This is a genomic window from Bradyrhizobium ottawaense (assembly GCF_002278135.3).
Taxonomy (GTDB): Bacteria; Pseudomonadota; Alphaproteobacteria; order Rhizobiales; family Xanthobacteraceae; genus Bradyrhizobium; species Bradyrhizobium ottawaense.
Map to the genome: position 1 here is coordinate 1136533 of NZ_CP029425.2, position 57671 is coordinate 1194203.

Genomic DNA, 57671 nt, shown 5'->3' on the forward strand with positions numbered 1-57671 from the left:
TCTACAGCAAGACCGCCGATCTGTTCGAGGAGGGCGCGCGTCTCGAAGACACGCTGCGCATCGGCGTTGCCCGCGGCGATTACCCCGAGGCCATCGGCCATGAGGACGAGTGGATCGCCGAGCGGCTGCAAAGGCTCTACCAGCCCGGCGCGCGCCACGAGCAGAAGCTGTCGGACGGCCGCGTCATCCTGATCGACGAGCGCCTGACCGACGATGGCGGCGTCGTCGGCCTGCGCGTCGACATCACCGAGCTGAAGCAGCGCGAGGCCTCGTTCCGCCTGCTGTTCGACGGCAATCCCGTGCCCATGATCGTCTGCGCGCTGGACGACGAGTGCATCCTCGGCGTCAACGACGCAGCGGTCGCGCATTACGGCTACAGCCGCGCCGAGTTCGAGCGACTGAAGATCCGCTCCCTGCAGGCCTTCGACAGCGAGCCGCCCTGGACCGCCGACCCGACCGGCGAGGAGCGGGCCGGCCGCACCTGGAAGCACGTCAAGGCCGACGGTGCGCTGATCGACCTTGCGATCTATTCCCGGGAATTGACCTATGCCGAGCGCCCGGCGGTGCTGCTCGCGCTGATGGACATCACCGAACGCAAGCGCGCCGAGGCGCGACTCGCCTTCATGGCCCAGCACGACGGGCTGACCGGCCTGCCCAACCGCAGCCTGTTGCGCCAGCAGGTCGACGAGATGCTGCTGCACACGCGGCGCAGCACCGACAAGGTCGCGCTGCTGATGCTGGGGCTCGACAGTTTCAAGTCGGTCAACGACACGCTCGGACATGCTGTCGGCGACAAGCTCCTGCGCGGCGTCGCCAAGCGGCTGCGCTCGACGCTGCGCGAGGAAGACGCGCTGGCGCGGCTCAATTCCGACGAGTTCGCGATCGTGCAGAGCGGCCTGGCGCGTCCCGAGGACGCGGTGATGCTGGCCAAACGTCTGCTTGCGGCGATCGCCGATCCCTATCTGCTCGACGGCCATTCCGTGGTGATCGGCGCCTCGATCGGCATCGCGATGGCGCCGGGCGACGGCGATGATTCCGAAAAGCTGCTCAAGAGCGCCGACATGGCGCTGTCGCGCGCCAAGCTGGACGCGCGCGGCACCTTCGCCTTCTTCGAGGCCGCGCTCGACGCGAAAGCGCAGAGCCGCCGCAAGATCGAGGTCGAGCTGCGCGACGCGATCCAGAACGACGTGCTGCGCCCCTATTACCAGCCGCTGATCGACCTGCAGAGCGGCCGCATCACCGGCTTCGAGGCGCTGGTGCGCTGGCCGCATGCCGAGCGCGGCATGATCTCGCCGGCGGAATTCATTCCGGTTGCCGAGGACACCGGCCTGATCAATCCGCTCGGCGGGCTGATGCTGCGCCGGGCGTGCCTGGACGCCGCGACCTGGCCGGACGACGTCCGTGTCGCGGTCAATCTGTCGCCGCTGCAGTTCCGCAGCGGCAATCTGCTTTCGATCGTGACGGACGCGCTGAAGCATTCCGGCCTGCCGCCGCGCCGACTCGAGCTCGAGATCACCGAGACGCTGCTGCTGGAGAAGAGCGCGCAGGTGCTGGCGACGCTGCATGCCTTGCGCGCGCTCGGGGTGCGCATCTCGATGGATGATTTCGGTACCGGCTATTCCAGCCTCAGCTATCTGCGCAGCTTTCCGTTCGACAAGATCAAGATCGACCAGTCCTTCGTGCGCGATTTAGGGGCCAACCGCGAGGCCCAGGCGATCATCCGCTCCATCGTCAGCCTCGGCAAGGGCCTCGGGGTCATCATCACGGCCGAGGGCGTCGAGACCGAAGCCGAGCTCAGCTGCCTGCGCACCGAGGGCTGCGACGAAGGCCAGGGTTTTTTGTTCAGCAAGGCCCGGCCCAACGCCGAGATCATCAGCCTGCTGGCCGCGCAACGCGGCATCGATGGCGAGGACGCCGCGCTGGTGGCGTGAACTTAACCTCTCCCCGCGAAGGGTGGGGCGAGGGAGCTCACCGTCGTTGCGATTGGCCTTCAACCTCCCGCCACGATCGCCTTTCCCACATCCTCGTAATGGCTATCCCGCGCCTGGATCTGCTGGGCGATGGCGTGCATGTCGCGAAACCGGCGCTCGAACGGGTTGCTGCGAAACACCGCGGTCGCGCCGGCCATGTGATAGGCGGTGTCGACCACCTTTGTTGATTGATGGATGGTCCAGGTCGCGGCGAGCCGCACCGCGCTGCGGTGTGTTGCGCCGAACTCGCCGGTCGCACAGAGGTCGCGCCACATCGCAGTCGCGGTCGCATAGAGATAGGCGCGCGCGGCGCGCAAATCGCCCTCGGTGCGGCCGATCAGGCCCTGCACCGCCCCGTTGTCGCGCATCGCGCCGGCCGTCAGCGAGGGGCGCTTTTCGCGCGCCAGTGCGATCGCTGCATCCAGCGTCGCGCGTGCCACGCCGAGCGATACCGCGGCAAAGCCGAGGCTGAAGGCAGCGCCGGTGCCGATCCTGTAGAGCGGCCCCGTCTCGCGCAAGCCTGACGGCACGTCGCGGAACGCCGTGAAGCGCTCGGGGACGAAGAGGTCGCTCACCTCGTAGGAATCGGTGCCGGTGCCGGCGAGCCCGATCGCCTGCCAGACGTCGTGCAACGTCGCGCTTGCGGCAGGAAACAGAATGGTCCGCACCTCCGGCGAGCCATCGGCATTTTTGCGCGACGCCCCGTCAGCGCTGAGGATGCGCACATGCGCCCCCAGCCAGCTCGCCTGCCGGGAGCCGGAGGCAAAATCCCACCGCGCCGTGACGCGGTAACCGCCCGCGACTGCACGCGCCTCGTGCGCGATCGCGCCCCACGCCAGGATTCCAGGCGCGGTGTTGAAGATCTCCTGCGCGGCATCGCGGTCGAGCGAGCCGCGATCATCGCGCAGACGCTGCACTGGCCGAGACACCATGCGGTGGAGGCATCGGCCTTGGCGATCTCCTCCAGCATCTGCATGAAGGCTTCGATGGAGACTTCCGCACCGCCCAGGCTCTGTGGCAGCAGGGCGCGATAGAATCCGTTCTCGATCAGCGCCGCGACCACGGAGGGCGTCAGCCGCCGTGTCCGCTCGATCTCGTCCGCTTCGCGCGCGATCAGCGGCGCGATGGCGCGGGCACGTTCGACGAGATCAGGTCCGGGAAGCTCCGACATTCGCGTTTCCTCGCCCCTTCTGTCGTGAGCGGTGAGGACGGGATGGTGGTCTATTTGACGGGGAGGATCAAGCTGCGGCCATCCCCGCGCGCCGCCGCAAGAAGGCCCGGCTGTGAACCTCAGCGGCGCGCCTCGCGACCAACAACCGCCATCGCCGCGAACGGCACCGCGTATCTTGCCGGATGAGGTTGCCCATGCCGATCGTCAGAATCCTCATCGTCCTGCTCGCGCTCGCTTCGCCGGCGTTGGCGCAGGATGGGGCCCGTGATGCCGCCGCCGCGGGCGAGGCCGCGCGGATGTTCCGGGTCTACGTCGAAGGCGTTGCGAAAAAAGGGGAGCGACCCGACCTGACCCGGCCGGAGACCACCGCGCTGCTCGGCCGCGTCTTCGATGTTGAGGCCCTGGGGGCGCTGCCGCCGGCGAAGGCGAGCGACATGAGCTGGCTGATGGACTGGATGGACGCCGCCAACGCGACCTACAAGCTGTTCGCGCTCTATGGCTCGAAGCCGGGGGCGCAGCCCGATCTTGCGACGCTTCAGCGCAACATGACCGACTATGGCGATCAGTACGCGGCGGCGATGAACTTCGTCATCCGCGGAATGGCGCGCGAGGCGGTTGCGGGCGAGCTGTTCATGGCGAGCCTTGCGCCGGGGCAGCGCACCCGCATCCGCCAGGAGGGATTTACGGGCTTCCGCCGGAGCGCCGCCGAATTCATCCTGGGCACCGTCTGCGCGGCGATCCAGGGCGCGGGCAAATCCGCCAACGCGCGTCTGGCCGCCGCCGCCATCCGCGACACGCGCGAGGTCTGGGCGAGCTTCCTGCTGCCGCAGGATCGGGCCCGCGTGATCGAGCAGCTTGCTGACCTTCCGAGATGGGCTCCGGACGAGACGGCACGAACCGATCTCGCCGCCTTCACGGCCGCGCTGCGAGCGGTGAATTGATCGGTGATCCCGGGCCCGCGGCGGCAGCGGTGCGGCCTCGTCCGCCGGCGGCGCTCCGAAAGCGATCCGGACCATAAAGTGTCGCCTGTGTTAGCTCTCTGGCGGCGGCTGGTGTCGCAGCCAGCCTGAGACCATTACACGCCGGCGCTAGACAGATTCACTTTGTCTTGTCGCCCATGTGATGCGGCGACGAGGTGTTCGGTCCGCCCGTGTAATGATGACCGCCCGAACTGGTCTTCGCCGAGGAGCCGCTTGTTGTCTTCTTGCCCATGTGATGCGGTACTTCGGTCTTGGGGCCACCGCTGTAGTGATGACCGTTCTTTTCCTTGTCGGTGCTATCGGCCATTGCCGGAACAGCCAGCAGGGAAACCACGCCGACGGCGGCGAGAAGCTTCTTGGTGATCATGGTCGTTCTCCCTGGTTGCGGAAGCCTCACGATAAGCTGCTGCGAAAAGTCCATCTTGAGAAATCGCAAATCGGAACCCTGGCGCGGCCAGGGCCGCCCCTCAGGACCGATGAGCCGTTGATCTGCGTCAACAATGACGGCAGCGGTGCTCCTATGCTGTATCGATCGCTGGAGCGTATCATGACCGTCCAAAACCATTTCGGCTATGGCGAACGCCCGCAGGAGGGCATGTCCACCAAAGCCAAGGCCGGGCTGGTCCTGGCGGGGTTCCTGGTCATCGGCGGCGCGCTCCTGTTCACCGAGCATCGGGCCCATGTGCTCGGGCTCCTGGTCTGGCTGCCGCTCCTCGCCTGTCCGTTGATGCATATCTTCATGCATGGCGGACACGGGCACCATCATGGCGGCCGGCCGAATGATCGAGGGAGCGCGTGATGCACGACACCGCGCCAGCTTACGGTCTCTGGAGCCTCGTCATCGTCAATTCGGCGGTGTTCATCCTGTTCGCCTACAGCTTCTTCAAGCCGCAGACGCCGCGCGACTGGCGCTCCTTCGGCGCGTTCAGCGCGTTTCTGGTGGCGCTGTTCGTCGAGATGTACGGTTTCCCGCTCACCATCTATTTCCTGTCGGGCTGGCTGCAGTCGCGCTACCCGAATGTCGACTGGTTCTCGCATGATGCCGGCCACCTCCTCGAGATGATGTTCGGCTGGAAGACCAATCCGCACGCGGGACCGTTCCACGTCCTGAGCTTCATCTTCATCGGTGCGGGGTTCATCCTGATCTCTGCCGCCTGGCGGGTGCTGTACGACGCGCAGCAGACCCGAAGACTCGCGACGTCCGGCCCCTACAGCTACGTGCGGCATCCGCAATATGTCGGCTTCGTGCTGGTGATGTTCGGCTTCCTGTTGCAGTGGCCGACCATCCTCACGCTGGCGATGTTTCCCGTCCTGACCGTCATGTACGTCAAGCTCGCGCGAGACGAGGAGCGGGACGCCCGGGCCGAATTCGGCGAGGCCTACGCGAAGTACGCTTCGGAAGTCCCGGCCTTCATACCCCATCCCCGTCGGCTGTTCGGCCGCGGCTCTTCCGGCGGCTATCGTCTCGGCTGACTTTGGGGAGGAAGATTCGGTCGGATGACGATGGAGGCTCGAAAGGACGTCGATGAGCGAGCCTGTCTTCACCGCGAAAGCCCTGACCAAGACCTACGTCTCCGGCGAGGTGATGGTTCACGCCCTCAACGATGTCGGCCTCGAAATCGCCGAGAGGGAAGTGGTCGTGCTGCTCGGCCCCTCCGGCAGCGGCAAGACCACGTTGCTCAACATCATGGGTGGTCTCGACCGCCCGACCAGCGGCAGGCTGTTCTTCCGCGACCTCGACCTGACGGATCTCGGAGATCGCGAACTGACCAGGTATCGCCGGGACCATATCGGCTTCGTCTTCCAGTTCTACAATCTGGTGCCGAGCCTTACGGCCTATGAAAACGTTGCGCTGGTGACCGAAGTCGCCCAGGACCCGATGCGGCCCGACGAGGCCCTCGCACTGGTTGGACTGGAAGAGCGGATGCATCACTTCCCCGCCCAGCTCTCCGGCGGCGAGCAGCAGCGCGTCGCAATTGCCCGCGCCATCGCGAAGCGACCGGCCGTGCTGCTGTGCGACGAGCCGACCGGGGCGCTGGACTCGAAGACCGGCATTCGGGTCATCGAAGCGCTGCTCGGGGTGAACAGGCAGCTCGGCACCACCACTATCATCATCACGCACAACGCCAGCATTCAGGAGGTTGCCGACCGGGTGCTGTTCTTCGCTGACGGCCGGATCTCCCGGATTCAGAACAACGAGAGACGGCGGCAAGCCGCCGAGCTCACCTGGTGACGGCCATGACGGTGCTCGATATCAAGCTGTTTCGCGACGTCAGAAGGCTCTGGGCGCAGGTGCTCGCCGTCGCGCTGGTCGTCGGCGGCGGCGTTGCGACGCTGGTGCTCGCGGTCGGCTCCCATCGCTCGCTCGAGGAAACCCGGATCGCATACTACGAACGTTACGGCTTCGCCGACGTGTTCGCTCAAGCGAAGCGCGCGCCCAAGGCGCTCACCGGTAGGATCGGCGAGATCCCCGGCGTCGCCGCCGTCGATGCTCGTATCGCTAATCCGGCGCTGCTGGACATTCCCGGCTTCTCGGAGCCGGCCAGCGCGCAGTTCGTCTCGCTGCCCGACAACGGCGAAGCGCATCTGAACCGGCTCTACATGCGGTCCGGACGGTTCCCGGAGTCGGGACGGACGGAGGAGGTGGTCGTCAACGAGCCGTTCGCCCGGGCTCACGGCTTCTCGGAAGGGGCGCGGTTCTCGGCCATCCTGAATGGCAAGAAGCGCGAACTCGTGATTGTCGGCACCGCGTTGTCACCCGAATTCGTCTACACCGTCGGCCCTGGCGATCTGATGCCGGACGATCGCCGCTACGCCATCGTCTGGATGTCGGAGAAGTCGCTCGCCAGTGTCTATGATCTCGATGGCGCATTCTCGGCGGTGTCAGTCAAGCTGCAGCCTGGGGCGTCGGAGCGCGACGTGATCGCGCGGGTCGACGCGTTGCTCGACCCGTATGGCGGGCAGGCGGCGCATGGCCGGAAGGACCAGACCTCGCACGCCTGGCTCGATCATGAACTCGACATGCTCAACAACATGAGCCGCACGTTGCCACCGATCTTTCTGCTGGTGGCCGCGTTCTTGGTCAACCTCACTTTGACCCGGCTGGTCGCGCTCGAGCGCGAACAGATCGGCCTCTTCAAGGCGCTCGGCTATTCGGACCGCAGCGTCGTGCTGCATTATCTGAAGTTCGTGGCATTGATCGTTGCGACCGGAATCCTCCTGGGCGGCGTCGCCGGCACCTGGCTCGGATTGCGCGTCACCGCCCTGTTCGGCGACTTCTTCCACTTTCCGTTCCTGGTATTCGCGAAGGCGCCGGATCTGTACGTCACCGCCGGCGCGCTCAGCGCGGCGGCCGCTGCCATCGGCGCGCTGCGGGCGCTGCGGGACGTGGTCAAGCTGCCGCCGGCCGTTGCAATGCAACCGCCCGCGCCGCCGGTCTATCGGCGGCTGTTGCCGGCAAGCATTCAGCTCGACCAGATCGTATCGCAGCCGACGCTCATGATGATACGTAACATCGCGCGGCATCCTGCGCGCGCCGTGTTCACGGCGCTTGGCATGGCGCTGGCCACGGCCATCCTGGTCGTCTCGTTGTTCACGCGCGACTCGATGGAGCACCTGATCGACGTAACCTACTTCCTCGCCGACCGGCAGGATGCGACCATCGGCTTTGCCGAGAAGCGCATCGCGAACGTGGTGGAGCAGGTGAGCCGACTGCCGGGCGTTCTCTCGGCCGAACCGTTCCGCGAGGTGCCCGTCCGGATTCGCCACGGCAACGTCGAACGCCGGATCATGATCAGCGGCCGGCCCGCCGATGCAGACTTGCGGCGTATCATCGGCGCCGACCTTCATCCGGTCGCGCTGCCAGAGACGGGCCTTGCGCTGTCCGGCATGCTAGCTCAGATCCTCGGCGTCCGCGCCGGTGACACCGTCGAACTCGATATGCTGGAGGGTACCCGTCGCACGGTCACGACGCCGGTCGTGGCGACGGTCGAGGATTATTTCGGCATCAGGGGGATGATGGAGATTGGGGCGCTCCGCAAGCTGATGCGTGAAGCGCCGGTCGTGAGCAGTGTGAACCTCAGCCTCGACGAGAGCCGGAGGGAGGATTTCTACGCGGCGGTGAAGTCCATGCCGACGGTTGGCGGCGTGGCGCTGCAGCGTCTCTCGCTCGCGAACTTCCGCAAGACGGTCGCACTGCTCGTCACCACAATGGCGAGCATCTACACCGGTCTCGCCGCCGTGATCGCGTTTGGCGTGGTCTACAACAACGCCCGAATCTCACTGTCCGAACGGGCGCGCGAGCTGGCGAGCCTGCGCGTGCTTGGCTTCACGCGCGGCGAGGTGCTGCGCATCCTCCTGCTCGAACTCGCCATCCTCACCCTGATAGCGCAGCCGCCGGGCTGGGTGATGGGCTATGGGCTTGCATGGGTGATGAAGTCCAATCTGGCCGGCGAGCTGATGCGTGTCCGCCTCGTCGTCGAGCATTCCACCTACGTCATCGCGACTTCCGTCGTGGTGCTGGCTGCCGTCGCCTCCGCCGCGGTCATCCGCGAACGCATCGACAAACTGGACCTCGTCGCGGTCCTCAAGACGCGAGACTAGCCATGTCGGCCAACTGGACCAAACGTTTCATCGGCGCTGCGCTTCTAGCCGCCATCGCGAGCGGGCTGGCCTGGTTTGCTTGGCCGCGCCCGGTTCTGGTCGATCTCGCAACCCTGGCCAAGGGGCCGATCGAAGTTACCGCGGACGATGACGGCAAGACGCATGTTCGCCACGTCTACACGGTCTCGGCGCCCATCGCTGGAAAGGTCCTCAGGATTTCGCATCCGCTCGGCGAGCAGGGACCTTCGCTTCACGTCGGCGACGAGGTGACCGCCAACCAGACCGTCGTCGCTCTCATGCAGCCGACGCTGCCGGGATTCATCGACGTGCGCTCGCGCGACCAGCTTCAGGCCGAGGTGCTGGCTGCCGATGCGGCCATTCAGCAGCAGGAGGCCGAAGTGAAGCGGATCGAGGCCGCGCTGGACTTCTCCCGGACCGAGTTCCAGCGGGCGCAGACGCTGCTGCGGACGCAGTCCACCTCGGCTCAGGCCTTCGACAAGGCGAAATTCGAGGTCGCCACCAACGAAGCCGCCCTGGCTAGTGCGAAGGCTCAGATCGAGATGCGTCGCGCAGTGCGCACCAGTCTTGCGGCGCGGCTGATGGACCCTGCCAATGCCGCGCCGTCAGCGGAGCCGATGTGCTGCGTCCGCGTGCTCGCGCCGGCGAGCGGACGGGTGCTGAAGATCATCCAGGACAGCGAGGCGACGGTTCTGCCGGGGACGTCGTTGATCGACATCGGCAACCCGCTCGATCTGGAGGTTGTGGCTGACCTGCTGTCGATCGATGCCGTGCAGATCAAGGTTGGCGCGCCCGTGCGGATCGACGGCTGGGGCGGGCAGCCGATCAGGGGCAAGGTGGTCCGTGTCGACCCCGCCGGCTTCCTGAAGGTTTCGGCGCTGGGTATCGAGGAGCAGCGGGTCCGGGTCACCATCGATTTCAGCGATCCGCCGGAGAATTGGGCCTCGCTCGGACACGACTATCGCGTCGTTGTGCATGTGACGACCTGGAGCGCCCAGGACGCCCTGTCCGTGCCGGTAAGCGCTTTGTTCCGGAGAGGCGATCAGTGGGCCGTTTTTGTCGACCAGAACGGCCGGGCCCGGACGACTCTCGTCCAGATCGGCCACCGCAACAACCGCCTCGCGGAGGTTCTCTCGGGTCTTGTTGCCGGAGACCGCGTCGTGCTGCATCCAAGTGACCGGATCGCCGATGAAACTAGGATCGCGCAAAGAGAGTAGAGGGCCCGCGCCGGCACGCTACCGAGCAGAGCGATATGCAGGTGTCAGGCCGCAGCGCGGCCCAGGTCGAGCGATGGCCTGCGTTTCGTCGGGAAGCTCAGTGCCACCGCGACGGCGGCGAGCCCGATCGCGAAGGAGCCGGCGTGCAGCCACGTGTAACGCTGGAAATTGTCGAACACGAGCCCGCCGGCCCAGGGTCCGAGCGCCATGCCGAGGCTGGCGAGGGCCGAGACTGCGCCGAACACCGTGCCCATGATGCGCGCGCCGAAGAATTCGCGGACCAGCACCGCATAGAGCGGCATCACCCCGCCATAGGCGAGGCCGAACACCACCGACAACGCGTAGAATTCGCCGAGCTGAGCCACCGCAAGATAGGTCGCGATGCAGATCGCCTGCACGAACAGGCCGCCGACCAGCACCGGCTTTGCACCGATGCGATCGGCCGCCGCGCCCAGCAGCAGGCGTCCGCCGAGGCCCGAGACGCCGGCGACGCTGTAGACCGTCACCGCCGTGAGCGGTGCGATGCCGCACACCATCGCATAGGACACCATGTGGAAGATCGGGCCGGAATGCGCGGCGCAGCAGGCGAAATGCGCCGCCGCGAGCGCGATGAATTGCGGCGTGCGCAGCGCCTGCGCCGCGGTCAGCTCGACCTCCGGTGTTGCGTCTGCCGTGGCGGCGCCCGCCGCCACCGGCGCCGGACGCACCAGGAAGCAGGCCGGGATCAGCAGCGCCCACGAAGCGATGCCGATCACCAGCATCGCGGTGCGCCAGTCATAGGCCGTGATCAGCCAGCTCGCAGTCGGCGCGATCGTCACCGGCGACACGCCCATGCCGGCGGAAACCAGCGCCACCGCAAGGCTGCGGTTTGTCTCGATCCACGCGCTCGCGAGCGCCATCATCGGTGCGTAGAAGCTGCCGGCGGCAATGCCGATCAGCACGCCGAAGCAAAGCTGGAATTGCCACAGGCTTGTCGCCTGGCTCGCCGTGACGAGACCGAGCCCCAGCAGAACGCTTCCCGCGAGAACCACGATGCGGGTACCGAACCGGTCCGACAGCGCGCCCCACAGGAACGCGGCAAATCCCATGAAGAGGAAATCCAGCGTCGCCGCCGCCGACACCCCGGCGCGCGACCAGCCCATCGCCTCCGAGATCGGCTGCAGAAACACCGCCAGGGACAGCATCGTGCCGAACCCGACGCAAGTCATCAGCGCACCCGCGGCGACAACGACCCAGCCATAGTCGAAGCGTGATGCCTTGCTCATGCGTTTCCTCAGCGCTGTTGGTTTTGTTGGTGAGGCGCGGGAGGGATGGTGGCCTATCAGACGGCGGAGGGCAAGGCTGGCGGCTGCGCGTTTTCGTAACCCGTCGTCATCCGGGGCGCGCCACTTGGCGCGAACCCGGAATCCATCTCTCCGTGTTGCCTGCTGTACGATGGATTCTCAGATGCGCAATTGCGCAATGCCATCGTGCCACTGTTTTGCCCGATGGGTCAAATTGATTTCTAAAAATCGAAAACTCCAATCCAGACAAGCCTTCGCCTAATGTGCATGGGGTTGTTTTCGATATTTTTGTTTCGCCGGGTCCCGGCCAAAACGCAAATGCCCGGGACGAGCCCGGGCATGACGGCGGCTGATGTGACTGTGAAAGCTTACCCCCGCCTCAGCTATCCACCTTCAGCGCGGCAATGAAGGCTTCCTGCGGGATGTCGACCTTGCCGAACTGCCGCATCTTCTTCTTGCCTTCCTTCTGCTTCTCCAGAAGTTTTCGTTTACGCGTGATGTCGCCGCCGTAGCATTTTGCAGTGACGTCCTTGCGCAGGGCGCGGACCGTCTCGCGGGCGATCACCTTGCCGCCGATCGCCGCCTGGATCGGGATCTGGAACATGTGCGGGGGGATCAGCTCCTTCATCTTCTCGACCATGGCGCGGCCGCGCCCCTCCGCGCGGGTGCGGTGGACCAGCATCGAGAGCGCGTCGACCGGCTCGTTGTTGACGAGGATCTGCATCTTGACGAGGTCGGCCGGCTTGTAGTCGGTGAGATGATAGTCGAACGAGGCGTAGCCCTTGGAGACCGACTTGAGGCGGTCGTAGAAGTCGAACACGACCTCGTTGAGCGGCAAATCGTATTTCACCATGGCGCGGGAGCCGACGTAAGTGAGCTCCTTCTGCGAGCCGCGGCGGTCCTGACACAGCTTCAGCACGCTGCCGAGATATTCGTCGGGTGTCATGATCGTGGCCTCGATCCAGGGCTCCTGGATCTCGGCGATCTTGACCACGTCGGGCATGTCGACGGGATTGTGGATCTCGATCTCTTGGCCGTCGGTGAGCTTCATCTTGTAGATGACGCTCGGCGCAGTGGCGATCAGATTGAGATCGAACTCGCGCGACAACCGCTCCTGAATGATCTCGAGATGCAGAAGTCCGAGGAAGCCGCAGCGGAAGCCGAAGCCGAGTGCGGCCGAGGTCTCCATCTCGAACGAGAAGCTGGCGTCGTTGAGGCGCAGCTTGCCCATGGCGCCGCGCAGCGTTTCGAAATCGTCGGCGTCGACCGGGAACAGGCCGCAGAACACCACGGGGATTGCCGGCTTGAAGCCCGGCAGCATTTCGGTGACAGGCTTCCTGTCGTCGGTGATGGTGTCGCCGACGCGGGTGTCGGCGACTTCCTTGATCGCGGCGGTGATGAAGCCGATCTCGCCGGGGCCGAGCTCGTCGACCTGCTGCATCTTCGGCGTGAAGAAGCCGACGCGCTCGACGTCATAGGCGGCGCCCGTGCCCATCATGCGCACGCGGCTACCCTTCTTCATGACGCCGTCGACGACACGGATGAGAACGACGACGCCGAGATAGACGTCGTACCAGCTGTCGACCAGCAGCGCCTTCAAGGTCGCACTCCGGTCGCCCTTCGGCGGCGGCAGGCGGGTGACGATGGCTTCCAGCACGTCGGGCACGCCGAGGCCGGTCTTGGCCGAGATCATCACCGCGTCGGAGGCGTCGATGCCGATGACGTCCTCGATCTGCTGCTTGATCTTCTCGGGCTCGGCCGCGGGCAGGTCGACCTTGTTCAGGACCGGGACGATCTCGTGATTGTTGTCGAGTGCCTGGTAGACGTTGGCGAGCGTCTGCGCCTCGACGCCCTGGCTGGCGTCGACCACCAGCAGGGAACCTTCGCAGGCCGCCAGCGACCGCGAGACTTCGTAGGCGAAGTCGACATGGCCGGGCGTGTCCATCAGGTTGAAGATGTAATCCTTGCCGTCCTTGGCGCGGTACGAAAGCCGCACCGTCTGCGCCTTGATGGTGATGCCGCGCTCGCGCTCGATGTCCATGGAATCGAGCACCTGCTCCTTGCCCGCCATTTCGCGGTCGGAGAGGCCGCCGGTCATCTGGATCAGACGGTCGGCCAGCGTCGATTTGCCATGGTCGATATGGGCGACGATGGAGAAATTGCGGATGTTGGAAATGGGGACGGTCGTCATGGGCGCGGGATACCACTCACATCCCCGTGCGGCAACCATATTGCTGTAATTTCAGGGCCTTTGTTCACGCCAAGCTGATTCCAAGATGGGCCAAAACGCGCTAGGCAAGCGCCCATGTCGACCACGTCTCTTCCCTCCCCTGAAGTGCGCACGAAGGCCCGCCTGAGCTTTGGCCGCTTCCGGGCCTGGCTGGTTGCCTGCGCGGTCCGCCCCGAGGCGAGATTGTGGCTGGTGATCCAGCTCGCCATCCTCCATGCGGTGCTCTGGACCTTCATCCTGATCAATCTGAAGGCCGCGCAGGACGTTCACATGGACGTCGCAGAGGCCTATGGCTGGGGCCAGAAATTCCTATGGGGCTATGGCAAGCATCCGCCGCTGTCGGGCTGGGTCGCCGGGCTCTGGTTCAAGATGTTCCCGGCGGCGGACTGGGCGACCTATGCGCTGGCGATGGCGACGGTCAGCGCCGGCATGGTGATCTGCTGGCTGGTTGCCTTGCGCGTGGTGGACGCGCGGCGCGCGTTCCTGGTCGTGGTGATGGTCGCGCTCTACCCGATCTTCAATTTCAAGGGGTTCAAGTACAACCCGGATCTGCTCCAGCTCGTCACCCTGCCGCTGCTGGTGCTCGCCTATCTCAACGCGTTCGAGAAGCGGAGCTGGCGGTCCGGAGTCCTGCTCGGCCTTGCCGGCGCGCTGGCGCTGATGACCAAATACTGGGTGCTGACCATGATCGGCGCCATCGGGCTCGCCGCGCTGATCCATCCGGAGCGGATGAGATTTTTGGTATCGCCGGCGCCGTGGGTCGCGATCGTGACGATGGTCGTGGCGATGATCCCGCACGTGGTCTGGCTGGCCGAGGCGCATTTCGTGCCGCTGACCTATGCCGGCGACACCTACAGCCTCGCGGACAGCGGCCAGGTGCATCAGCTCGTCACCGGCTACATGCTGCATAATCTCGGGCTGCTGGCATTGCCGGTGGCGCTGGCCGGGCTCGCGATGGCGCTGGTGCCGCCGTCGTTCACATTGCTGCTGCGCGCGCCCTTGCGCATCGTCACGCGCGCCTGGGCGCGCGGCGCCAATCCGGGCGTCAATGTCTCGCAGGCGCTGAACGTGTGGATGATCCAGATCATCGTCGCATTCGGCCCGCCGCTCGGCGCGCTGGTCTTCGGCGTCTACCTGAAGACCGATTGGGGCATCTCGCTGTTCTTCCTGGTGCCGCTCGCGCTGGTCGCGATTCCCACGCTGCGGGTGCAGGGCGCGAGCCTGTTCAACATCGCCGCGATCTGGCTCGTGCTCAGCGTTGCCACGCTCGCCGCCTCGCCCTGGATCGCCGCACGCGAGATGACGGCCAATGCCGGCAACACGGCGACCTATGGCGCGCGCTCCGAGCTCGCGCGCGAGCTGACCCAGGCCTGGCACGCGCGCTTCGCCTCGCGCTGGGCGGTCGTTGCGGGGACGATGGAGACGATCCAGCCGATGGTGTTCTACAGCCCCGATCACCCCAGCCCGTTCACGCCGAACGAGGCCTGGGCGTCCGGGCTGACCTCGCTCGACGACGTCAAGACATACGGCTTCATCGGCGTGTTCGATGCGACCGACGAACGCCTGCCCAAGTTCGAGAAGTGGATTTCGGAGGTCGCGCCGACCGCCGAGCGCGTGGTGATGACCACGCGCCGCTTCACCCACGGCAAGGCCGGCCCGGCGATGAGCTGGAACGTCTACATCGCGCCACCGGCGAAGTGATTGCGACGTTCTCGGTCTCGTAGGGTGGGCAAAGGCGCGAAGCGCCGTGCCCACCATCTCGCGCTAATCGCAGAAAAGTCGTGGGCACGCTTCGCTTTGCCCACCCTACGGCACTGAGCGTGTAGCGCGAGAGGGGCCTAAACCCCTTCCTCGTTGAACTTGCTTTCAACGAGCTCGGTGATCGCCGCGAGCGCAGCTTCGGCATCCGTGCCGGCGGCGGCGACGGTGATCGTCGTGCCCGGTCCGGCGGCAAGCATCATCAGGCCCATGATCGAGGTGCCGCCAACCGTCTCGCCACCGCGCGTCACCCAGACCTGCGCATCGAAGCGCTCGACAGCCTGGACGAATTTCGCGGAGGCGCGGGCATGCAGGCCGCGCTTGTTGATGATCAGGAGGTCCTTGGAGATCGCGCCCGCGGGCACGCCTGTCCCCGCTTGTGGCGCCTCGTCGCTCATTTGCCGGCGAGCACGCGACTGGCGATGGTGACGTATTTGCGTCCCGCTTCCTGGGCCATCGCGATCGCGTCGGGCAGCGGACGCTCCTCGCGCACCTTGGCGAGCTTGACCAGCATGGGCAGGTTGATGCCCGCGAGCACTTCGACCTTGGGCCGGCTCATGCAGGATATTGCAAGGTTCGACGGCGTGCCGCCGAACATGTCGGTGAGGATCGCAACGCCGTCGCCGGAATCGACGCGGTTAACCGCCTCGATGATGTCACTTCGGCAGAGATCGGAATCATCTTCGGCACCGATCGTGATCGCTTCGATTTGCTTTTGTGGGCCCATGACATGTTCAAGCGCTGCCTTGAATTCGTCGGCAAGGCGCCCGTGGGTCACAAGTACTAGACCAATCATCGGAAAACTCCTCGCGGGCGCTTTTGGTGCACCGCACGAACGCGCCACTTTGACCATCCAGAGCCCCTGCGCAAGAGGGGATGTTGCGTATCTCCCTGAATCTAGACGGATGGATGAGGGGAGCTGCGCCGGTCTATTCGGTCGCGATAGTGGGGTTCATATGGTTACCATTTCCCTTCAAACAATCGCCTGAAGGGTTAACGGAAGATGAACTCTTGGTAGTGGTCAAGGCCGCGACAACCAGTGGGAGGGGTGAATATCCGCGGCCAACAGGGATTCGCGGTATTTCGACACCGGAAATGATGGTTTTCAGCGAATCCGTCGCAGGCAGGCGCTCGGCGTCCGCGGCATCCAGATCGACCACGAGACCGACGGTCGCATGCTCCACGAAGTCGCAGTGGCGGATCCCGAGGCCCCGGATCTCGATCAGGCCAGCCAATACCGGCGCGGGGCGGACTTCAATTTCATCGCCGACTGTCGCCAGATGGACACGGTCATCCCCAACCAGAACGGCCCTTTCGACCACGCCCGAGCGTCCGGCCATGATCAAATCGAAGGCAAGGCGCGACTTGCCCGAGCCCGAGGGACCGCGGATCAGCACCGCCCGATGTCCGACCTTGACTGCGGAGGCGTGAACGCTGGGCCCGCCGTCGTTCATAGCGCCGGCAGCCTCACCACGAAGCGCGCGCCTGCGACCGTCGGCACGCCCTCCTCATCCGGCGGGCCTGCGCGGTTCTCGGCCCAGATGCGCCCGCCATGGGCGTCGATGATCTGCTTGGAGATCGACAGGCCGAGGCCGGAGTTCTGGCCAAAACCCTGATGCGGACGGTCGGTGTAGAAGCGCTCGAAGATGCGTTCCAGCGCGTCGTCGCGAATGCCGGGGCCGTCGTCGTCGACCACGATCTCGATCTCGGAGCGCGCGCGGCGGCAGGTGAGGCGCACCTTGCTGCCGGGTTCGGAGAACGACTGCGCGTTGGACAGCAGGTTGGAGACCACTTGTCCGAGCCGTGAATCGTGGCCGGACACGGCGAAGGTGTCGGTCGGGCTGCGGCCCTCGAAGCGCGTCTCGACCGCGACGTCGTGGCCGAGCTTGGTCTCGTTGGCGACGGACACCAGCGTCGTCAGCAGGCGGCGCAAATCGACCGGGATCGCGTCCTGGCGCTGCAATTCGGCATCGAGGCGGCTGGCGTCGGAGATGTCGGAGATCAGGCGGTCGAGCCGCTTGACGTCGTGCTCGATCACCTCGAGCAGGCGCGCACGGCTGTTCTCGTTGCGCGCCAGCGGCAGTGTCTCGACCGCCGAGCGCAGCGAGGTCAGCGGGTTCTTCAATTCGTGGGCGACGTCGGCGGCGAACATCTCGATCGCCTCGATGCGGCTGTAGAGCGCGCTCGTCATGTCGCGCAGGGCGCCGGAGAGATGACCGATCTCGTCGCGGCGGCGGGTGAAATCGGGGATCTCGATGCGGGCCTTGATGCGGCGGCGGACGCGCTCGGCGCTGTCGGCAAGCCGGCGCACGGGCCCGGCGATCGTGCTCGCAAGCAGCAGCGACAGCATGATCATGACGGCGGCCGCGACGCCGCCGACTTTCAGGATGGCGAGGCGTTCGGCAGTGACCATCTGGTCGATGTCGTCACCTTGCGTCGACAGCATCAGCGCGCCGTGGATCGCGCGCGAGCGCAGCACCGGGACCGCGACCGAGACGATCACCTCGCCGCGGGCATTGACCCGCACCATCGAGCGTTTCTGGCCCTGGAGCGCATCGCCCACCTCGGCATAGCCGTTGCCGTTCTCGGGGCCGAGCTCGCGATAGAGCGGCAGGTCGCCGCGGTTCAGCCAGGTGCGCACCGCGACCATGCCGCGCTCGACGAAGCCGGGCTTCTCCGCCGGCGGCGGCAGGTCGAGGCGCAGCACGTTTTCGAGGTTGCGGCTGTCGAGCAGCAGGCTGCCGTTCGGATCGTAGATGCGGGCGCGCGTCTTGGTCGGCGAGATCAGCGTGCGCAGCACCGGCGCCACGCGCTCCGGATTGATCGGGAAGTCCAGCGGCGAGTACTCGTCCGAGCCGCCATAGGTCTCGCCCGGCTTGAGGTCGAGCAGCCGGTCGGGATCGATGGTGATGGCGTTGGTCTGCACCGTGGCGGAGGCCGCGATCGCGCCGGCGATGATCTCGGCCTGCACCAGGAGGCTCTGCGCCCGCGCGTCGATCAGTCCGGCGCGGAATTGCGACAGATACAGGATGCTCGCCACCAGCGCGACGAGGCCGGCGAGATTGAGCGAGACGATGCGGCGGGTCAGGCTGGAGAAGGACAGCGCGAAGAAGAATTGCCCGGCGCGCTTGAGCCAGTTCAGCGGTCGGAAGCCCTGCGGCTTGTCTTCGGCAAATTGCTCCGGAACGCCGTCGGATGTGATCTCCCCGGCGCTCTGGTTCTCGTCAGGCTGCGTTCGGTCAAGCAATGCTTACGCCCGCGTTAGGACAGCTCGTGGCAATGGTCCCCGCATCCTAGAGCCATCCCGGTCCCGATGAAATCAGAACCGGCGATGCTCTCAGTCTTTCGTGAAGGCGCCTCTCGCGCCTCAGGCTTCCTTGAAGCGGTAGCCGACGCCGTACAGCGTCTCGATCATCTCGAACTCGTTGTCGACCACCTTGAACTTCTTGCGCAGCCGCTTGATGTGGCTGTCGATGGTGCGGTCGTCGACATAGACCTGGTCGTCATAGGCGGCGTCCATCAGCGCGTTGCGGCTCTTCACCACGCCGGGCCGGGTCGCGAGCGCCTGCAGGATCAGGAATTCCGTGACGGTCAGCGTCACCGGCTCGTTCTTCCAGGTGCAGGTATGCCGTTCCGGATCCATGCGCAACAGGCCGCGGTCGAGCGCCTTGGCGTCGTTCTCCTTCGGCGCGACGGTCGGGTCCTTCGGCGCCGAGCGGCGCAGCACCGCCTTGACGCGCTCGACCAGGAGGCGCTGCGAGAACGGTTTGCGGATGAAATCGTCGGCGCCCATCTTGAGGCCGAACAGCTCGTCGATCTCCTCGTCCTTGGAGGTCAGGAAGATCACCGGCAGGTCGGACTTCTGCCTGAGCCGGCGCAGCGTCTCCATGCCGTCCATGCGCGGCATCTTGATGTCGAGGATGGCGAGATCGGGCTGGGTGGTGCGGAAACCGTCAAGCGCGGAAGCGCCGTCGGTGTAGGTCATGATGCGGTAGCCTTCGGCTTCCAGCGCGATCGAGACGGATGTGAGAATGTTGCGGTCGTCGTCGACCAAAGCGATTGTGGGCATGAGCCTCTGCTTTCTGCTTTCCGTTTGGGTCGTGGCTTGAAACGGCGAGCAATCCACTGATGCGCCGCATACATGGGTGCCGATGTCGGCGTTCGAACCTTGTCACCGAGCAATGCAAGCTGGGCTGAAGTGTGACCAAGTTCCACGAAACGCGGCAGATTCGCCGCATGTCGACCCATAACCAGGCCCCCGTTTACCCGAAAAAAGGCCTCCCTTGCAACCACCTGAGCCGAGAAAGCCGATGCAACCGACCCCTGATTTCGACCCCGCAAAGCTCGCCAAATCCCTGCTGCGGCGATCGCGGCAGGGGGCGCTGGCAACTCTCATGGCCGGCAGCGGCGACCCCTATTGTTCCCTGGTCAATCTGGCCAGCCATCCCGACGGTTCCCCCATCCTGCTGATCTCGGGCCTCGCCGTGCATACAAGGAACCTTCTCGCCGACAGCAGGGTCTCCCTGATGCTGGACGAGCGGGCGGCGGGCGATCCGCTGGAAGGCGCCCGGATCATGCTGTCCGGCCGGGCGGAGCAGGCTGATGCCGCGAGGGATTTGCTCCAGCGACGTTATCTCAATGCGCATCCGTCGGCGGAAGGCTTTGTTTCCTTTAAGGATTTCTCTTTTTTCCGGATCCGCCCCACGGGAACTCATCTGGTCGCCGGCTTCGGCCGGATCGTCGATCTCAAGCCCGCCCAGTTCCTCACGGACCTCTCCGGCGCCGAAGATCTGCTGGCAGCGGAGGAGGGGGCGGTCACGCATATGAATGCCGATCATCGCGACGCCATGGGCCTCTATGCGACAAAGCTCCTTGGCGCTGCCGCGGGGGACTGGCGTTGCACCGGCTGCGATCCGGAAGGCCTCGATATGCAGGACGGCCAGACCGCGCTGCGGCTGGACTTCCCGGAGCGGGTGACGGACGGCACGTCGCTGCGCAAGATGCTGGTCCGCCTCGCTGGCGAAGCGCGCATGAAGATGGACTAGAACGCAACAATTTGAACGCCGCGACCCATCGCTGCGACCCAAGACGGTCAGGTCTTAAGGCTCGCAGCGAGAGGGTTCATGGCGCGTCGTCGTTTGGCATTGGCTGCGGGTCTGGCGCTCGCGATCACCACGTCGCTTGCCACGCCCGGCCTTGCCCAGAAGAGCGATCTGTCGGCGCAGAGCGGGCGCATCAATGCGCTCCGGAGCGCCGGCAAATATTCGGAGGCGCTGCCGCTGGCGCAGGCCATGGTGGCCTCGCTCGAGAAGACCAGCAACAACCGCGACCTCGCCGCGGCGCTCAACAATCTCGGGCAGATTTACGCCGACCAGGGCCACGACGATCAGGCCGAGCCGCTCTACAAACGCGCCATCGCGCTGATGGAGAAGGGGACCGGTCAGGGCAGCGTCGAGATTGCGCCGCTCCTGAACAATCTCGCCGCGCTCTATCAGCGGCAGAGCCGCTTCACCGAAGCCGAACCGCTGTTCAAGCGTGCGCTGGCCGTTCGTGAAAAGGCGCTGTCGCGCGAGCATCCCGATGTCGGCCAGGCCCTGAACAATCTCGCCACGCTCTACGTGAAGCAGGAGCATTTTGCCGACGCCGAGCCGCTGTTTCAGCGGGCCCTCGCGATCTATCAGAAGGCCGCCGGGCCCGAGCATCCCGCGGTTGCCACCGTCCTGAACAATCTCGGCCAGGTCGATCGCGACCTCAACCGCGATGCCGATGCCGAAGCGCCGATCAAGCGCTCGCTCGCGATCCGCGAAAAGGTGCTGGGCCCGGATCATCCCGACGTGGCGCGCTCGCTCAACAATCTCGCCGGGCTCTACGAGCACCAGCAGCGCTATGCCGAGGCCGAGCCGCTCTATCGCCGCGCGCTTGCCATCCGCGAGCGGGCGCTCGGGGTGGATCATCCCGATGTCGTGACTTCGACCAGCAATCTCGCTTATTTCCTTCAGGTGTCGGGCCGCAACGCCGAGGCCTTGCCGTTTGCGCAGAAGACGCTTGCCGCCAACCGCGCGCAGCTGCGCACCGTGCTGCCGGTTCTGTTCGCTGCGCGCCAGCAAACGCTCCTGGCGAGCGACAAGGCGCTCGATGACGCGCTCGGCGCGATCCAGCGCGGCACGCAATCTTCCGCCGCCTCTGCCGTGAACAAGCTCGCGGTGCGATTGGCCGCCGGCAGCGATCGGCTCGCCGAGCTGGTGCGTCGGGATCAGGATCTCGCGGCCGAGGCCGAGGCGCTCGACAAGGCGATCATCACCGCGGTGTCGAAGCAATCGGCGCAGCGGGACGTCACGGCCGAGCAGCGCAGCCGCGCGCGGATCGTTGCGATTGCAAGCGAACGCGCGGGGCTGCAAAAGTCGCTCACGCTCGAGTTTCCCGACTACGCCTCGCTCTCCAACCCGCTGCCGCTGGCGGTGAAGGACATCCAGCCGCTGCTGTCGGCCGATGAGGCGATGGTGATCTATTCCGTCGTCGACAAGCGGAGCTACGTCATCGCGATCACGCGCGATGGCGCCGACTGGAAGGAGATCTCGCTCGGCGCGGACGCAATGGCGCGGAAAGTCTCGGCCTTCCGCAGGGGGCTGGATGTCGGCAAGGCGCGCGATGCCTCCGGCAAATCGGGCCTGTTCGATCTCGCGCTCGCCAACGAGCTCTATGTCGCGCTGCTCGGCCCGGTCGAGGCGTTGACGAAGGACAAGCGCAATCTGCTGGTCGTGCCATCGGCGGCGCTGACCGCATTGCCGTTCCATCTGCTGGTCACCGAGAAGCCGCAGGCTGCGATTCCGGACAGGCTCGACGGCTATCGCGACGCCGCCTGGCTGCTCAGGCGTCAGGCCGTCTCGGTGCTGCCGTCGGTGATCAGCCTGAAATCGCTGCGTGCCTTCGCGCGCAGGGATCAGGGCGCAAAGCCGATGACCGGCTTCGGCGATCCCGTCTTCAATCCCGCAGCCGAAGGGCCCGCCGACCGTCGCGCCGCAGGCGGCAAGGTCGCGGCGCGCAGCATTGCGACGATTGCCTATACCGATTTCTGGCGCGGCGCCGGGGTCGATCGCGCGCGGCTGGCGCAGGCGTTGCCGCAACTGCCCGATACCGCCGACGAGCTGAACGCGGTGGCAAGGGACGTCGGCGCCAATGATGCCGACATCCATCTCGGACGCGATGCCAGTGAAACGACGCTGAAGCGTGCAGCGCTTGCCCAATACGGCATCATCTATTTTGCCACCCACGGCCTCGTTGCCGGCGACGTCAAGGGACTGGGCGAGCCCTCGCTTGCATTGTCCATTCCCGATCAGCCGTCTGAGCTCGACGACGGCCTTCTGACCGCGAGCGAAGTGGCCCAGCTCAAGCTCAACGCCGATTGGGTGGTTCTGTCCGCCTGCAACACCATCGCCGGCGACAAGCCCGGGGCCGAAGCGCTGTCGGGATTGGCGCGCTCTTTCTTCTATGCCGGTGCCCGTGCGCTTCTGGTCTCGCATTGGGCCGTGGATTCGGAAGCCGCCACCCGCCTCACCACATCGACGTTCGAGTTGCTGAAGAACGAACCGAAAATCGGTCGCGCCGAAGCCTTGCGCCGCGCGATGTTAACGTTTGTCGACGACACCTCGTCACCGCGCAACGCCTACCCGGCGATGTGGGGACCGTTCGCGCTCATTGGCGAAGGCGAGGTACGATAAGCCGGCAGCCGGAATTGTGCGTCGCAAAAACCATCATCAACGCCGAATTCCGCATTTGGTTGCGCGATCATTCGTGATTTTTTGATGCAGCTGCTCAGAGCTGACATGCGCGACGTTTGGCGCGGTCCTTGAATAAACCAAATCCTGCGGGATCAGCTTGGCAACGCCAGCGTTCATCATTATTAGGTCGCCCAGCCGAGGCCGGTTGGCCTATAAATCACGGTGACCGCGATGGTGCTGAAGTTCTGGTCGCGCTGAATGTCGCGGGTTCTAGGAGGATTTTTCGTGCAAGAGACGGGCGTGCGCAACGGTGCCTTCGGCGCCGACAAGTTCGGTTTAAAGAATCTCAAGCAGGTTCACTGGAACCTCGGTGCGCCGCAACTCTATCAATACTCGCTCACTGCGGGCGAGGCGGTGCTGTCCGCTGACGGCGCACTCTGCGCCGACACCGGCGAGTTCACCGGGCGCAGCCCGAAGGACAAGTTCACGGTGCGTGACGCCACCACCGACAAGAAGATGTGGTGGGCCGGCAACCAGTCGATCACCGCAGAGCAGTTCGAGACGCTCTATCAGGACTTCCTCAAGCACGCCGAAGGCAAGAAGCTGTTCGCGCAGGATCTCTATGGTGGTGCCGACCCGGCCTACCGGATCAAGACGCGCGTCTTCACCGAGCTCGCCTGGCACTCGCTGTTCATCCGCACGCTGCTGATTCGCCCCGAGGCGATCGAGCTGCCGACCTTCGTGCCGGAGCTCACCATCATCGACATGCCGAGCTTCCGCGCCGATCCCAAACGTCACGGCTGCAAGTCGGAGAACGTCGTCGCGATCGATTTCGCCCGCAAGATCGTCCTGATCGGCGGGTCTTATTATGCCGGCGAGATGAAGAAGTCGGTCTTCACCACGCTGAACTATTATCTGCCCGAGCGCGGCGTGATGCCGATGCATTGCTCGGCCAATGTCGGCGCCAAGGGCGACGCGGCGATCTTCTTCGGCCTGTCCGGCACCGGCAAGACCACGCTGTCGGCGGATCCCAACCGCACGCTGATCGGCGACGACGAGCACGGCTGGGGCCCGAACGGCGTCTTCAACTTCGAAGGCGGCTGCTACGCCAAGTGCATCAAGCTGTCGCAGGAAGCCGAGCCCGAGATCTTCGCGGCCTCGACCCGCTTCGGCGCGGTGCTCGAGAACTGCGTGCTCGACGAAGACACCCGCGTGGTGGATTTCGACGACGGCTCCAAGACCGAGAACACGCGCTCGGCCTATCCGCTCGACTTCATCCCGAACGCCTCGCGCACCGGCCGCGCGCCGCAGCCGAAGAACGTGGTGATGCTCGCCGCCGACGCCTTCGGCGTGTTGCCGCCGATCGCCAAGCTCTCGCCGGCGCAGGCGATGTATCACTTCCTGTCCGGCTACACCGCGAAGGTCGCGGGCACCGAGCGCGGTCTCGGCAACGAGCCGCAGCCGGAGTTCTCGACCTGCTTCGGCTCGCCCTTCCTGCCGCTCGACCCCAGCGTCTACGGCAACATGCTGCGCGACCTCATCGCCCAGCACAGTGTCGATTGCTGGCTGGTCAATACGGGCTGGACCGGCGGCAAGTATGGTGTCGGCTCGCGCATGCCGATCAAGGTGACGCGTGCGCTGCTCACCGCCGCGCTCGACGGGTCGCTTCGCAACGTCGAATTCCGCACCGACAAGTACTTCGGCTTCGCGGTCCCGACCGCGCTGCCCGGCGTGCCGGCCGAGATCCTCAACCCGGTCAACACCTGGAAGGACAAGGACGAGTTCGACAAGACCGCCCGCGCGCTGGTCGGCATGTTCCAGAAGAACTTTGCCAAGTTCGAAGCCCAGGTGGACGCCGAGGTGCGCGCCGCCGCGCCGGACGTGAAGCTCGCGGCGGAGTAAGTTCTCGCAAGATGTGATTGACGTGAAAGGGCGGCTTGATCAGCCGCCCTTTCTTTTGCGGCCTGAGCATCGTCAGGCTGCCTAGCCTGTGCATTGCTTGCGATATTCTGCGGGAGTCGCACTCATATGCCTGCGAAAGATCCGGTTGAGATGGCTCTGGTCGGAGAATCCGCTCAACAGGGCGATCTCCTTCAGTGCAAGCCGGTCCTTGCGCAGATGTTCGCAGGCGCGCTTCACCTTGCGGGTGAGGACGTAGGCGTGCGGGCGCATGCCATAATGCACCTGAAACTTGCGGGTGAACTGCACCGGCGTGCAGTTGCAGATGTTGGCCAGTTCGTCGAGCGTGATATTCCGGAAGATGTTCTGCTCGATATAGTCCTCGATCATCCGCGCATGCGCCGGCCTGAAGCGCCCTTGCGCACAGGGCAGCTTGAACTGCACTGAGGCATATTTTCGCAGGATGTGGACGCTCGCCTGAAGTGCCATGGCGTCGTAGCAGAGCCGGCCGCCCGGACCGCCTGCGGAAACCTCCTGCACCATCTGGTCAGCAATCCAGGTCAGGACCGGATCCTCGATCCTGAGCAGATCATGAAGCTCGACGCTTTCGGTATCCCGGTCAAAAGCCTCGCTTGCGGTCTTCGCCATGAGACTAGGCGAGATGTAGAAATGACTGACTTCGAGGTCATGGCACCATCGCCAGTTCGAAGCTTCCGCGCGCGTCAGCAGCGTCGTGACGCCGCGGCCGACATGATCCTGCTTCCAGGATCCGGTCACGCGGCGTTTCATCGCCGTGGTGCCTTCGCGATAAATTACGATCAGAAAGTTATCGGACGGCGGCACCCAGATATCGGATGGCGCATAGCGGAACACGCGCAGCCGAAAATCGGCTTTTCCCACCGCCGAACTGTCCAGCATCATTTCGCCGGGAGCATAGCGTGGCAGCTCCTCGACCGTGATGAACTGCCCCATCGCGCGAGCCTCCTCCCTGGAGTTTTGGCGGGTCGACTGCTTGTTGTTCTCATTGGCCGATCGGCAAGGCAGCAGCATAGGCCGGATTTGCCATTTGCCAAGCGAGCTCGGGCGAGGTCGGCGCCGGCCTCCGGCTTCATTCAAAGGATTGTCGGTTTTGTTCAAGCCGGGAACGCAGCCCGCCTCATAGCCTCCCTCGCGTTCCGGGCAAGTGCGGAAGAACGGTGAAAAGCCGCAAGCGCTCGCGGGACCGACAATTGACGCGATGCACGACCATCCGATCACACGACGGGTGAGGAAGGCCGCGCGCTCTGGGAAGAGCCAGGAGGGAAAAATGGCAGAAACGGCGACCAAACCCAATGGAAGCAATGGCGCGCATGTAACGGCGAAATTCGACGCGGTGGTTGTTGGAGCCGGCGTCGCCGGGCTCTATCAGCTCTACCGTTTGCGCGAACAGGGAGTGAAGGTCAGGGCCATTGACGCGGGCGCAGGCGTGGGCGGCACCTGGTATTGGAATCGCTATCCCGGCGCCCGCTTCGATTCAGAGAGCCACATCTACCAGTATCTGTTCTCCGAGGAGCTCTACAAGGGATGGAGCTGGAGCGAGAAATTCCCCGGCCAGCCGGAAATCGAGCGCTGGCTCAACTACATCGCCGACCGCCTCGATCTGCGCAAGGACATCCAGTTCGGGACGATCGTCAAAAGCGCCCATTTCAACGAAGCCACACAGCGCTGGCTGGTCACGACCGACAGGGGTGACGTGATCGACACCCAGTTTCTGATCACCTGTTGCGGCATGCTCTCCGCCCCGCACGTATCGTTTCCGGGACAGGAGACGTTCAAGGGGCAGCTGTTCCACACGGCGCGCTGGCCCAAGGAGCCGGTCGAATTCGGCGGCAAGCGCGTCGGCGTTATCGGCAACGGCGCAACCGGCATCCAGGTCATCCAGACGATCGCCGGCGAGGTCGGTCATCTGAAAGTCTTTGTTCGCACGCCGCAATACATGATTCCGATGAAGAATCCCAAGTACAGCGAGGAAGATGCGGAGGCCTACAAGTCGAAATTCCAGCATCTCACGGAGCGCCTGCCGCGTACCTTCACCGGATTCGAATATGATTTCGAGCACGCCTGGGCCGGCCTGACGCCGGAGCGGCGCCGGGAGGTGATCGAGGATTGCTGGAACGACGGCTCCCTGAAGCTTTGGATATCGTCCTTCGCCGAGTTGTTCTTCGACGCCGAGGTCAACGCCGAAATCTCGGGCTTCGTGCGCGAGAAGATGCGCGAGCGACTGAAGGATCCAAAGCTGTGCGATGCCTTGATTCCGGCCGACTACGGTTTCGGGACGCATCGGGTGCCACTGGAGCAGAACTTCCTCGAAGCCTTCCATCGCCCCAATGTCGAGATCGTCAGCGTCAAGGCCAATCCGATCGAACGCGTGACACCCACGGGTATCCAGACCGCGGACGGGACGATCCACGAGCTCGACGTCATCGTTCTGGCGACTGGATTCGACGCCGGAACCGGCGCGTTGACGCGCATCGATATCAGGGGCCGCGGTGGGCGGTCGCTGAAGGAGGATTGGAGCAAGGATATCCGCACCACGATGGGCCTGCAGGTTCACGGCTATCCGAACCTGTTCACGACTGCGGTGCCGCTGGCTCCGTCGGCTGCGCTCTGCAACATGACCACCTGTCTCCAGCAGCAGGTCGAATGGATCGACGATTGCATCAGGTTCGTGCGTACGAAGAACCTGAAGGTGGTTGAGCCGACCAAGGATGCCGAAGACGGATGGGTGGCGCATCACGATGAGATCGCCAATGCGACGCTGATCGCGAAGACCAATTCCTGGTACCTGGGCTCGAACGTCGAAGGCAAACCGCGCCGCGTTCTGTCCTATTGCGGGGGCGTCGGCGCCTATCGGCAGAAATGCAACGAGGTCGCTGCCAGCGGCTACCAGGGTTTTACCATGAATTGAGTGCTCGCGAGGCGCTGCATCGACGGAATTCATCCAATACAAACGGGAGGACAAAAATGAGCACGAATTTCGGTGCCGCCGCAGACGCCGTTCTCGGCGGCGTCGTCACATCCACGCCGCGTGTGCCTGGCGTCGTCGCGATGGTGACGAACCGCGATCGCAACATCTACGAAGGCGCAGCGGGGAAAAGGCGTGTCGACCAGCCAGCCGAGATGACGACCGACAGCATCTTCGCCATCTTCTCCACGACCAAGGCGGTCACCGGCACGGCCGTGCTGCAACTCGTCGAAGAGGGCAAGCTCGATCTCGACGCACCGGCCAAGCGCTACGCTCCGGACATCGGCAAGCTCCAGGTCATCGAGGGCTTTGATGCCGCGGGTGAGCCGATGCTGCGGGCGCCCAAGCGGGACATCACCACGCGGATGCTGATGACGCATACCGCCGGTCTCAGCTACGACTTCATCAACCACACCTACAACCGCCTGGCCGAGGAGAAGGGGCAGCCCAGCGTCATCACCGCTTCCAAAGCCTGCCTGATGACGCCGCTGCTGTTCGATCCGGGCGAGCGTTGGGACTACGGCACCAATCTCGACTGGTGCGGCCAAATCGTCGAGGCCATCGCCGGGCGCCGGCTTGGAGAGGTTTTCAATACGCGCATCTTCGAGCCGCTCGGAATCAAGAGCATGACCTTCGAGCTGACCGACGCCATGCGCAGCAAACTGGCGGGGATCCACGCGCGCGGCGCCGACGGCTCGTTGACGCCGATGGATTTCGAGCTCCCCGCCAAGCCTGAAGTGCATATGGGCGGCCACGGCCTTTACGGCACGGTCGGCGATTACATGCGTTTCATCCGGATGTGGTTGAATGACGGTGCCGGCGAGCATGGCCGCGTGCTGAAGGCGGAGACCGTGCGCATGGCGGAGAAGAATCATCTCGGAGACAAGAAGGTGACACCGATCACCGGCGTCATCCCGGCGCTGTGCAATGATGCCGAGTTCTTCCCGGGCCAGCCAAAGTCCTGGGCGCTCTCGTTCATGATCAACGACCAGGAAGCACCCACCGGGCGTCCCGCCGGCGCCCTCGGCTGGGCGGGCCTTGCCAATCTGTTCTATTGGATCGACCGGCAGAACGGGTTCGGCGGGTTCTGGGCCACGCAGATTCTTCCGTTCGGCGATCCAACGTCGTTCATCGGTTACATGAATTTCGAGACGGCGTTTTATCAGAGCCTGAGGCAGCGAATGGCGGGTTAGGAACCCCGGCAAGAACGGGACGAGGGGTGGCGAGAGCTCACGCCTTGAAATACGCGATCTGTGTCGAGGTCGCGAGCAGCCTTCCGTTCGGCGACCACAGCTCGGCGTTCTGGTCGGCGTAGCTCTTGTGCATGATCTTCGAATCGGCGGTGGCCAGCACGCGCGTGATGTCCTCAGCCGCGAGCTCGTCGCTGTCGGTGTGGAAATAGGTCGTCAGCGACACCGTGCCGAACGGCACCAGCTCGCGCCGAGCGTGGAAGATGCGGCCGAAGAAGGCGTCCGACATCGACATCAGCGACAGCATGTCGAGCTTGCGCGGCGCGCGGTCGCTGATCCAGATTTTCGAATAGGTGCTGGCGGGCGCGGCCTGCTGCGGGCCGATCCGCATCTCGCCCTCGACGAAGCGAAACTCGTACTGGTTGGCCCAGGACGCCGCGATCTTCGGGAACGGCAGCGTCGCTTCGAACGGCTTTGCATCGGGATATTGCGCCACCCGGTGCTCCCAGGACGGCCGGCGCTCGGCGAACACCGCGGTGGCGAGTGTCGCGACCTCGCCGCCGCCTTGGCTGAGCTCGACGCTCCAGTGCTGGCTGGAGCGGTTGGCCTTCACCAGCCGCACGTCGAGATCGAACGGCCCCTTGGCGATCGGCGCGCAATAATTGACCGTGAGGGCGAGCGGATCGCCGGCGCGTTCCGGATGGTCGATCAGCGCGCGCAGAATGGTCGCGGCGGTGGCGCCGCCGAACGGGCCGACGAAGGCCCAATAATCGTCGCTGGTGTGCCCCTGCCAGCTGGAGTCGCCGGCGGTGACGCGGGTGGCGTCGTCGAAGGGGTGCGGGAGCTTGGCGTGCATGTGTGTTTCCGTCTGTCATTCCGGGGCGATGCGACGGGACCGCGTAGCGCGGCCCAGAGCATCGAACCCGGAAGCTCGAGATTCCGGGTTCGGCTCTGCGAGCCGCCCCGGAATGACGGTCGTCATATCACAGCCATTGCCCGGATGCGCAATTACGTATCGAGTAACCGCGCTTCCACGCCGCGGAAAAATCAGCCCGCGGCGTCGCGCAGGTTCGGCAGCAGCGGCGTGGTCGGATTGACCGGCACGTTCCAGATCTCCTCGGCGTATTCGCGGATGGTGCGATCCGAGGAGAACCAGGCCATGCGCGCGACGTTGAGGATGGAGGCGCGGGTCCAGGCCGGCGAGACCAGCCAGCGCGCATCGACGCTGCGCTGCGCCTCGTAATAGGAATCGAAATCGGCGCTGACCATGTAATGGTCGAGATAGCGCAGCGCGTGCGCGATCGACTCGAAACGTCCGGGGTCGCCGGGCGAGAACTCGCCGGTGCCGATCGCATTGATGGCGCGCTGCAGTTTCGGCGAATTGAGGATCAGGTCGGAGGCGTCCAGCCCCTGCTTGCGCCGGATCATCACGTCGCCGGCCTCCATGCCGAAGATCGCGATGTTCTCGGCGCCGACATGGTCGCGGATCTCGATATTGGCGCCGTCGAGCGTGCCGATGGTGATGGCGCCGTTCAGCGCCAGCTTCATGTTGCCGGTGCCGGACGCTTCCATGCCCGCGGTCGAGATCTGCTCGGACAGGTCGGCCGCGGGAATGATCACTTCGGCGAGGCTGACATTGTAATCGGGCAGGAACACCACCTTGAGCTTGCCGCCGATCGTGGGGTCGTTGTTCACGACCTCCGCGACGTCGTTGATCAGCTTGATGATCAGTTTTGCGTAGCGGTAGCTCGCGGCAGCCTTGCCGGCGAAGATCTTCACCCGCGGCACCCAATTGCCGGTTGGATCGTCCTTGATCGCCTGGTACAGCGCGACGGTCTCGATGACATTGAGGAGCTGGCGCTTGTATTCGTGGATGCGCTTGATCTGCACGTCGAACAGCGCGGTCGGGTCGACCTTGATGCCGAGCCGTTCGCCGATCAGGCGCGCCAGCGCGGTCTTGTTGTGAAGCTTGACGCTGCGGAACTTCTTCTGGAATTCGACGTCGCTGGCGCGCGCTTCGATCAGCGAGAGCTGGGTCGGATCGTCGAGCACCGCCTCGCCGCAGGTCTCGCGCAACAGATCGGTCAGCTTCGGGTTCGCCAGCATCAGCCAGCGGCGGAAGGTGATGCCGTTGGTCTTGTTGGTGATGCGGCCGGGATAGAGATGGTTGAGGTCGTGGAACACGGTCTCACGCATCAGGTCCGAATGCATGCCCGAGACGCCGTTGATGCGGTGCGAGCCGACGAAGGCGAGCTGGCCCATGCGCACGCGGCGCCCGCTCTTCTCGTCGATCAGCGAGACCGAGGCGCGGAAGTCGATGTCGCCGGGGCAGCGCGCTTCGGCCAGCGCCAGATGCTGCACGTTGATGCGGTAGATGATCTCGAGATGCCGCGGCAGCAGCCGCTCGAACAGCTCGACCGGCCAGGTCTCCAGCGCCTCGGGCAGCAGCGTGTGGTTGGTGTAGGAGAGGGTGGCGACCGTGATCTTCCAGGCCTCGTCCCAGCGGAAATTGTGCAGATCGACGAGGATCCGCATCAGCTCGGTGACGGCGAGGCTCGGATGGGTGTCGTTGAGCTGCACCGCGACCTTGGACGACAGGCTGCGCAGCTGGCCGTCGGACGCAAGGTGTCGCTTGACGAGATCCTGAAGCGAGGCCGAGACGAAGAAATATTCCTGGCGCAGGCGCAGCTCGCGGCCTGCCGGGCTCTCGTCGTTCGGATAGAGGAATTTGCAGATCGCTTCCGCGCGCGACTGCTCGGCGGTGGCGCTGACATAGTCGCCCTTGTTGAAGGCATCGAGCTTCAACGGATCGGGCGAACGGGCCGACCACAGGCGGAGCGCGTTGACGTGCTGGCCCCGCCAGCCGACGATCGGCGTGTCATAGGCGATCGCCTGCACGGTCTCGCCCGGATGCCAGATCGCGCGGTCGCGGCCCTTGTCGTCGACATGCTCGACGCCGCCGCCGAAATTGATGTCGTAGATCACTTCGGGCCGCTGCAATTCCCAGGGATTGCCGAAGCTCAGCCATTCGTCGGGATATTCCTGCTGCCAGCCCTGGTTGATGATCTGGCGGAACAGGCCGTAATCATAGCGGATGCCGTAGCCGATCGCGGGGATCGACAGCGTCGCCATGCTCTCCATGAAGCAGGCGGCGAGGCGCCCGAGGCCGCCATTGCCGAGCGCGGCGTCCGGCTCGCATTTGCGCAGCTCAGGCAGGGAGACACCGAGATCGCCGAGCGCGACCTCGAAGATCTTGAGCAGGCCCATGTTGTTGAGCGCATCGGTGAAGAGACGGCCGATCAGGAATTCGAGCGAGAGATAATAGACGCGCTTGCGGCCCGCATCGTAGCTGTGCTTCTCGGCCGTGAGCCAGCGATGCACGACGCGGTCGCGCAGCGCCAGCGCCGCGGCCTGGTACCAGTCGTGCCTGGTCGCCATGCCCGCATCCTTGCCGATGGCAAGGCGCAGCTTCGCCAGGATCGCGCCCTTGATCTCAGCCAGCGCGAGCTCGTCGATCGGCTGGCCGGGGGCGGGAAAACTGGGCTGGAACGATTGATCTTGCAAAGCCGTCACTTCCTGGTCGAACACACTACTAACCCTACGCGTCTTGCCCCTGCACCGGAACTGTCGCCGATGCGGCCTTGCACTGCGCTGGCGTAAATTTATGCAAGGAACGGGCCGATTTGGGAACCCGGGCGAGCACGGAGAAACCGGGATTCAGTGCTAGATTGCGGATCAATTCAGCCATCAGTGTGGAGAACATTCCCATGAGACTGCTGACGCGACTGCTGATCGAAATCGCCGCGGCGGCCCTGCTCGTCGTCTGCATCAGCACCCTCAGTGCCGCGTTTGCCGCCGGCAAGCCCGGTCGCAGCGCCGACGGCCTGACCTGCGGTTTCACGGTCCCGCAGAATGCCTCGCCCGCGGCCCGCTGCGCCGCCATCAAGCGCCAATGCGGCGGCAAGTTTTACGCGAATGCGTGCGGCGACAGGCTGATGTCCGCGGTGAATTGAGAGGCGGGCCGCAACGCTCGCGAATCTGGGCCGCCTTCAAGCCGCTTTGGCCTGCACCGCATCGCAAAACTCGGCGAGACGATCCGCAAGCCGCAGCGTTGCCGGGCTCGCATCGGGCGAGGCCATCAGCGCGACCTCGGTCTTGTTGATCGGCGCAAAACCGTCCTTCGCCGTCAGCACGCGGTGGTCGGACTGGATCGACATTTCCGACAAGATGCTGAGGCCCATGCCGGCGGCGACCGCGGCCTGGATGCCGGAGAGGCTCGATGAGGAATAGGCCATGTGCCAGGCGCGGCCGACGCTTTCCAGCGCGTGGATGGCGCCGGCACGATAGAGGCAGCCGGTCGGAAAACCGATCAGCGGCACGGATGCGGCATGGACATCGACCGGATGGCCCTTGCTGGTGACCCAGTGCACGCGCTCCGGCCAAACCGCGATGGCGCCTTTCTCGCCGGCCGCACGCTTGAATAGCGCCACGTCTAGCTCGCCGCGTTCGAGATCGCGCGCCAGATGCTTGCTCTGGTCGGCGCGCACGTCGAGCCGCAGGCCCGGATGCGAGCGCGAGAACGCGCCCAGTAATTTGGTCAGCCGGTACGCCGCGAAATCTTCGGGGATGCCGAGCCGGATCGCGCCTTCGCCGTCCGGCTGGCGCAGCACGTCGCGCGCCTCCTCGGCGAGCGAGAGCAAACGCCGCGCGTAAGAGAGCAGCCGCTCGCCGGCCTCGGTCGGGCGCACATTCTTGCCGTCGCGGTGCAGGAGCACCTGGCCGATATCGTCCTCCAGCCGCTTGATCTGCTGGCTGACGGTCGACTGCGTGCGATGGACGCGCTCGCCGGCGCGGGTGAAGCCGCCGGCCTCGACCACCGAGACGAAGCTGCGCAGCAGCTCGAGATCGAGCATGGCCGCCTCCATTCGAAAATCCACTGATAGCGAGTTAATCATTTAATTTCCAAATGACAAGCGGGCTCCCTAGATCGAGGCTCAGGAGAATGCCCCCATGTCGCTCGCCCCCTCGATTCCCGTTCCGCGCAGCCGCTTCAACACGCTGCCGCTGGCCATCGGCCTGTTCTGCCTGCTCTGGAGCTACGCCTTCGTCGCCGGCAAGATCGGCGTCACCCATTGCCCGCCGCTGATCCTGCTCGCCGCGCGCTTCTCGCTCGCCGGCATTTTGATCCTGGGCGCCACGCTGATCCGCGGCGACAGCTGGTCGTTAACCTGGCGCGATGCGGCGATCTTCGCCGTACTTGGGATTGCCAACAACGCGCTCTATCTCGGGCTCGGCTACACCGGCCTGCAATCGGTCTCCGCCGGCCTCGGCGGCCTGATCGTCTCGGCCAATCCGGTCTTTACCGCGGCGCTCGCTGCCCTGCTGCTCGGGGAAGGCATGACCTGGCGCAAGGCCGGCGGCCTGCTGCTCGGCATCACCGGCGTGACCCTGATCGTCTGGCATCGCCTGTCGGTCGGCACGGATTCCCTGCATGGCATCGTCTTCACGCTGGCTTCGCTCGCCTCGCTCGTTGCCGGCACCATCCTGTTCAAGCTGCTCGCGCCGAAGGGATCCTTGTGGATCGGCAACGGCGTGCAGAACCTTGCCGCCGGCATCGTGCTGACGCCGGTCGCGTTCACCTTCGCCGACGTGCATGCGATCGATGTCACGCCGAGCCTGCTCGGCGCCTTCGCCTTCCTCGTGCTGGGGGGCTCCATCCTCGCCTATTGGCTCTGGTTTCATCTCCTGAAAGTGTGCGGCGCCACCGCCGCCAGCGCCTATCATTTCCTGATGCCGCCGCTCGGCATGCTGTTCGCGTATCTCGTGCTCGGCGAGCACGTCGAGGCGCGCGATCTGCTCGGGATCATTCCAGTCGCGCTCGGCATCTATCTGGTGACGCGGCCGGCGAAGGCGGCCGCCTAGAAGCTGTCATTCCGGGGCGAGGCGAAGCCTCGAGCCCGGAATCCATCGGGCACCAACTCCGCGGATGAATGGATTCTCAGGTGCGCAATTGCGCACCGGAGCTCGCGCTGCGCGCGCCCCGGAATGACAGCGGCTAATCCTTCCGAAACACGATCGACGCCATCCATCCCGTCATCAGCGCCATCGCGGCGGTGACGAGGCCATAGATCAGCCCATTCTGCCTGGCGGTGGTAGCGACGAACTGCTCGAAGCCGACCTTGACGATCTCGAACGCGGTCTCGGTCTTGCCGATGAACGCGCCGTTCGCAAACAGTCTGATCTCGACCTCGTAGGTGCCGATCGGCACCTCCGCCGGCAGCGGAATGCCGGTGCGAAACAGGGTCGGCGTCAGGAACGTCACCGCGCTCGGATCCTCGCGATAGAGCCCGCGCTGGGTGCGCAGGCGGATGAAGGCCGAGCGGAATGCGTCGTTCGGCACCACGTCGGCATAATCGCCGCCGACCCGCTGCGTCAGCAGCACATTGTTCAGCCCGATCTGCTGCCGCCGCGCGATCTCGGGCGAGGTGATCGCCTCAAAGGGACGGTTGGCGAACAGCGCCAGATAGCTCGGCACCTGCAGGAACTGCCGGTAGTCGGTGTTGATCCAGATGCCGAAGGTGCGCTCCTTGCGCCGCGTCATCATGTCGGCGCGCGGGCCCATCACGGTGACGACGAGATCATAGGCGGTGCGATCGGCGGGCGTCGTCGCGTCCTTCTCGACCGAGCCGAACAGCACCAGCTCCTCGCCGGAATAGTTCGGTGTCACCGTGACGCGGTGGTTGGACACCGACACGATCAGCCGCTCGGCGCGCGCGGCTGATCCGAGCAGCAGGACGAGCAGGAATGCGAGAGCTGCGCGCATCATCCGCTCACCCCCAGCTCGCGGATGGTGAAGAGATCCTCCGGCCGGATCACCAACTCGATCGCGAAGCGGATTCCGACCGAGAGGATCAAGAGGCCGAGCAGCAGCCGCAGCTGCTCGCCGCGGATCTTCTGCCCGGCGCGGACGCCGAATTGCGCGCCGGTGACGCCGCCGACCATCAGGATCAGCGCCAGCACGGCGTCGACGAGGTGATTGGTCACCGCATGCAGCATGGTCGCGAACAGCATCGTGACGAGCGTCAGGACCATCGAGGTCCCGATCACCGTCGACGTCGGCACCCTCAGCAGATAGATCATGATCGGCACCAGGATGAAGCCGCCGCCGATGCCCATGATGGCGCCGATGAAGCCGATCATGATGCCGACGATCACCACGGGGATGACGGAGAGATAGATCTTTGAGCGCTTGAAGCGCATCTTCAGCGGCAGGCCGTGGATCCAGTTGTGGGTGCGGCGTGGCGGCAGCGCGCCGCGCCGGGTTCGCATCAGCGCGCGCAGCCCTTCCGAGAACATCAGGCTGCCGACGGTGCTGAGCAGCACCACGTAGGAGAGCGCGATCATCAGATCGAGCTGGCCGAGCGCGCGAAGCTGCGTGAAGGTCCACACACCGAGCGCCGTGCCGGTCACGCCGCCGCAGAGCAGGACGCTCGCCAGCGCCGGATCGATCGCGCGCCGTCGCCAGTAAGACAGCGCGCCGGAAAAGGAGGAGGCTGCAATGTGGCTCGTGACCGAGGCGACCGCAACCGCCGGCGTGATGCCGATGAAGATCAGCAGCGGCGTCATCAGGAAGCCGCCGCCGATTCCGAACATCCCCGAGACGAAGCCGACCGCGGCGCCCATGGCGAGCACCAGGAAGACGTTGACGGGAAGATCGGCGATCGGAAGATAGAGCTGCATCGAAGAACCATACGCCGGCGAGACGGATCGATTGTCGCGGAATGCTCGCGGGAAGGTCGGAACGGTTGCCGCGCCCCTCAATAGCGGAATTTGCGGTTGGGAGGGACCGGGAATTTCGGGCTTGGTGAATGGGCTAAGAGGGATCAGATCACTGCTTCGCTGTGAGGCGAGGATTCCGCCACATTCGCCGCTGTCATGCCCCGGCTTGACCGGGGCACCAGTACGCCGCAGCTTCTCCGTATCCAACCGACGTCTCTGGAATACCGGGTCGCCCGGTCAAGCCGAGCGACGACAGAGAAAGCGTACTAAACCGCCCTTAATGTGCTGCCGAGGCCGAGCGCTTGGTCGCGACTTGCTTCGGCGCCGGCTTTGCATTCGCCTGCGGCGCGCTGTCCCAGCCGCCATTCGGGGCCGGAACGTTGACGGCGTCGTCGGGCTGCGGCTCGGCGCTGAAGGTCTGGATCGCGAGCTTGGCGGCCGCGAGCGATTGCGGGTCGAGACGCTTGGCGACGTCGTCGCGCTTGCCGGAGGCGTCCGCATCACCCTGGGCAGCTGCGAGGCTGAACCATTTGTAGGATTCGGCGAGGTTCTGTTCGACGCCGATGCCGCGGGCATAGAGGATGCCGAGGTTGAACTGGCTGTCGGCAACGCCGCGATCGGCGGCCTTGCGGAACCATTGCGCCGCGCTCTTGTAGTTGGCGCCGCGTCCGCCGCCATCGGCGTCGAGCACCGCGAGATTGTGCATCGCCTTGGCGTTGCCGCGCTCGGCGGCCTGGGTGTAGTAGCGGCGGGCGATGTCGGCGTCCTTCTTCACGCCGAGGCCCTTTTCGTAGAGTGTGCCGAGGCGGAAGGTCGCGGGCACCACGCCGGCCTGCGCCGCGCGGTCGTACCATTTGGCCGCTTCGTCGTAATTCGTGGCAACTCCCTTGCCTTCGGCAAAGCGCAAGCCGATCTCGTAGGCCGCGGTCGCATCGCCCTTCATCGCGGCGGTGCGCAGCACCGGGCCGCCGATGCCGTCAGGCAGCTTTTCGCTCGGCGGCACCTGGATCATGCTGAGCTTGGCGCGGCTCGTGCCCGACAGCGCGCCGGTGACGTCGCTGCTCGCGGCAGGCGGCGGCACAGAGGCGGCGGGCGCCGGCGGAATTTCAACCGAGGCCGAGTTGCCCGAATTGGCGGCGGGAGCCGGCGCGGCGTTGTTCTGGGACTGCCGTCCGATCGGCGTCGGCGAGGTCATCGATGGCGTGACCTGCTCGGGCGTGGCCGGCTTGTTCTCGATCACCGGCGGTGGCGGTGCGGCCTGCGGCGCGGGCTGGCTCAACGTATTGTCCATGGCCTGCGGCGCGGGCGGCGGGCTGCCCTCGAGCAGGTTCATCGCCATCTTGAAGGTGCCGAGCACGATCACGACCACGCTCGCGCCGACCAGCAGCGAGCGGATCTTCGAGGTGATGGTCGAGCTGCCGTCCTTGCCCTTGTCCTTGCCGCGATCGGCGCCGGCCTTCGCACTACCCTTGGCACCGCGGGCCGGCTTTTCCGGCTGCGCGGCGGCGGCCTGGGCGGCACGGCGGGCGGCCGCGATGAAGCTCGACGACGACACCGGCTCTTTCGGCGCAGCGGGAATGTCGCTGATCGCGCTCTCGGAGGCGGCGATGCGCTCCGATGGCGTGGCGAGGCGTCCGCCCGGCCGTGTGCCCGGCTCGAGCGGATGATCCGGCGGTAATTCCGGCGCGAGCGCGGTGCGCGCGGGCGCCGTGTGCGGCTCCAGGATCTCGCTGATCGCGCGCGGCGGCACCGGTGGTGCCGATGGCACCGGCGGCGGCGCGGCAGGGGCAGCGGCATGGAATTCACGCGGCGCGGCGGAGAAAGCGGCTTGGGCGAAGGCGCCTTGGGCCTGTTGCGGCGCGTGGGCCTGCTGCTGCGCGGCGGGGTTCGGCAGCTCCGGCTTCGGATCGTATTTCGGCTGCTGCTGGGCTTGCGGCCGCGGCCCGCGCGCCATCGGCGGCGCGGGCTCCATGTTAGCGGCCATCGGCATCGGCGCGGGCATCGGCTGCGGCGCGGGGGCCGGCGGCGCGGTGCGCACCGCGCGCAGATCGCCCTCGATCATGGAGAGGCGGTCGACGACATGGCCGAGCGCGCTATGGACGGCGTCGAGCGAGTCCTGCGTGCTGCGGTTGGTCTCGGCCTGGCTGAAGCGGATGTCGGACAGCTCGCGCTTGACCAGATCGACCATTCCGGAATCGGTCGGGGCTGCGGAGCTGCGGCTCTCGGCCAGCGCGGAATAGGTCGCCTGCTGCCGCTCGAGGTGACGCAGGATGTCGTGCAGCCCGTCCTCGACGCGGCTCAAATTGCCGTTGCGCGGATCGGCGGCGGCTTCGATCCGCTCCAGCAAATACGAGACGCGCTGTTCGAGATGCGCAAAGGTCGAGGCCGAATCGTTGCCGACCTGCATGCGGTCGAAGCGGTCCGACAGCGCGCGGATCGCGGATTCCAGGTGCTCGGTGCTCTCGGTCGGCTGCGGCCGCTCGCGCGTTTCCAGCGCCGCGGTGAGCGCCGCGATGCGCTGCTCCAGCACCGCGAAGCTGTCGCCCTGGCCGGAGGCGCGGGTGACCTGGTCGACCTTGGACGACAGCAGCTGCACGTCTTCGGACAGGCGTGCCAGCGCTTCGTTGGACGCGACGTTGGAGACGATGCCGCGCAGTGCCGTGATCGCGCCTTCGAGCTGGCGCACCGTCGAGGGATCGTCATTGGCGCGCAGGATCAGGTCGAGCTTGGCGCCGAGATTGCGGATCGCCTCGTCATAGCCGGTGAGCTGCTCGGCCGGCGTCAGCGTGCGCAGCACCTGCTTGATGTCGGACAGCGCGTGCTCGATGCCCGACAGGACCTGGCCGTCGGTGCCGTTGGAACGCGTCTCGTCGATCCGGCGGTGCAGCGAGCGGATCTCGTTCTCGATCGATTCGATCGCGCGCCGCGGCATCGCCTCGGTGATGGCGGCGCGGATCTCGGCAAGCTCGCTGCGGAAGGCGTTGATCGCCTGCTCGGTATTGTCGGGGCGCTGCAGCGACTCGATCTGGCTCGTGATCTTGAGCAGATGGCGCTCGAGCGCGGAAAAATCCGGCCCCGGCTGCGGTGGCGGCGGAGCATAGGCAGGCGCGGGTGGCGCCATCGGAGGTGCGACAGGAGCGGCCCAGGGCGCAGCATTGGGCGCGATCGAGGGCGCGGCGCGCGGCGGCATTTGCCGCGGCGTGAAGCCCTCGAGCTCGCTCTGCCGCGCGGTGATCTCGGCGACGGCGACGTCGAACGAGGCGGGGCTCAAGGGCGGGGAGTTGCGATAGACCTGCGCTGCCGCACGCTCGACCGCATCGGCCTGGCGCTGGCGCGTGTCGGCCGGCGCCGGGCGCTGAGCCGGGGGCTGCTGCGGTTGAGGCTGCTGCGGCCGGGAGATTTGCGACAGCCGCGCATCGAGCCGCGAGATCGCATCGTTGAGCTGGCGCGCGACGCCTTGCTCGCGCGAGGCGTCTGGCCGCGAAGGGTCCTGTCGCGACGAATCCTGTCGGGACGAATCCTGTCGTGAAGAGTCTTGGCGCTGCGCGGGCTTGGAGATCCGTTCGATCTGCTGGGTGATCGCGTCGAGCCGCTGGTGGATGTCGGCGACTTCGCGGCTTTCCTGGCTCGGTCCCCGGGTTTGAACGTGCGGGGCTTGCGGACGCTGGTCGTAGGATTCGCGAAAGTTAGGGGGAGCAGTCTCGCCGAGGGTGGAGTTCAGCCAATCGTTGAGTGACATGCCGGCGCGACGCGCAGCAGCTTCGGCCCGCTCCCGGACGGATGGATCGATGCCGTCAACACTCCACGATACGCGCGAATTCATGACTCTGTCCGGTTCCGACTCCGGCGCCCCACCCGGCGCCTCCAGCCTTCCCTCGCGTGCCGGTTGCAAAGACAATCGGATTTGGCGCGGGTCGTCTGCCTCGAAAACCGACTTTTTCCTGTTACGGTAAATAACGGGTTAAGGAACGCGTCGCCGGTGTCTTAAAGTTGGGCGGGGGGAACCAACGATGCTCGTCATGCCCGGGCTTGTCCCGGGCATCCACGTTCTTCGGTGTCGCGCGATAGGTCGTGGATGGCCGGGACAAGCCCGGCCATGACGGTGAGGAGGCGGCTACTAGCCTCCGCCCTTCTCGCGCTTGCCCTCGTCCAGCGGCACCACCGTGGCCTTGCCGGTCATCGCCGACAGCGCATCGAGCGCCTCTTCGCAGAAGTCGGCGACCATCTGTTCGTGACGGGCGCCGAGCCGGAGCAGGAGCAGGTTGCCGAGATCGAGCCGGCCTTCCGCCGTTCCCTCCGGGAAGCGCTTCTTCAGGATGCGTTCGTAATTGGCGTGGCGGTCGCGGTGGTGCTCCAGGCGGGCCATCAGGTCGGTGCGCAGCGGCTCGATGTCGATGCTGTCGAGCGCATGGAGGCGGACCAGGAGATCGTCCTTGGTCGAGGCTGGCGTGCTTGGTCGCGCGGCCCAGTGCCGCAGCGCTGTTCGCCCCTCCGGAGTGAGCGTATAAACCAGCTTGTTGGGCTTGCCCGATTGCACGACCTCGCGGCCCTGGATGTGGCCGCGGTCGCGCAGCTTGGAGAGCTCGCGGTAGATCTGCTGGTGGTCGGCTTTCCAGAAGAAGCCGATCGAGGAGTCGAATGTCTTGGCGAGCTCGTAGCCCGTCATGGGGCGTTCCGTCAGGCATGCGAGGATTGCGTCGCCCAGTGCCATGACCGGCCTCCTTCTTCTCTTCGACCCGAACCAATCGGCTTGACTTTATGCGCATTGGCGCATATGCGTCAATGTGCATATGAGGCGATCAGGGACGGGCTGTAGATCCGACCCGAAAAACCCAGCGGAATCAATCAGCACGCAACTGTGCATGGGGTTGTTTTCGCGATTTTTGCCAAGGCCTTTAGGGAGGCACCCGACAATGACCGGCCTCGACTCCTGGTACGGCTACATGAAGTCCCACGACCGCACTGCGCTTTGGGACTTGCTTCATCCCGACGCCGTCTTCGAAAGTCCCGTCGTGCATTCGCCGCAGCGCGGGCGCGACATCACATTCAAATACCTTTCCAGCGCCGAGAAGGTGCTCGGCGGTCCCGGCTTCACCTATGTCGGTGAGTGGACGCGCGAACGCGGCGCCGTGCTCGAATTCAAGACCATGATCGACGGCATCGAGATCAACGGCGTCGACATCATCAGCTTCGATGCCGAGGGACGCATCACGCATTTCAAGGTGATGGTGCGTCCGCTCAAGGCGATCAACATGCTGCACCGCCTGATGGCGGAGCAGTTGGCTGCCCAATCATGACCCTGCCCTGAGGTTGCAGAACCCGCTAAGCTCGCGGGCAAGGCTGCGCCGCAGGACCGTTCAGAGAATTCCACCACTTCAAGCCCATGCCGGGAGACCGCAATGCCGATCTACAAAGCCCCCGTCGAAGACGTGAACTTCCTGCTCAACGACGTCTTCCAGATCGACCGCTACGACAATCTCACCGGCTTCTCCGATGCGTCGAGCGATGTGCGCGAAGCCATTTTGGGTGAAGCCGCCAAGCTCGCCGAAGAGGTGCTGCAGCCGCTCAATCGCGTCGGCGATCTCGAAGGCTGCAAGCGCACTGATGACGGCAACGTCACCACGCCGAAGGGCTTCAAGGATGCGTTCAGGCAGGTCGCCGAAGGCGGCTGGCTCGGTCTGTCGGCGCCGACCGAGTTCGGCGGGCAGGGCCTGCCGGTGACGCTGAGCCAGGCCGTCAACGAATTCCAGATCTCTGCCAACATGGCGTTCTCGATGTATGGCGGCCTCACCATGGGCGCGACCGCGGCGCTGATCGTTCATGGTTCGCCCGAGCAGAAGAAGACCTACGTGCCGAAGATGGTCGCCGGCGAATGGACCGGCACCATGAACCTGACCGAGCCGCATTGCGGCACCGATCTCGGCATGCTCCGCACCAAGGCGGTGCGCCAGGCCGACGGCAGCTTCAAGATCACGGGCACCAAGATCTTCATCTCGGCCGGTGAGCATGATCTTGCCTCCAACATCATCCACCTCGTGCTCGCCCGCATCGAGGGCGCACCCGCCGGCATCAAGGGCGTGTCGCTGTTCGTGGTGCCCAAGTTCCTTGTGAATCCGGATGGCTCAGTCGGTGCCCGCAACGGCGTCGTCTGCGGCTCGATCGAGCACAAGATGGGCATCCACGGCAATTCGACCTGCGTGATGAACTACGACAGCGCCACCGGCTGGCTGATCGGCGAAGAGAACAAGGGCATGCAGGGCATGTTCGTGATGATGAACGAGGCGAGGCTCGGCGTCGCCGTGCAGGGCCTCGCGCAGTCCGAGGTCGCCTACCAGAACGCGGTCGCCTATGCCCGCGAGCGCATCCAGGGCCGCTCGCTCACCGGCGTCAAGGCGCCGGACAAGCAGGCCGACCCGATCATCGTGCATCCCGACGTGCGCCGCACGCTGCTCTCGATCCGCGCCTTCAACGAAGCCGCGCGTGCCTTCGTGATGTGGACCGCGCTGAAGAGCGACGTCGCCCATCGCTCCGAAGACCCGAAGGACCGCCAGGCCGCCGACGACCACATGGGCCTGATGACGCCGGTGCTGAAGGGCTTCCTCACCGATTACGGTTTTGCCAACGCGGTGCAGGCGCAGCAGATGTATGGCGGCCACGGCTACATCGCCGAGCAGGGCATGGAGCAGTTCGTGCGCGATGCCCGCATCGCCATGATCTATGAAGGCGCCAACGGTATCCAGGCGCTCGACCTCGTCGGCCGCAAGCTGCCGCGCGACGGTGGCCGCGCCATCATGGCCTTCTTCGGCGAGGTCATGGCCTTTGCCAAGGAGAACGGCGGCGACGAGGCGCTCAAGCCCTTCATCGCGCCGCTCTCGGCCTCGCTCGGCCATCTCCAGCAGGCCACGACCTGGCTGATGCAGAACGCGATGGCGAAGCCTGACAATGCCGGCGCCGCCGCAACTGATTACCTGCATCTGTTCGGGTTCGTCGCGCTCGGCTACATGTGGGCGAAGATGGCGAAGGTGACGAATGCCAAGATTGCCGAGAGCGGGGCCACGCCCTATCTCTCCACCAAGCTCGTCACCGGTCGTTTCTTCATGGAGCGGATGCTGCCGGAGACCGCCGCCAATCTCGCGCGCATCCAGGCCGGCTGCGCCACCATCATGGAATTGCCGGCGGAAGCGTTCTGAGGCTTCCCGCTTCACCAATGATTGCGACCGCGCCGCGGTCGCCACCAACATAACTGCAATCAGGAGGCTCCCATGGCAGATGCCTATATCTACGATCACGTCCGCACCCCCCGCGGCCGCGGCAAGGCTGACGGTTCGTTGCACGAAGTGACCGCGCTCGCGCTCGCCACCGTGCCGCTGAAGGCGCTGAAGGACCGCAACAACCTGCCGCAGGATTCCGTCGACGACGTCATCCTCGGCGTGGTCGATCCGGTCGGCGAAGCCGGCTCCGACATCGCGCGCTTTGCCGCACTGAAGGCAGGTCTCGGCGAAGCCGTGCCCGGCGTGCAGATCAGCCGCTTCTGCGCCTCCGGCCTCGATGCCGTGAACTTCGCCGCCGCGCAGGTGATGAGTGGCCAGCATGAGCTGGTGATCGGCGGCGGCGCGGAATCGATGAGCCGCGTCGGCATCGGCGCCTCCGGCGGTGCGTGGCCGATGGATCCCTCGATGGCGGTGCCGGCCTATTTCATGCCGCAGGGCGTCTCGGCCGATCTGATCGCGACCAAATACGGCTTCTCGCGCGACGACGTCGATGCCTATGCCGTGCAGAGCCAGCAGCGTGCCGCGAAGTCGTGGGAGGAAGGCCGCTTCGACAAATCGATCGTCCCGGTGAAGGACATCAACGGCCTCACCATCCTGGCCAAGGACGAGCATATGCGTCCCTCGACGACGATGCAGTCGCTGGCGCAGCTGCAGCCGTCGTTCACGATGATGGCGCAGATGGGCGGCTTCGACGGTGTCGCGCTGCAGTCGCACCCCGAGATCGAACGCGTCAATTACGTGCACCACGCCGGCAACTCGTCGGGCATCGTCGACGGCGCCGGCGCCGTGCTGCTCGGCAGCAAGGAGGCGGGAGCGAAATACGGCCTGAAGCCGCGTGCAAAAATCCGTGCGTTCGCCAACATTGGCTCCGAGCCCGCGATGATGCTGACCGGCCCGGTCGACGTCACCGAAAAGCTGTTCGCGCGCTCCGGCATGAAGAAGTCGGACATCGATCTGTTCGAGCTCAACGAGGCCTTCGCCTCGGTCGTGCTGCGCTACATCCAGGCCTTCGACATCGACAACGCCAAGATCAACGTCAATGGCGGCGCCATCGCGCTCGGCCATCCGCTCGGCGCGACCGGTGCGATGATCCTCGGCACCGTGCTCGACGAGCTCGAGCGCACCAACAAGTCCACCGCCCTCGTCACGCTGTGCATCGGCGGCGGCATGGGCACCGCGACCATCATCGAGCGGGTGTAGGTCCGTAGGGTGGGTTAGCCGAAGGCGTAACCCACCTCTTCTGTCTCCGCAGCGAAAGACCGTGGTGGGTTACGCTTCGCTAACCCACCCTACGAGATCTCAAGTCAACCGCCGCGCCTGAGATCGGCTGCGGCACCGAGGAGCAACCAACATGACTTACAAGAATTTCAAGGTTGAGACCGATTCCGACGGCATCGCGCTCGTTACCTGGGACATCCCGGGCCGCTCGATGAACGTGCTCGACGAGACCTCGACCAACGAGCTCGACGCGATCGTCAAGGCGACCACCGCGGATGCCGCGGTGAAGGGCGTCGTCATTACCTCCGCCAAGGAGGCATTCTGCGCCGGCGCCGACCTGTCGATGCTCGAAGGCATGAACCAGGCTTACGCCAAGGTGTTCAAGGAGCAGGGCGAGACCGCCGCGAACCAGATGCTGTTCGACCAGAGCCGCCGCTTCTCGCTGGTGCTGCGCTCGATCGAGACGTCAGGCAAGCCGTGGGCGGCCGCGATCAACGGGCTCGCGCTCGGCGGTGGCTTCGAAATCACGCTGTGCTGCCACTATCGCGTCGCCGCGGAGAATCCCAAGACCCGCCTCGGCCTGCCCGAGGTCAAGGTCGGCCTGTTCCCCGGTGCCGGCGGTACGCAGCGCGTGCCGCGCCTGGTGCCGCCACAGGACGCGATGACGATCCTGCTCAAGGGCGATCCGGTCACGATCGAGAAGGCGAAGGCGCTGAACCTGATCCACGCCATCGTTCCCGCCGCCGACCTCATCAAGGCCGCGAAGGACTGGATCAAGGGCGGCGGCAAGGCGGTCGCGCCCTGGGACGAGAAGGGCTTCAAGCTGCCCGGCGGCCCGGTGTTCTCCAAGGCCGGCATGATGATGTTCCCGGCGGGAAACGCGATCTATCGCCGCGAGACCTACGACAATTATCCGGCCGCGCGCGCCATCATGAGCTGCGTCTATGAGGGCCTGCAGTTGCCGATCGACGCCGCGCTGCGGGTGGAGTCGCGCTACTTCACCTCGGTGCTGCGCTCGAAGGAAGCGGCCGCGATGATCCGCAGCCTGTTCCTGTCGATGCAGGAGCTCAACAAGGGCGCGCGCCGCCCGAAGGACGTGCCTGCGACCAAGGTGAAGAAGATCGCCGTGATCGGCGCCGGCTTCATGGGCGCGAGCGTCGGCTACGTCTCGGCCCGCGCCGGCCTCGACGTCGTCCTGATCGACCGCGACCAGGAGAGCGCCGACAAGGGCAAGGCCCATGCGCAGAAGGTGATCGAGGATCAGATCAAGAAGGGCCGGGCCAAGCCCGCGGATGCCGAAGCGCTGCTCGCGCGCATCACGCCCACCGCGGACTATGCGGCGCTGAAGGACGTCGACCTCGTCATCGAGGCCGTGTTCGAGGACCGCAAGGTCAAGGCTGATACCTTCGCCAAGGCGCAGGAGCACATGAAGCCGGACGTGATCTTCGCGTCGAACACCTCGACGCTGCCGATCACCTCCCTGGCCGAGAGCTTCAAGGACCAAGGCAAGTTCGTCGGCATCCACTTCTTCTCGCCGGTCGAGAAGATGATGCTGGTCGAGATCATCAAGGGCAAGAACACCGGCGACCTCGCGCTCGCGACCGCGCTCGACTACGTCCGGCAGATCGGCAAGACGCCGATCGTCGTCAACGACTCCAGAGGGTTCTTCGCCAATCGCTGCGTCGGCCGCTACGTCGCCGAAGGCAACGAGATGTTCCTCGAGGGCGTGCCGCCCGCGATGATCGAGAACTGCGCCAAGATGGCCGGCATGCCGGTCGGCCCGCTCTCGCTCTCCGACGAGGTCGCGCTCGATCTCGGCCTCAAGATCATGAAGGCGACGGAGGCCGATCTCGGCCCCAACGCCATCAATCCAGATCAGAAGAAGCTGATGGTGGAGATGGTCGAGAAGCAGGGCCGCTTGGGGCGCAAGAACAGCAAGGGCTTTTACGACTATCCCGAGAAGGGCAAGGGTCAGAAGAGCCTGTGGCCGGGCCTCTCGGCCTTGCAGCCGAAGCAGCTCGACCCTGATACGCTCGATATCGAGGAGCTGAAGCAGCGCTTCCTGGTGGTGCAGGCGGTGGAAGCCGCGCGCACGGTCGAGGACCACGTCATCACCGATCCGCGCGAGGCCGATGTCGGCTCCATCCTCGGCTTCGGCTTCGCGCCGTTCACCGGCGGCACGCTGTCCTATATCGACTTCATGGGCACCAAGAAGTTCGTCGAGCTCTGCCACAAGCTGGAAGCGAAGTACGGCTCGCGCTTCACGCCGCCGAAGCTGCTGGAGGAGATGGCGGCGAAGGGCGAGACCTTCTACGGCCGCTTCGCGCCGAAGAAGGCGGCGGCCTGACGGGGGCCGGGCCACGCAGAAACAAAAGGCCGGATCATCGATCCGGCCTTTCTGTTTGCTGTCGCCGAATGGCGAGAAAACGCCGCTCCAAATCCCGCCCGGCGCGCTCGCTCCGCCCTGGCACCGCTCTTGCTGACGATGCATCGGATGGCTCGTTAGCATTGAAGGTGTCCCGCAATGATCCCCACGGTGTTTCAAGACAGCGCAGCCGGCGTTGCCGCGAGATACGCCCCCTTCTTGCGGCTGGGGCAGCCGTGGCCGCGCCGCAGGCTCCTCCGGCGGCGCAGAAAAATCCCCTCCTGGGTCGGCTTGGCGCTACTCGTTCTCTTCATCGATATGGCGATGGCCGTGCTTGCCTGGGTCGCCGTCGACGTCGTCCTGCATTGAGAGCTCGCCTCTGTGCACAAAGCGCGTCGCCGCCAAATAGGCGACCTGGCCGGCAATCAGGCAGCCGACAACGATGGGAATGCCCGTCCAAAATCCGAATCCCGAGGTCTGAAGGACCGTTGCGACGAGGATCGCGGTCGCCGGCGAGACCAGCAACAGACTCCAGACTCGGAAGAAGAGTCCCGCCGCCACGCCGGTGATCGTGCTCGCGAGCAAGAGGAGGAGTACGGTTGTCACGAGAGCTTCCCAGTTCAGGCCGCATCGCGGTACATGGCTGAAGTTGAGCCAACTGGATTGCTCTCACAACGATGGTGATCTCTGCCGCACACACAAGGCGGAGTTATTGTTAACTCCGACAATGCTCGTAAAATTGATGCCCAGGACCTCGCGAACGTCCGGGCTTCGGCAACTGGTTCAAGCAAAAGAGCCGGATCGCCGATCCGGCTCTTCGTCGTCTCGAACGTCGTGCGCTGGTCTTACTTCGCCTGCGCGAGGCCTTCCTTCTTCAGCGCTTCCTGCACTTGCGGCCGCGCCTCGACGCGGGCCTTGTAGGCGGCAAGGTTCGGCATCGCGGAGAGGTCGAACTTCATCCGCTCGCCCCAGGTCAGCATCGTGAACAGATAGCCGTCGGCGACCGTGAACTGCTTGCCCATGAGGTAGTCGCGGCCGGCGAGCTGGCTGTCGATATATTTCAGCTTGCCCATGACGCGATCCCTGAAGAAAGCCTTGGCTTCGTCGTTCAGGGCCGGCGCGAACATCGGACCGAAGCTCTTGTGCACCTCCGAGGTGAGGAAATTCAGCCACTCCAGCAGCTTGTAGCGCTCGGAACTGCCATGGGCGGGCGCCAGTGCCTTGCTTGATGCCTGATCGGCGATCATCTGGACAATCACCGGGCCTTCGGTCACGATCTCACCGCTGTCGAGGCCCAGCGCAGGGACCTGGCCCTTTGGGTTCAGCTTCAGATAGTCCTCACCATTTTCGAGCTTCTTGGCCCGGATATCGACCTTGACCAGCTCATAGGGCAGGCCGGCTTCGAGGAGCGCGATGTGGGGGGACAGCGAGCAGGCACCGGGCGAATAGTACAGTTTCATGGAATTTCCTCCTCTTGACGCTTGGTTCGGCCGAAAGAACGACTACATGCAACTGCTTGAAATAGTCAAGATTGATGCAGCTGCATCAAATGGGGTAAGAGACGGACGACGAGCTTGAGCGGGACCATGAAACGCAAACCATCGACCGAGGCGACTTCCGCCTGGATCCGCCTGATGCGGGTACAGAGCCGCGTGCTCGATTGCGTCGAGCAGGATCTGAAGAAGGCAGGCTTCCCGCCGTTGGCATGGTATGACGCGCTGCTCGAATTGTCGCGGGCTCCCTCGGGCGAGCTGAGGCCGGTGGAACTCGAACGGCAGATGCTGATCCCGCAATATTCCACCTCGCGCCTGATCGACCGCCTGGTCGACGAGGGCCTCGCCTCGCGGCGCGAATGCAAGATCGACAAGCGCGGCCAGTTCGTCGAGATCACGGAAGCCGGCCGCGAGCTGCAGAAGCGGATGTGGAGCGCCTATTCGGCTGCGATCGAGAAATATGTCGGTTCGAAACTGTCCGATGCCGATGCCGTCAAGCTCAGCGGCCTGCTCGACCGCCTGGGCTGCTCGTGCGGCGAGATGAAACTGCCGCCCGTCGCCAACGTCAACGAAACCTCGCCGTCGCGATGATCGCGCGGCACACCAGCTCGTCCGTGCGCCCGGTGGGTTCGCGGACCATCCCGTCACCCGCGCGCGTTCGATCGAAGCGCCTTTTGATTAGAGTTTGATATGGCGCGAGACCAGATCGATATGACGCCGCTGCAATCGCGCGACGAGCTCGTTTCGTGGTTCGAGGAAGGCTGCAAGGACCCGTCCGAATTCCGCATGGGCACCGAGCACGAGAAGACGCCGTTCACGCTCGAGGGCCACCGTCCGGTGCCTTACGAGGGTGCGCGCGGCATCGGTGCGTTGCTCGAAGGCATGAAGCTCCTGCTCGGCTGGGAGCCGATCATGGAGAAGGGCAACATCATCGGCCTCTACGACGTCACCGGCGGCGGTGCGATATCGCTCGAGCCCGGCGGACAGTTCGAGCTCTCCGGCGCGCCGGTCGAGAACGTGCACCAGACCCAGAGCGAGCTGATGGCGCATCTTGCACAGGTGCGCGAGATCGCAACGCCGCTCGGCATCGGCTTCCTCGGTCTCGGCATGACGCCATCCTGGTCGCGCGCCGATATCCCGGTGATGCCCAAGGGCCGCTACAAGATCATGACCAACTACATGCCGAAGGTCGGCCAATACGGCCTCGACATGATGTACCGGACCTGCACGGTGCAGACCAATCTCGACTTCTCCTCCGAAGCCGACATGGTCAAGAAGCTGCGCGTTTCGCTCGCGCTGCAGCCGGTCGCAACCGCCTTGTTCGCCAATTCGCCGTTCACCGAAGGCAAGCCGAACGGCTTCCTGTCCTTCCGCTCCGAGATCTGGCGCGACACCGACAATGCGCGGTCGGGCATGATGCCGTGGGCATTCGAGGACGGCATGGGGTTCGAGCGCTATGTCGACTACGCGCTCGACGTGCCCATGTATTTCGTCAAGCGCGGCGAGGAATACATCGACGTGTCGGGCTCCTCGTTCCGCGCGTTCTTCGACGGCCGCAACAACAACCTTCCCGGCGAGCGTCCGACGCTGTCGGACTGGGCCAACCATCTCTCGACGATCTTCCCGGAGGTGCGGCTCAAGCGCTATCTCGAGATGCGCGGCTCCGACGGCGGCCCGTGGGGCCGGTTGCCGGCGCTGCCGGCGTTCTGGGTCGGGCTGCTCTATGACGACGTCGCGCTCGATGCGGCGTGGGAGATCGTCAAGCACTGGAGCGCGCCCGAGCGTCAGGCCCTGCGCGACGACGTGACGCGCTTCGGCTTCAAGGCGCGGATCAAGAACCGTTATCTGTTCGAGATCGCCAAGGAATGCCTCGTTCTGGCCCATGCCGGCCTGCGCCGGCGCGGCCGCATCGACCAGCTCGGCCGCGACGAAACGCGGCATCTGGAGCCGCTCGACCGCATCATCGATTCCGGCCGGACGCCGGCCGAGGAAATGTTGGACAAGTTCAACGGTCCCTGGAAGGGCTCGGTGGAACCGGCCTACGCGGAATACGCGTTCTAAAGCCTGATCCGGAAAAGCGCGCAGCGGTTTTCCGAAAAGATCATGCTTAAACAACAACCTGAAGCGCGATGACGATTCATCCTCATCGCATCGCGCTTTAGGCCGGTCGGCCCCCGGTCGGGATTCAGCCGTTCATCGCCCATACAGGTTTGCGGCGATCAAATGACCGGCTGAAAAAACCCGAGCGTCGTCAATAACTCGAAAGCTGTTCCGATGGGGAAGGGCCGCCTGTCCGGCGCCGTCATGGCAAAGGTCTTGGCAAAAGTCGTGGTATGCGCCGCGCTGCTTTCGCTCGCATGCGCGAGTGTGCCGGCGCGCGCCCAGACTGCGTTCGACCGGCCCGGCGGCGACTATTTCAGCACGCCGGTCGCTTCAGGCGATCCTGAGGATTGCGCGCTGCTGTGCGAGCGCGACCGCCGCTGCCGCTCGTGGAGCTTCAGCTATCCCGACGTCGAAGGCGGTGCGGCGGTGTGCTGGCTGAAGAACACGGTGCCGGCGCGGGTGCCGGGAAGTTGCTGCATCTCGGGTGTGCGCGGCGCCGGCGTGATCGAACCGCGGGTCGAGGGCGTGGAGACGTCGATCGACCGCCCCGGCGGCGATCTGCGCAATTTCGAGCTCAAGGACGGCGAGGGCGAAGAGGCCTGCAAGGCCGCCTGCACCGCCGACAACAAATGCCGCGCCTTCACCTATGCCCGCCCCGGCTACACCGGGCGCGAAGCGCGTTGCTTCCTGAAAAAGGAAATCAAGCCGCCGCGAAGGAAGGCGGGCTTCACGTCGGGCGTGGTGCGGTAGCGTTGGTGCTCGTGCCCCGGACGCAGGTGCCGTAGGGTGGGCAAAGGCGCCCTTGCGCCGTGCCCACGATCTCTGAGACGCGGCGACAGACGCGTGGGCACGCTCCGCTTTGCCTACCCTACGAGACCTCACTCCGCCGCGTTCACCGTGAGCTCGGGCCATAGCGCCTTCCAGCGTGCGGCCTTCGCCTCGTAATTCGTCGCGGAAAAATTCGGGCCCGGATTCGGCCGCGCGATCAGCCCTGCGACATCGTCAAACCCGTGCGGCGCGTAGACCTCGTAGCCACCGCCTGTGCGCCTGACCCCGACCTGCGTGTTCTGCGTGAGGAAGCGGTCGATGCCTTCCCTCGAGCTTCTCAGCGGCGGATAGGGCAGGCCGTGCTTGGCCGGGTATCACAGATGCACACGCGCCTGGTTGCGGATCTCGACCTTGGCGCCGAGATGCGCGAGCCGCTCATGCAGGGCGCGGATCACCGAATCCTCCGCCTCCCACGATGTATCGGGATCGAAATAGAACGCATCGTAGTCGGCGATGCCGTGATCGACGGGGCGGCCGGTGAGCACGTTCCATACGGTCTGCACCAGGCATCCCGAGACCAGCCATGCATCCGGCAGATCGAGCTGCGCCAGCACGTCGATGATCGTGACGTTGACGGGATTTCTCAGCGCGAGCGCGAGGAATTCGTCACGGTTCATCGTGCGATGAGGCGGCTCAATGCACGGCGGTGAAGAACCGGCCGAGCCGGAAGCCGGAGAGCCAGGTGTAAACCGGCTGGCCGCGTATGCCGAGATCCCAGGAGCCGAGCACCGCATCGGCACGGCCGATCAGATTGTCGATCGGCAACAGGCCGACGCCGCCGGACCGCAGCGGCACGCGGCTGTCGGCGGAATTGTCGCGGTTGTCGCCGAGCACGAAGAGGTGGCCGGCCGGCACCGTCACTTCCGGCGAGTTGTCGAGCGGACCGTTGTCGCGCATCTTGAAGATCAAATGCGAGACGCCGTTCGGCAGCGTCTCGACATAGCGATAGGCGGGCTCGCTGCCGCCATTGTCGTCCTCGGCGGCGCCAACGCCGTCGGGCTTGAGCTCGGCGGGGCGGTCGTTGATGAAGAGCTGGCCTTGCCGCATCTGGATGCGATCGCCCGGCAATCCCACGACGCGCTTGACCCAGGCCTGCGAGCGATCGCCGGGCCAGCGGAACACGACGACGTCACCCTGCTTCGGCGTCTCCGCGAAGACGCGGCCGCTCTCGGGCAGGCTGATCTGGATCGGCAGCGACGAGGTGCCGTAGCCGTAGGGGAATTTCGAGGCGAGCAGCGCATCGCCGATCAGCAGCGTCGGTTCCATCGAGCCTGACGGCACGTAGAACGGCTCGGCAAGCGCGCCCTTGGCGATGAAGACGGCGGCGACGATGCCGGCGAGTTGAACGATCTGCCCGCCCCAGCCGCTGCTCTTCCGCTTGGGGGTGACGGTGACCTTTTCTTCCACGCTCATGCGCCCGTTCCACCCACGGTGATGCGCTCCATCAGCAGCGACGGCTGGCCGACGCCGACAGGCACGCCCTGTCCATTCTTGCCGCAGGTGCCGATGCCGGTATCGAGCGCAAGGTCGTTGCCGATCATGCGGATGCGATGCAAATCGGTCGGCCCGTTGCCGATCAGCATGGCGCCCTTCAGCGGCGCGCCCAGCTTGCCGTTCTCGATCTTGTAGGCCTCGGTGCACTGGAAAACGTACTTGCCTGAGGTGATGTCCACCTGGCCGCCGCCGAAATTCGCAGCGAAGACGCCGTTCTTCACCGATGCGAGGATCTCGGCCGGATCGCGGTCGCCCGCGAGCATGTAGGTGTTGGTCATGCGCGGCATCGGCACGTGGGCATAGCCCTGGCGACGGCCGTTGCCGGTCGGCTTCATGTTCATCAGCCGCGCGTTCTGGCGGTCCTGCATGTAGCCGACCAGGACGCCGTCCTCGATCAGCACGGTGCGATTGGTCGGCGTGCCCTCGTCGTCGATCGACAGCGAGCCGCGGCGCGAGGCCATGGTGCCGTCGTCGACCACGGTGACGCCCTTGGCCGCGACCTGCTGGCCCATCAGGCCGGCAAATGCCGACGTCTTCTTGCGGTTGAAGTCGCCTTCGAGGCCGTGGCCGACCGCTTCATGCAGCATCACGCCGGGCCAGCCGGCCCCGAGCACGACGTCCATCTCGCCGGCGGGGGCGGGGATCGATTCCAGATTGACCAAGGCCTCGCGCAACGCGCCGTCGGCGGCATCGCGCCAGTTCTTGCTCTCGATGAATTCAGCATAGCCGGCGCGGCCGCCATAACCCTTGCTGCCGCTCTCCTGGCGGTCGCCCTGGCCGGCGACCACGGAAATGTTCACGCGCACCAGCGGGCGGATGTCGCGATAGCTCTCGCCGTCGGGCCGCAGGATCTCGACGACCTGCCAGGTCGCACCCAGGCTGACGCTGACCTGCCGCACGCGCGGATCCTTGTCGCGCAGATAAGCGTCGATCTCGGCGAGCAGTTTTACTTTTGTCTCGAAGCCCGGGGCATCCAGCGGGTTGTCATCGCCGTAAAGGCGCACATTGGTGTGCGCGGGCGGCGCGGCGAAGCTGCCGGAATAGCCGCCGCGTACGGCTGCGACTGCATCGGCGGCGCGAATCAGCGCCGGCAGCGAGACGTCGGAGGAGTGGGCGTAGCCCACGGCATCATCCTTGACCGCGCGTAAGCCAAAACCTTGCGAGGTGTCGTAGGTCGCCTGCTTCAGCCGCCCATTGTCGAACATCAGCGCTTCGGTCTGGCTGTACTCCAGGAACAGCTCACCGTCGTCGGCACCGGAAAGCCCGCGTGCGACCTCGTGGCGAACCTGGTCGCGATCGAGATTGGCGCGGTCGAGCAGGGAGGTCGTGGCAGGGTTTGTCATGCGTCCGTCCATTATCGGAAGATGTGGGGCAAGATAATGGTTTCGGACCGGTTCCGCGAGGGGGCGGGGCGTCACATTACGGAAACGATAGGATTGCCGACGGTGTTGTCGAAAATGTTGGCCGCGAGCATCAATCCATCACCGTCACCCCCGCGCAACGGCGAAGCCGTTGTCGCTGGAGGCGGTCGCTTCTTCAGCGGCCCTCGAAGGATGAACGGGATTAAGAACGTGCGATCGGATTGCCGCCCCTACGGCAGCTTGTCATAGCCTTCACCGAGCCCGTTCAGGCTGAGCGGGAAGCCGATGCCTTCTTCCGGGGTCTCGAAGATGATGAAGGTGGCGGTCTTGGCGGTGCGGAGCTGGCCGAGCAGCTTGTCGTCCATGACGACCTCGGCGACGCAGCCATTGGGCAGGCAGCGGACGAATCCGGCGCGGCCGACGTCCTGGTTGTCGAGCTTCAACCCGAGACCGGAGGGCAGCAGGACCCCGAGCGGCGCGACCACGCGCATCAGGCGGCTCTTCTGGTCGGCGGTCTTCAGCACGATGACGGTCAGGCCGGCATTGGAGCGGTCTTCGGCGACCACGCTCTGGATCAGGGCGCATTGCTCGGTTTGGGCGCCAGGCGGCGTGTCGCAGCGAATCTGCCAGTCGCCATGCACGGAGCGCACCGCGCCCTGCGCATGGGCGAGGCCGGGGAGTGCCAGAACGACGAGCGCAGCCAGCAGGCTGGCCAGCGCCGGGAGGCGGGTCATCTGCCTTCTCGCCAGCCTTGCCATCGATTTCGAAAGCCCCATCGGGTCGGTCCCTCTGCTCGCCTGGGTCGCTCGCGCTTGGCGGACTAATCTGGCGGACTGATACGGGAATGACGGCGTCTTGAAGGCGATTCCCAAGCAAATTCCACGCCGCCCCGCGCCGCCGCCGCCCGCACGAATCAGGTTCCTGCGCGGCCATCTGTCAGTGCCTACCGCGGGCAATTCCGCTGTCAAGCGGCAGCATCCCGGCAAACGGTATTTTTGTCTGATCTTACTAGGAAATATCTTGCGGGTGATCGCTGGCAGACGGGGCTCAAGACTGCATTGCGATAGATCAAAAATTATGGTTTGAGAGGCTTGATTTCGGCGTTCTAGCGATCTGGCCCCAATTCCTCTTAGAGGTATTCTTGCGCGGCGGTTTGTCAGGCGGGCGGATCGAATAAGCGTTTCCCGCAAGCAGGGGGGAGCGCACTTGGGGTGATTTCGTAAGGGGAGCGCGAACGGCATGAGGATGTCGATGGGCCCGGTGGGCCGGCACTTGCTGGGATTGGCCGTGGCGGGTCTGACGCTGGCGACGGGCGGTGCGGCATTTGCCGAGCTCGGGCAGCCGAAGCCCTGGGAATGGACGCTTCAGGAGTCCGGCTCCCCGGTGATGGACAACATCATCTGGTTCCACAACTTCCTGTTCGTGCTGATCACGCTGATCACGCTGTTCGTCCTGGCGCTGCTCGTGGTCGTGGTCATCAAGTTCAACGCGCGGGCCAATCCGGTGCCGTCGCGGACCACCCACAACACGCTGATCGAGGTGGCTTGGACGCTGGTTCCGGTGCTGATCCTGGTCGGCATCTCGGTGCCGTCGTTCCGGCTTCTGTTCCTCGAGCTCGATGTGCCGAAGGCGGATATCACCATCAAGGCGACCGGCAAGCAGTGGTACTGGTCCTATGCCTATCCCGATAACGGCAAGTTCGAGTTCGATTCGCTGATGGCGCAGGACAAGCAGCCCCGCCTGCTCGGCGTCGACAACGAGATGGTGGTGCCCGTCAACAAGGTGATTCGTGTCCAGGTCACCGGCGCCGACGTCATCCACGCCTTCGCGCTGCCGGCTTTCGGCGTCAAGATCGACGCCATTCCGGGCCGGCTGAACGAGACCTGGTTCAAGGCGACCAAGACCGGCATGTTCTACGGCCAGTGCTCGGAGCTCTGCGGCAAGGACCACGCCTTCATGCCGATCGCGATTCGCGTCGTGAATGACCAGGAGTTCGCCTCCTGGGTCGAGACGGCAAAGAAGAAATTTGCGAGCGGCGGCACCAGCACCTACGCCTCCGCGGCCGGCCCGACGCAGTAGGCGTCGGGTGACGGCTTGAGGGACTGAAAGCGACATAAGGGCGGGACCTCCAGAGGTCCGATTGGGACGCAAGGCAGGATTTGAAAATGGCAACGAGCGCAGCGGCACACGGCGATCACGCCCACGGACATGACGAGCATGCCCATCCGACCGGATGGCGCCGCTACGTCTATTCGACCAACCACAAGGACATCGGCACGATGTACCTGATCTTCGCGGTCATCGCCGGCGTCATCGGCGCCGCGATGTCGATCGCGATCCGTGCCGAGCTGATGTATCCGGGCGTGCAGATCTTCCACGAGACGCACACCTATAACGTGTTCGTGACCTCTCACGGCCTGATCATGATCTTCTTCATGGTCATGCCCGCGATGATCGGCGGCTTCGGCAACTGGTTCGTGCCGCTGATGATCGGCGCGCCCGACATGGCGTTCCCGCGCATGAACAACATCTCGTTCTGGCTGCTGCCGGCCTCCTTCGCCCTGCTGCTGATGTCGACCTTCGTCGAGGGCGAGCCGGGTGCCAACGGCGTCGGCGCCGGCTGGACCATGTACGTGCCGCTGTCGAGCTCGGGCCATCCGGGCCCGGCCGTCGACTTCGCGATCCTGTCGCTGCATCTGGCGGGCGCCTCGTCGATCCT

At 65.1% G+C, this 57671-nt stretch carries 45 protein-coding genes and 2 pseudogenes (2 of these 47 only partly in view); 24 read left to right on the top strand and 23 right to left on the bottom strand.

Features of this window, described 5'->3' with window-relative positions:
* On the top strand, positions 1 to 1931 hold the 3' portion of the coding sequence (locus tag CIT37_RS05440; RefSeq protein ID WP_095425097.1) for a putative bifunctional diguanylate cyclase/phosphodiesterase. The gene continues 232 nt to the left of window position 1, outside the view; only the last 1931 of its 2163 coding nucleotides appear in the window; the start codon falls outside the window, past its left edge; its stop codon occupies positions 1929 to 1931.
* A 59-nt stretch (positions 1932 to 1990) separates the two neighbouring features.
* On the opposite strand, the pseudogene CIT37_RS05445 reads toward CIT37_RS05440, so the two are convergent.
* Positions 1991 to 3141 (bottom strand): annotated as a pseudogene (locus CIT37_RS05445) (acyl-CoA dehydrogenase family protein).
* 194 nt (positions 3142 to 3335) lie between these two features.
* Between CIT37_RS05445 and CIT37_RS05450 the strand changes: the two are divergent.
* The gene (locus CIT37_RS05450; protein ID WP_095425098.1) at positions 3336 to 4082 is read left to right on the top strand and encodes a hypothetical protein; all 747 of its coding nucleotides are present in this window, start codon (positions 3336 to 3338) and stop codon (positions 4080 to 4082) included.
* A gap of 157 nt (positions 4083 to 4239) precedes the next feature.
* Here CIT37_RS05450 and CIT37_RS05455 read toward each other — a convergent pair whose 3' ends face one another.
* Complete coding sequence (locus tag CIT37_RS05455; protein WP_028139799.1) at positions 4240 to 4488, bottom strand: hypothetical protein; 249 nt, start codon at positions 4486 to 4488, stop codon at positions 4240 to 4242.
* A 180-nt stretch (positions 4489 to 4668) separates the two neighbouring features.
* On the opposite strand from CIT37_RS05455, the gene CIT37_RS05460 reads away from it, so the two are divergent.
* The 5 genes from CIT37_RS05460 to CIT37_RS05480 are packed head-to-tail and all read left to right on the top strand — an operon-like array spanning position 4669 to position 9958.
* The gene (locus tag CIT37_RS05460; RefSeq protein WP_028139800.1) at positions 4669 to 4920 is read left to right on the top strand and encodes a DUF2933 domain-containing protein; all 252 of its coding nucleotides are present in this window, start codon (positions 4669 to 4671) and stop codon (positions 4918 to 4920) included.
* Positions 4920 to 5594, top strand: a complete 675-nt coding sequence (locus CIT37_RS05465) for a methyltransferase family protein (RefSeq protein ID WP_038950711.1) — start codon at positions 4920 to 4922, stop codon at positions 5592 to 5594. Before CIT37_RS05460 ends, CIT37_RS05465 begins: the two co-directional genes overlap by 1 nt.
* Positions 5595 to 5646: 52 nt before the next feature.
* On the top strand, positions 5647 to 6354 hold the full coding sequence (locus CIT37_RS05470; protein ID WP_028139802.1) for an ABC transporter ATP-binding protein: 708 nt from the start codon (positions 5647 to 5649) through the stop codon (positions 6352 to 6354).
* Between the two features lie 5 nt (positions 6355 to 6359).
* Complete coding sequence (locus CIT37_RS05475) at positions 6360 to 8723, top strand: ABC transporter permease (RefSeq protein WP_095425116.1); 2364 nt, start codon at positions 6360 to 6362, stop codon at positions 8721 to 8723.
* Between the two features lie 2 nt (positions 8724 to 8725).
* The gene (locus CIT37_RS05480; protein ID WP_095425099.1) at positions 8726 to 9958 is read left to right on the top strand and encodes an efflux RND transporter periplasmic adaptor subunit; all 1233 of its coding nucleotides are present in this window, start codon (positions 8726 to 8728) and stop codon (positions 9956 to 9958) included.
* A 44-nt stretch (positions 9959 to 10002) separates the two neighbouring features.
* On the opposite strand, the gene CIT37_RS05485 is transcribed toward CIT37_RS05480, so the two are convergent.
* The gene (locus CIT37_RS05485; protein WP_095425100.1) at positions 10003 to 11223 is read right to left on the bottom strand and encodes an MFS transporter; all 1221 of its coding nucleotides are present in this window, start codon (positions 11221 to 11223) and stop codon (positions 10003 to 10005) included.
* Positions 11224 to 11620: 397 nt separating this feature from the next.
* A complete protein-coding gene (lepA, locus tag CIT37_RS05490; RefSeq protein ID WP_028139806.1) occupies positions 11621 to 13432 on the bottom strand; it encodes a translation elongation factor 4 in 1812 nt (603 codons plus the stop codon).
* Positions 13433 to 13546: 114 nt separating this feature from the next.
* Here lepA and CIT37_RS05495 point away from each other — a divergent pair, with 114 nt between their 5' ends.
* Positions 13547 to 15172: a glycosyltransferase family 39 protein gene (locus CIT37_RS05495; protein ID WP_095425101.1), complete on the top strand. Its 1626-nt coding sequence runs from the start codon at positions 13547 to 13549 to the stop codon at positions 15170 to 15172.
* Positions 15173 to 15309: 137 nt separating this feature from the next.
* Here CIT37_RS05495 and CIT37_RS05500 read toward each other — a convergent pair whose 3' ends face one another.
* The 5 genes from CIT37_RS05500 to CIT37_RS05520 form a co-directional block, all read right to left on the bottom strand.
* Entirely contained in the window at positions 15310 to 15627 is a 318-nt protein-coding gene (locus CIT37_RS05500) for an HPr family phosphocarrier protein (protein WP_028139808.1), read from the bottom strand.
* Positions 15624 to 16025 (bottom strand): PTS sugar transporter subunit IIA, encoded by a 402-nt coding sequence (locus CIT37_RS05505; RefSeq protein WP_007597752.1) that lies wholly within the window; start codon positions 16023 to 16025, stop codon positions 15624 to 15626. The genes CIT37_RS05500 and CIT37_RS05505 overlap by 4 nt, the downstream gene beginning before the upstream one ends.
* Positions 16026 to 16158: 133 nt before the next feature.
* A complete protein-coding gene (locus CIT37_RS05510) occupies positions 16159 to 16683 on the bottom strand; it encodes an HPr kinase/phosphorylase (protein WP_038973661.1) in 525 nt (174 codons plus the stop codon).
* Positions 16680 to 18476 carry a sensor histidine kinase gene (locus tag CIT37_RS05515; protein WP_028139810.1) on the bottom strand — a complete coding sequence of 599 codons (1797 nt, stop codon included), beginning with the start codon at positions 18474 to 18476 and terminating at the stop codon, positions 16680 to 16682. Before CIT37_RS05515 ends, CIT37_RS05510 begins: the two co-directional genes overlap by 4 nt.
* Positions 18477 to 18596: 120 nt before the next feature.
* A complete protein-coding gene (locus tag CIT37_RS05520) occupies positions 18597 to 19298 on the bottom strand; it encodes a response regulator transcription factor (RefSeq protein ID WP_008542552.1) in 702 nt (233 codons plus the stop codon).
* 241 nt (positions 19299 to 19539) lie between these two features.
* Between CIT37_RS05520 and CIT37_RS05525 the strand changes: the two genes are divergently transcribed.
* The 3 genes from CIT37_RS05525 (at position 19540) to CIT37_RS05535 (ending at position 24849) form a co-directional block, all read left to right on the top strand.
* Positions 19540 to 20274: a HugZ family pyridoxamine 5'-phosphate oxidase gene (locus CIT37_RS05525; RefSeq protein WP_095425102.1), complete on the top strand. Its 735-nt coding sequence runs from the start codon at positions 19540 to 19542 to the stop codon at positions 20272 to 20274.
* A gap of 78 nt (positions 20275 to 20352) precedes the next feature.
* Complete coding sequence (locus CIT37_RS05530; protein WP_095425103.1) at positions 20353 to 22947, top strand: CHAT domain-containing tetratricopeptide repeat protein; 2595 nt, start codon at positions 20353 to 20355, stop codon at positions 22945 to 22947.
* Positions 22948 to 23232: 285 nt separating this feature from the next.
* Positions 23233 to 24849 carry a phosphoenolpyruvate carboxykinase gene (locus CIT37_RS05535; RefSeq protein ID WP_095425104.1) on the top strand — a complete coding sequence of 539 codons (1617 nt, stop codon included), beginning with the start codon at positions 23233 to 23235 and terminating at the stop codon, positions 24847 to 24849.
* An 81-nt stretch (positions 24850 to 24930) separates the two neighbouring features.
* Here CIT37_RS05535 and CIT37_RS05540 read toward each other — a convergent pair whose 3' ends face one another.
* Complete coding sequence (locus CIT37_RS05540; RefSeq protein ID WP_244611365.1) at positions 24931 to 26178, bottom strand: helix-turn-helix domain-containing protein; 1248 nt, start codon at positions 26176 to 26178, stop codon at positions 24931 to 24933.
* On the opposite strand from CIT37_RS05540, the gene CIT37_RS05545 reads away from it, so the two are divergent.
* Together CIT37_RS05545 and acmB are read left to right on the top strand one after the other, a co-directional pair.
* The gene (locus CIT37_RS05545) at positions 26153 to 27793 is read left to right on the top strand and encodes a flavin-containing monooxygenase (RefSeq protein ID WP_095425117.1); all 1641 of its coding nucleotides are present in this window, start codon (positions 26153 to 26155) and stop codon (positions 27791 to 27793) included. The two genes, CIT37_RS05540 and CIT37_RS05545, sit on opposite strands and share 26 nt — an antisense overlap.
* A 56-nt stretch (positions 27794 to 27849) precedes the next feature.
* Positions 27850 to 29043, top strand: a complete 1194-nt coding sequence (gene acmB / locus CIT37_RS05550; RefSeq protein WP_095425105.1) for a methyl acetate hydrolase AcmB — start codon at positions 27850 to 27852, stop codon at positions 29041 to 29043.
* A 37-nt stretch (positions 29044 to 29080) separates the two neighbouring features.
* On the opposite strand, the gene CIT37_RS05555 is transcribed toward acmB, so the two are convergent.
* Complete coding sequence (locus CIT37_RS05555) at positions 29081 to 29896, bottom strand: acyl-CoA thioesterase (RefSeq protein ID WP_095425106.1); 816 nt, start codon at positions 29894 to 29896, stop codon at positions 29081 to 29083.
* Positions 29897 to 30087: 191 nt separating this feature from the next.
* Positions 30088 to 32604, bottom strand: coding sequence for a glycogen/starch/alpha-glucan phosphorylase (locus CIT37_RS05560; RefSeq protein WP_028139817.1), 2517 nt, complete (start codon positions 32602 to 32604; stop codon positions 30088 to 30090).
* A gap of 203 nt (positions 32605 to 32807) precedes the next feature.
* Here CIT37_RS05560 and CIT37_RS05565 point away from each other — a divergent pair, with 203 nt between their 5' ends.
* Positions 32808 to 33053 carry a hypothetical protein gene (locus CIT37_RS05565; protein ID WP_028139818.1) on the top strand — a complete coding sequence of 82 codons (246 nt, stop codon included), beginning with the start codon at positions 32808 to 32810 and terminating at the stop codon, positions 33051 to 33053.
* A 36-nt stretch (positions 33054 to 33089) separates the two neighbouring features.
* Here CIT37_RS05565 and CIT37_RS05570 read toward each other — a convergent pair whose 3' ends face one another.
* The gene (locus CIT37_RS05570; RefSeq protein ID WP_028139819.1) at positions 33090 to 33953 is read right to left on the bottom strand and encodes a LysR family transcriptional regulator; all 864 of its coding nucleotides are present in this window, start codon (positions 33951 to 33953) and stop codon (positions 33090 to 33092) included.
* A gap of 97 nt (positions 33954 to 34050) precedes the next feature.
* Between CIT37_RS05570 and CIT37_RS05575 the strand changes: the two genes are divergently transcribed.
* On the top strand, positions 34051 to 34962 hold the full coding sequence (locus CIT37_RS05575) for a DMT family transporter (RefSeq protein WP_028139820.1): 912 nt from the start codon (positions 34051 to 34053) through the stop codon (positions 34960 to 34962).
* A 133-nt stretch (positions 34963 to 35095) separates the two neighbouring features.
* Here the strand turns inward: CIT37_RS05575 and CIT37_RS05580 are convergent, their stop codons facing one another.
* The 4 genes from CIT37_RS05580 to CIT37_RS05595 form a co-directional block, all read right to left on the bottom strand.
* Positions 35096 to 35866 (bottom strand): TIGR02186 family protein, encoded by a 771-nt coding sequence (locus CIT37_RS05580; protein WP_095425107.1) that lies wholly within the window; start codon positions 35864 to 35866, stop codon positions 35096 to 35098.
* Positions 35863 to 36780 carry a sulfite exporter TauE/SafE family protein gene (locus CIT37_RS05585; RefSeq protein WP_028139822.1) on the bottom strand — a complete coding sequence of 306 codons (918 nt, stop codon included), beginning with the start codon at positions 36778 to 36780 and terminating at the stop codon, positions 35863 to 35865. The genes CIT37_RS05580 and CIT37_RS05585 overlap by 4 nt, the downstream gene beginning before the upstream one ends.
* 316 nt (positions 36781 to 37096) lie before the next feature.
* The gene (locus tag CIT37_RS05590; RefSeq protein ID WP_095425108.1) at positions 37097 to 40642 is read right to left on the bottom strand and encodes a tetratricopeptide repeat protein; all 3546 of its coding nucleotides are present in this window, start codon (positions 40640 to 40642) and stop codon (positions 37097 to 37099) included.
* Positions 40643 to 40936: 294 nt separating this feature from the next.
* Complete coding sequence (locus tag CIT37_RS05595) at positions 40937 to 41530, bottom strand: PadR family transcriptional regulator (RefSeq protein WP_028139824.1); 594 nt, start codon at positions 41528 to 41530, stop codon at positions 40937 to 40939.
* 202 nt (positions 41531 to 41732) lie between these two features.
* On the opposite strand from CIT37_RS05595, the gene CIT37_RS05600 reads away from it, so the two are divergent.
* The 4 genes from CIT37_RS05600 (at position 41733) to CIT37_RS05615 (ending at position 47655) form a co-directional block, all read left to right on the top strand.
* The gene (locus CIT37_RS05600) at positions 41733 to 42116 is read left to right on the top strand and encodes a nuclear transport factor 2 family protein (protein ID WP_028139825.1); all 384 of its coding nucleotides are present in this window, start codon (positions 41733 to 41735) and stop codon (positions 42114 to 42116) included.
* A gap of 102 nt (positions 42117 to 42218) precedes the next feature.
* The gene (locus tag CIT37_RS05605; protein ID WP_095425110.1) at positions 42219 to 44009 is read left to right on the top strand and encodes an acyl-CoA dehydrogenase C-terminal domain-containing protein; all 1791 of its coding nucleotides are present in this window, start codon (positions 42219 to 42221) and stop codon (positions 44007 to 44009) included.
* Between the two features lie 72 nt (positions 44010 to 44081).
* The gene (locus CIT37_RS05610) at positions 44082 to 45290 is read left to right on the top strand and encodes an acetyl-CoA C-acetyltransferase (protein ID WP_028139827.1); all 1209 of its coding nucleotides are present in this window, start codon (positions 44082 to 44084) and stop codon (positions 45288 to 45290) included.
* A gap of 151 nt (positions 45291 to 45441) precedes the next feature.
* Positions 45442 to 47655 carry an FAD-dependent oxidoreductase gene (locus CIT37_RS05615; protein ID WP_028139828.1) on the top strand — a complete coding sequence of 738 codons (2214 nt, stop codon included), beginning with the start codon at positions 45442 to 45444 and terminating at the stop codon, positions 47653 to 47655.
* Between the two features lie 315 nt (positions 47656 to 47970).
* Here the strand turns inward: CIT37_RS05615 and CIT37_RS05620 are convergent, their stop codons facing one another.
* Positions 47971 to 48279: a hypothetical protein gene (locus CIT37_RS05620; RefSeq protein WP_152036324.1), complete on the bottom strand. Its 309-nt coding sequence runs from the start codon at positions 48277 to 48279 to the stop codon at positions 47971 to 47973.
* 239 nt (positions 48280 to 48518) lie between these two features.
* Positions 48519 to 49133, bottom strand: coding sequence for a glutathione transferase GstA (gene gstA, locus CIT37_RS05625; RefSeq protein WP_038948604.1), 615 nt, complete (start codon positions 49131 to 49133; stop codon positions 48519 to 48521).
* A 126-nt stretch (positions 49134 to 49259) separates the two neighbouring features.
* Here gstA and CIT37_RS05630 point away from each other — a divergent pair, with 126 nt between their 5' ends.
* The 3 genes from CIT37_RS05630 (at position 49260) to CIT37_RS05640 (ending at position 52019) form a co-directional block, all read left to right on the top strand.
* Positions 49260 to 49757, top strand: a complete 498-nt coding sequence (locus tag CIT37_RS05630) for a MarR family winged helix-turn-helix transcriptional regulator (RefSeq protein WP_018316363.1) — start codon at positions 49260 to 49262, stop codon at positions 49755 to 49757.
* A 99-nt stretch (positions 49758 to 49856) separates the two neighbouring features.
* Positions 49857 to 51227, top strand: a complete 1371-nt coding sequence (locus tag CIT37_RS05635; RefSeq protein WP_028139831.1) for a glutamate--cysteine ligase — start codon at positions 49857 to 49859, stop codon at positions 51225 to 51227.
* A 213-nt stretch (positions 51228 to 51440) separates the two neighbouring features.
* Positions 51441 to 52019 (top strand): PAN domain-containing protein, encoded by a 579-nt coding sequence (locus tag CIT37_RS05640; RefSeq protein ID WP_028139832.1) that lies wholly within the window; start codon positions 51441 to 51443, stop codon positions 52017 to 52019.
* A 128-nt stretch (positions 52020 to 52147) separates the two neighbouring features.
* Here the strand turns inward: CIT37_RS05640 and CIT37_RS05645 are convergent.
* The 4 genes and pseudogenes from CIT37_RS05645 to CIT37_RS05660 all read right to left on the bottom strand — a co-directional run bounded on the left by CIT37_RS05645 (position 52148) and on the right by CIT37_RS05660 (position 55728).
* Positions 52148 to 52714, bottom strand: a pseudogene (locus CIT37_RS05645) (nucleotidyltransferase family protein).
* A gap of 16 nt (positions 52715 to 52730) precedes the next feature.
* Positions 52731 to 53510 carry a signal peptidase I gene (gene lepB / locus CIT37_RS05650; protein ID WP_018316360.1) on the bottom strand — a complete coding sequence of 260 codons (780 nt, stop codon included), beginning with the start codon at positions 53508 to 53510 and terminating at the stop codon, positions 52731 to 52733.
* Positions 53507 to 54934 carry a metalloprotease TldD gene (gene tldD / locus CIT37_RS05655; RefSeq protein ID WP_026201654.1) on the bottom strand — a complete coding sequence of 476 codons (1428 nt, stop codon included), beginning with the start codon at positions 54932 to 54934 and terminating at the stop codon, positions 53507 to 53509. The genes lepB and tldD overlap by 4 nt, the downstream gene beginning before the upstream one ends.
* 248 nt (positions 54935 to 55182) lie before the next feature.
* A complete protein-coding gene (locus CIT37_RS05660; RefSeq protein ID WP_028139834.1) occupies positions 55183 to 55728 on the bottom strand; it encodes an invasion associated locus B family protein in 546 nt (181 codons plus the stop codon).
* 463 nt (positions 55729 to 56191) lie between these two features.
* Between CIT37_RS05660 and coxB the strand changes: the two genes are divergently transcribed.
* Positions 56192 to 57031 carry a cytochrome c oxidase subunit II gene (gene coxB, locus CIT37_RS05665; protein WP_028139835.1) on the top strand — a complete coding sequence of 280 codons (840 nt, stop codon included), beginning with the start codon at positions 56192 to 56194 and terminating at the stop codon, positions 57029 to 57031.
* An 86-nt stretch (positions 57032 to 57117) separates the two neighbouring features.
* Positions 57118 to 57671: the 5' portion of a cytochrome c oxidase subunit I gene (ctaD, locus tag CIT37_RS05670; RefSeq protein ID WP_028139836.1), read on the top strand. Its footprint extends 1066 nt past the window's final position; 554 of the gene's 1620 nt are visible here — the first part of the coding sequence; it begins with the start codon at positions 57118 to 57120; its stop codon lies off the right edge, out of view.

Bases quoted from the DNA above. Each gene is read 5' to 3' on its own strand.
- CIT37_RS05485 (WP_095425100.1), bottom strand. From the start codon at position 11,223: ATGAGCAAGGCATCACGCTTCGACTATGGCTGGGTCGTTGTCGCCGCG.
- CIT37_RS05635 (WP_028139831.1), top strand. From the start codon at position 49,857: ATGGCGCGAGACCAGATCGATATGACGCCGCTGCAATCGCGCGACGAG.
- CIT37_RS05600 (WP_028139825.1), top strand. From the start codon at position 41,733: ATGACCGGCCTCGACTCCTGGTACGGCTACATGAAGTCCCACGACCGC.
- CIT37_RS05630 (WP_018316363.1), top strand. From the start codon at position 49,260: ATGAAACGCAAACCATCGACCGAGGCGACTTCCGCCTGGATCCGCCTG.
- CIT37_RS05455 (WP_028139799.1), bottom strand. From the start codon at position 4,488: ATGATCACCAAGAAGCTTCTCGCCGCCGTCGGCGTGGTTTCCCTGCTG.
- lepA (WP_028139806.1), bottom strand. From the start codon at position 13,432: ATGACGACCGTCCCCATTTCCAACATCCGCAATTTCTCCATCGTCGCC.
- CIT37_RS05580 (WP_095425107.1), bottom strand. From the start codon at position 35,866: ATGATGCGCGCAGCTCTCGCATTCCTGCTCGTCCTGCTGCTCGGATCA.
- CIT37_RS05565 (WP_028139818.1), top strand. From the start codon at position 32,808: ATGAGACTGCTGACGCGACTGCTGATCGAAATCGCCGCGGCGGCCCTG.
- CIT37_RS05545 (WP_095425117.1), top strand. From the start codon at position 26,153: ATGGCAGAAACGGCGACCAAACCCAATGGAAGCAATGGCGCGCATGTA.
- CIT37_RS05590 (WP_095425108.1), bottom strand. From the start codon at position 40,642: ATGAATTCGCGCGTATCGTGGAGTGTTGACGGCATCGATCCATCCGTC.
- CIT37_RS05575 (WP_028139820.1), top strand. From the start codon at position 34,051: ATGTCGCTCGCCCCCTCGATTCCCGTTCCGCGCAGCCGCTTCAACACG.
- CIT37_RS05520 (WP_008542552.1), bottom strand. From the start codon at position 19,298: ATGCCCACAATCGCTTTGGTCGACGACGACCGCAACATTCTCACATCC.
- CIT37_RS05475 (WP_095425116.1), top strand. From the start codon at position 6,360: ATGACGGTGCTCGATATCAAGCTGTTTCGCGACGTCAGAAGGCTCTGG.
- CIT37_RS05570 (WP_028139819.1), bottom strand. From the start codon at position 33,953: ATGCTCGATCTCGAGCTGCTGCGCAGCTTCGTCTCGGTGGTCGAGGCC.
- CIT37_RS05480 (WP_095425099.1), top strand. From the start codon at position 8,726: ATGTCGGCCAACTGGACCAAACGTTTCATCGGCGCTGCGCTTCTAGCC.
- coxB (WP_028139835.1), top strand. From the start codon at position 56,192: ATGAGGATGTCGATGGGCCCGGTGGGCCGGCACTTGCTGGGATTGGCC.
- CIT37_RS05495 (WP_095425101.1), top strand. From the start codon at position 13,547: ATGTCGACCACGTCTCTTCCCTCCCCTGAAGTGCGCACGAAGGCCCGC.
- tldD (WP_026201654.1), bottom strand. From the start codon at position 54,934: ATGACAAACCCTGCCACGACCTCCCTGCTCGACCGCGCCAATCTCGAT.
- CIT37_RS05505 (WP_007597752.1), bottom strand. From the start codon at position 16,025: ATGATTGGTCTAGTACTTGTGACCCACGGGCGCCTTGCCGACGAATTC.
- CIT37_RS05450 (WP_095425098.1), top strand. From the start codon at position 3,336: ATGCCGATCGTCAGAATCCTCATCGTCCTGCTCGCGCTCGCTTCGCCG.
- CIT37_RS05465 (WP_038950711.1), top strand. From the start codon at position 4,920: ATGCACGACACCGCGCCAGCTTACGGTCTCTGGAGCCTCGTCATCGTC.
- CIT37_RS05460 (WP_028139800.1), top strand. From the start codon at position 4,669: ATGACCGTCCAAAACCATTTCGGCTATGGCGAACGCCCGCAGGAGGGC.
- CIT37_RS05595 (WP_028139824.1), bottom strand. From the start codon at position 41,530: ATGGCACTGGGCGACGCAATCCTCGCATGCCTGACGGAACGCCCCATG.
- CIT37_RS05555 (WP_095425106.1), bottom strand. From the start codon at position 29,896: ATGCACGCCAAGCTCCCGCACCCCTTCGACGACGCCACCCGCGTCACC.
- CIT37_RS05470 (WP_028139802.1), top strand. From the start codon at position 5,647: ATGAGCGAGCCTGTCTTCACCGCGAAAGCCCTGACCAAGACCTACGTC.
- CIT37_RS05615 (WP_028139828.1), top strand. From the start codon at position 45,442: ATGACTTACAAGAATTTCAAGGTTGAGACCGATTCCGACGGCATCGCG.
- CIT37_RS05660 (WP_028139834.1), bottom strand. From the start codon at position 55,728: ATGGGGCTTTCGAAATCGATGGCAAGGCTGGCGAGAAGGCAGATGACC.
- CIT37_RS05585 (WP_028139822.1), bottom strand. From the start codon at position 36,780: ATGCAGCTCTATCTTCCGATCGCCGATCTTCCCGTCAACGTCTTCCTG.
- lepB (WP_018316360.1), bottom strand. From the start codon at position 53,510: ATGAGCGTGGAAGAAAAGGTCACCGTCACCCCCAAGCGGAAGAGCAGC.
- gstA (WP_038948604.1), bottom strand. From the start codon at position 49,133: ATGAAACTGTACTATTCGCCCGGTGCCTGCTCGCTGTCCCCCCACATC.
- CIT37_RS05530 (WP_095425103.1), top strand. From the start codon at position 20,353: ATGGCGCGTCGTCGTTTGGCATTGGCTGCGGGTCTGGCGCTCGCGATC.
- CIT37_RS05640 (WP_028139832.1), top strand. From the start codon at position 51,441: ATGGGGAAGGGCCGCCTGTCCGGCGCCGTCATGGCAAAGGTCTTGGCA.
- CIT37_RS05605 (WP_095425110.1), top strand. From the start codon at position 42,219: ATGCCGATCTACAAAGCCCCCGTCGAAGACGTGAACTTCCTGCTCAAC.
- acmB (WP_095425105.1), top strand. From the start codon at position 27,850: ATGAGCACGAATTTCGGTGCCGCCGCAGACGCCGTTCTCGGCGGCGTC.
- CIT37_RS05510 (WP_038973661.1), bottom strand. From the start codon at position 16,683: ATGAACGACGGCGGGCCCAGCGTTCACGCCTCCGCAGTCAAGGTCGGA.
- CIT37_RS05525 (WP_095425102.1), top strand. From the start codon at position 19,540: ATGCAACCGACCCCTGATTTCGACCCCGCAAAGCTCGCCAAATCCCTG.
- CIT37_RS05610 (WP_028139827.1), top strand. From the start codon at position 44,082: ATGGCAGATGCCTATATCTACGATCACGTCCGCACCCCCCGCGGCCGC.
- CIT37_RS05500 (WP_028139808.1), bottom strand. From the start codon at position 15,627: ATGAGCGACGAGGCGCCACAAGCGGGGACAGGCGTGCCCGCGGGCGCG.